This is a genomic window from Solidesulfovibrio fructosivorans JJ] (genome assembly GCF_000179555.1).
Lineage (GTDB): Bacteria > Desulfobacterota > Desulfovibrionia > Desulfovibrionales > Desulfovibrionaceae > Solidesulfovibrio > Solidesulfovibrio fructosivorans.
In genome coordinates, this window is the sequence record NZ_AECZ01000004.1 from 169,084 (window position 1) to 211,200 (window position 42,117).

Consider the following 42,117-nt stretch of genomic DNA (forward strand, 5'->3'; position numbering starts at 1 on the left):
CCGGGCCGCCTCCAGCGCCGTATGCCCCGGTCCGCCGGCCAGGGCCGCGCCGGATGCCAGGAGCCATAGGGCCACGGTGAAGGAAAGGAGCGTCCTCATGCTTCGAACTCCGCCAGGACCCTAACCGCCGCGTCCACGGCTTCGGCGAATTCCCGGTCCGAAACGGGGCGGCCGTCGTAGAGCACCGCGTCCAGCCGGCGCAGGGCGGCCACGGCCGCCGGCGGGCATTCCCCGCCCTGCCCCGCCGCCCGGTCCAACCGGTCCCGCAGGGCCTCGGCCAGGGAGGACGGGGAACCGGCAAAAACCGCCCGCCGCGAACGCGGGCGGCGCGGCAGAAACGTCAAGGCATAGACCAGGGGCGGCAGTAGGGCCAACACCAGTCGCCAGGGCCAAGAGAGCGCGCCCCGCCCTTGCGCGCCGTCCGCGACATGGCGCAAGGGCGGGGCCAGGGAGGGATCGGCCGGGACCGACGCGGCGGCCGGAAGGCGATAGGTCCGCGCCGGGGCCTCGATCACCGCGTAACGCCCGTCAACCGGGTCGAACACGGCCAGCCGGGCCGGGCCGAAAACATATTCGCCCGGCTTGGCGGCGCTGACGGCGTAGCGAAAGGTCCGCTGGCCGACGTAACCCGACCGGCCGGCGTCGCCGCCGCCTTCGGCATCCAAAAAACGCACCGTGGCCCCGGCCGGAGCGACGACGGGGGGCGGCGGAGCATCGGCCAGATTGCCCCGGCCCGCAAGCGTGAGCGTATAGACCGCGTCGCGGCCGGGCGCGCCGGCATCGAGCCGGGAGGAAAGCGTCATGCGCCCGAGGAGCCCGGCAAAGGGCGCGTCCCCGGCGTAGGCCGGCAAGGAGCGCACGGTCACGGGCACGGCCGGTCCCTTGACGGTGACGTCCACGGCCGCCCCGCCCTTGCCCGGCACGCCCCGGCAGACGACCGTGGCCGGCGGGATGGTCGCCTGCCCGGGCGTCGCGGCCGTGAGCAGATAATCCGCCTCGGTCACAGCATAACGCCGCCCGGCGAATTCGATCTCGCCGTCGCGCTGCCCGGGCAAGGGGAGCACCTCCATATCCGGGAAACGCGGCGGGGTAAGGTGTATGCCCGAGGCCGCCACGGCCCGGTAGAGGCGCAGGGTGTAGACGAAGAACTCGCCGGCATACGGCTCGGCCTTGGAAAGCGACGCGTCGAGAAAGACGTCGCGCCCGGCCAGCGCCTTGGGCGGGGTCGGGCGCGGCCGCACGAGCCCCTCCAGGGGAGCGGTGCGGAAGGTCCGGCCGCCGGTTTCCACGGTCAGCGCCGGCACGGCCAGTCTTCCGGTCCGCACCGGAATCAGCTCGAAACGGTAGGCCGTGACCGGTTCGCCGGCTCCCGGACCCAGCAGGCCGTGCACCCGGCCGCGCGGCACCACCGTCCAGTCGGCAAGCCGCGGCACGGTGATGACCGCCGTGGCCTCGCCCGGGATGTACACGCGAAGCATCAGGCTCTGGCCCAGGGAGATGTCCCGGGGATCGAGTTCGGCCGTGGGCGTGGCCACAGGACCGGGCGGCCCGGCAAAGGCCACGCTCCCGGCCAAAAGCAACGCGGCGATAATAAACGAGAAAAGACGCATCACCAGTCCTTGGCCACGCTCGGGCGGCCGTAGAGCGGCGGCGTTGGCAGCCCGGTCAGGTCGGGCACGCGGTCAAGGACCGGGTCCCCGAGTTTGCCGGCCGAGCGGGCCCGCTTTTCACCGGCCTTTTGGCCGGACGCGCCGGAAACCGGCGCATTCGCCGGCCCTTCCTTTTCGGCTGACGGCGGCGCATCGGCAGACGCGGCCGGCCCATCCGGGCCTTCCCGCTTGCCGCTGCCGTCGTCTTGCCCCACAGGAGCCGGGGCCTTTCCCGGGGCATCGGCCTTTCCTTCGCCGCCAGCGGCCGCATCCTGCGTCCGGCCGGGCTTGGAGCCGGGTTCTCCCGCGTCCTGACCGCCCTTGCGGCAGGGATCGGCTCCGCTGCGCAGCCACTCCAGGTTGGCTTTGGCTTCGGCGTCGGACGGGTCCACGGCCAGGGACGCGGCGTAAAGCCTGCCCGCGCCCTCGGCATCGCCCTGACGGCAGGCGGCGTTGCCCTGGTTGTAAAGCGCCCTGGCCTGAAGCGCCGGGGAGCCCGCAGACGCCGCCCGGGCGAACATCCGGCCGGCCTCGTCAAAGCGGCCCAGGCGGTAATAGGCCGTGCCGATGTCGTAGAGGATCTCCGGGCTGTCCGGCCGCCAGACCCGGGCGGCCAGGAATGCTTCCAAGGCCGTGGCCGCGTCGTCGGCCGCAAAGGCCGCGATGCCGCGCGAAACATCCTTGGCGGCCGGATCGCCGGCCCGGGCCGGGAGAGCCGTCGCGCCCAGAACAGCCACGGCCAGAACGGCGGCGCCGCCGCCTTTGCCGAGGGGGACCAAAAGCAGGTCGAGGACAAGCAGCGCCAGCCCGGCCGCGTAGCACAGCGCGGACCGATCCGCCGGGGCGTCCACGGTCGCGGCCGCATGCCCCTTGGCAGCGGCCTGGGCGGCCAAGGCGGCGACGATCCCGCTGGCGGGCGAAGGCGCATCCGGGGCCAGCCGGAAAAACCGCCCACCCGTATCCTGAGCCAGCCCGGCCAAGCCGGCCGCGTCCACCCCGACCAGCACCGGCCGGCCCTCCCCGTCACGCAACACGCCGCCGCCCGCTTCGGGAGGCAGCGGCACGGCAACCGGTGTGGCCCCGCCCACGGCCACGGTGAAAACGGGCGGATCGTCCGGCCGCGAGCCGGTCGCATCGCGCACCGGCACGGTGTCCTCGCCGTCGGAGAGGACCAGGATCGCACCGGAGCGCGCCCCGGTCAAAGCCAGCCGGCAGGCCTCCAGGGCGGCGGTCACGGAAGTGCCGCCGAGCGGGGCCTCGGCCGGGGACAAGGCATCGAGAAAAAGGGCCAGGGCCGGCCGGTCGGCCGTGACCGGACAGGCCAGCCAGGCCCGGCCGGAAAACCCGACCACCCCGGCGGCCACATGGGGCAGCCCGGCCAATACCGCGCGCACGAGCCCCTTGGCCGCGGACAAACGATCCGGGGCCATGTCGCGGGCCAGCATGCTGCGCGAACAGTCCACCGCGACCAAAAGCCGCAGCGCCGGGGGCGGCGCGACAACGGCGGCGACATGCCCCGCCCTTGGCCCGGCCGCGCCAAGGGCCAGCAGGGCCAGCCCGGCCAGAAAGAGGATGGCCTTGACCCGGCGAAGCCGGCCATGCCCGGACACGGACGGGAAAAAGGCGGCCAGACCGCGACGTCTGGCCCCGGCCAGCCACAGGAAAGACGCGCATACCGGCACGGCGACCAAAAGCGCCAGGAATTCCGGTCTGGCAAACGTCATGGCAGCCTCAAAAAGCGCGTCGCGGACAGGCCGTGGGAAAGGGTGAGCAGGCAGATGGCCAGGGCCGCCGCCAGGGGGGCAAAAGGCGTCTTTTCCACCGTGGGCACGGGCTTCATGTCGCTGGCCGTCCGCTTGGACACGGCGGCGACCGCCTGGGCCAGGGCGGGTGCGTCCTCGGCCCGGAAAAACGCCCCGCCCGAGAGCGCGGCCAGCTCGGTCAAGGCGGCGGTGTCCACGGCGGCGTTTTCGCGCACGATCTCCTGGCCGAGCAGCGGATGGTTGACCAGAAACGGGGCCGGGCCGTCGCCGCCGACCCCGACGGTGAAGACCGCAATGCCGCGCGCGGCGGCGGCCTTGGCGGCCTCGACCGGACGCACCTCTCCGGCGTTGGACAGGCCGTCGCCGAAGACCACCACCAGCCTGGCCAGCCCCGGCGCGCGATCAAGCTGCTTGACGGCCAGGCCCACGGCATCGCCCATGGCCGTGCGCCGGCCGGCCGCGCCGACGGACAGCCGGGAAAGGGCCTGGGTCAGCGCGGCGCGGTCGTCGGTCGGCGGCAGCACGACGTAGGCCCGCGAGCCGAAGGCGACCAGGCCGATGCGGTCCCCGGGCCGGTCGGCGGCAAAGCGCGCCGCCGCCTGGGCCACGGCCTCGAGCCGGCTGACCGTGCGGTCGGGAAGCGGCATGTCGAGGGCGGCCATGGATTCCGAAAGATCGACCGCCAGCATGATGTCCACCCCGCGCCCCCGGTAGACCGACGTCTCGGTCACAAGGCGCGGTCCGGCCAGGGCCAGGATCACGCACCAAAGGGCCAGCAGGCGGCAGGCCATGGGCAGCATGGCCGCAAGCGGCGGCTTGCCGGTAGCCAGGGCCGGACCGACGTCGGCCACTTCGAGCGCGCCCCGGCGCGACACCAGACGGGGGACAAGGGCCAAGGGGACCAGGGCGGCAAGCGCCAACACCTCGGGCCGGGCCAGGGTCAGCATGCCAACCCCCTCGCGGCCAGCCGGGCCACGGCCTGGGTGTCGCCAAGCCGGTCCGCCCCGGCGACTTCCCGGCCGGCGTAGCGCGCCCCGTCGGCCCGGGCGAAAAGCCCGGCCAGGGCCTCGCGCTCGGCCCCGGGCAAGGCGTCCAGCCGGGGAAGTATCTCGGCCGTGGTCATGGCCGTGGCGGGCAAGGCGAAACGGGCGGCCAAAGCCTCACGGGCCAGAGCCGCCAGCCGGTAGTAATAGTCCCGATCGTCCAGGTCCGGCGCGTCGGCGGTCAACGCGGCAAGCCCGGCGCGGACCCGGGCCAGGGCGCGGCGACCCGGCGCGCAGCGTTCCCGCCGCCAGCGCCACACGGCCAGCCCCCCCACGGCCAAAAGAGCGAGGGCCAAGGCCAATCCCAGGCCGGACAGGCCGGCCGGAAGCCCCACCGGGCCCTTGATGTCGCGGATGTCGTCCATGGCGGTCCGCTCTCTTACCCCAGAAAGGCTCCGGGGCGCGCCCGGCGGCGAAAATAGGCGTCAAGGGCCGGCCCGGGCGCGTCCCCCACGGCAAGCTCGAGCACGCCGACGCCGGCGGCGGCCAGGCCGGCGCGCAGGGCGGCGTCGCGCTCCCGCACGGCGCGCGCATACCGCTCCCTGGCCCTGGCGTTGCCGCAGTCGACAACCGCGTGCCGGCCGGTTTCCGCCTCGGCCAGACGGAGTAAGCCGTAAGGCGGCAACACGGCCGATCGCCCGCCGCGCAAAAGCCCGAGCGTGACCTCGTGCCGGGCGGCGAAGGGGCCGAGAGCCGGAGCGAAATCGGCCCCGAACGCGTCGGTGAAAACGAACAGCACGCAGCGGCGGCGCATGACGGCGGCCAAAAGATCGAGGGCCGGCCGGGGATCGGTGCCGACGCCGGCGGGCGCGGCCCCGGCCAGGGCGGCGGCCACGGCATGGGGCTGTCCCCGCCCTTTGCCCGGCGGCACGAAGGTCTCCACCCGGTCGGAAAAGACGATCAACCCCACCCGGTCGCGGCTGTCGGCGGCGCTGACGGCCAGGGTGACAGCGGCCAGGGCGGCGCTGAAAAAGGGGGATGGAGCGTCCGAGGATGCGCGCATGGAGGGGCTCGCGTCCACGGCCAGCATGACCGTGCGGGCGCGTTCCTCCCGGTAACGCTTCACAAAGGGGCGGCCCAGGCGCGCCGTGACCTTCCAGTCGATGGACGAGGCGTCATCGCCCGGAGCGTATTCCCGGAACTCCTCGAATTCCAGGCCCGCGCCGCGAAAGGCCGAGCGATAGCCGCCGGTTGCGGCCTCGGTTGCGGGAGCGTGGCCGCGAAGGCGGACGCGACGGGCGGCGGCCAGCAGTTGCCAAGCCTGCATGGATGCTTTCGAGCCTCCGATCCGAATGGACGTTGCGACCGCGTCCAGGGTAGCAGCACCGCGCCCGGGGGGCAATCGGCCCTTACTCCCGCTCCAGGGTGCGCAGGCGGCCCACGATCTCGGCCGTTTCGGCGGCGCAGGCCAGCATGGCGTGCATGAAGCTGAAAAAGTGCATGACTTCGCTTAAGCCATAGGCCGCCGGAGCCCGCTCCCGGCGCATGGCCGACAGTTTCTCCCGCGCTCCGGCCACGGCCGTTTCCAGCGCGGCCAGATCGGGCAGGGCCTCGGCCTTGCGCAGGTGCGCGCCCAGGGCGGAGAGCACCGCGCCCACGGACTGGCGCAGCCCGGCCAGTTCCCCGGTGAGCTGGCTGTGCAGCCCCTCGCCGTGCCATTCGCAGGCGATATGGTCCATGGCCAGAAGATGCTCGAAGAGCCGTTCCGCGCGGAAAAGCAGCAGGATGTGCGCGGCCGCCGCCTCGCCGCCCCGGCCCTCCAGATTGGCCTCGCGTCGCAGGTCCCGGCAACGGGCGATGGTACGCACGATGCGATCCTTGAGCACAAAGGCCTGCCGGTCGCTGTAGGCGTCCTGCACCCGGCCGTCCAGCATCAGGCTGAAAAACGCGGCCTCGTCCTGGAAAATCTTGGCCAGCCCAAAGGACACCGCCTTGCCGGCCCGGGAAGGAAAAAACGACATGGAAACGGCCAGGGCCGTGATGATGCCTACCGCGATCTCGAAAAACCGGTCCAACCCGAGGGTCAGGGCGGACAAATTACCATGACCGGCCAAAAGCACGATGACCGCCGTGATGCCGCCCACCCGGGAGCTTTCGCGCAAAAACGGCACGGCCGTGCACACCATCACGGTGGCGAAGACGGCCAAGCCCAGCGCCGGCCAGGTCACGCCGCCGAAATGCACGGCCACGATGCCCATGGCCGCGCCCACCCCGGTGCCGAGCAAACGGGCCCAGGCGGCCCGGATCGAGCCGCCGATGTTGGCCTGCATGACAATGACGGCCGTGATGACCGCCCAATACCCCTGGGGGAGGTTCAGAGCCGTGACCACGAGCTGGGTCACCACGGCCGCCACGGCGGTGCGGCCGGCATGGCGTATGCCGAGGCGTTTGACGAGGCGCTTTACGGACGGGGATAAAATCGAAGCGGACATGAAACTCCTCCATGAGGCGAAGGAAAAGCGCCCTACCCTCCTCGGCCCATTTTGGGAAGCCCCCGGGAGACGGGGGCCCCGGGCACGTTGTGCCGCGCAAAGGGATATGCTACCCCGTTTCATGCAGTCTTGCCTATCCGGTCGCGCATATTTCGTGGCCGCCGGGGAGCCGATTGCCGTGAGTGCAGTACCTCATTTCGGACAAAGGCCGGGAAGCGGCCGGCCGGGGCCCCTCCCGTCAGACGCGCCCCGTCCCGGAGTACGGTCATGACCGGCGGCCGTCTCTTTGTCGCCGGGAGCCCGCAGCCCGATCCCCGGGCTCTCTCAAACGGGCTTTGCGCCGCGCATCGCCGCGCGGACGCGCTCTCCTGCGACGACGTCCTGTCCCTTCCCCCGGAAAGCCTGCCCGACGTGGCCGTGATCGCCCTTACGGCGGCGCAGGCGTCCGACTTTCCCGCCGGGCTTCTGGCCCGCCTTACCGGGCTGGCGGCGCATGTGGTCTTTCTGGCCCCGGCCGGGATCTGTCCGCCCGAAGGCCTCGGCCTGCGCCAACTGCCGGGACTCGACGCCCGGGGCATCGGCGCGGTGCTCGACATCCTGAGCGAGCGCGACCGGGAAGCCCTGTCGGCAAGCGAACACACGGCCTGGCATACCGCGTTTCTCCGCGCCTTTCCGGGCATCATCCTGGCCTGCGACACGACCCGCCGCGTGGTCTTCGCCAACGCGTCCATGGCCCACCGGGCCGGGCGCGATCCCGAGGGCATGCCCTGCCACGTGGCCCTGCACGGCCGGGAGGAGCCCTGCCCCTGGTGCCCGCGCAAGGAAGTCGCCAAGGGACAGGCCGTGAGCATGGAAATCCAAAGCCCGCTCGACGGCCGGTTTTTCGCCGCCACCAGCGCGCCGCTCAATCTGCCGGACAGCCCGCCCCTGACGTTGACGCTGATAAACGACGTCACGGACCGCAACATGGCGCTTGCCCGCCTCAAATCGCTCAACCGCGACCTGGAGCGCCGGGTGACCGAACGCACCGACACCCTGGCCCGGCAAGCCGAGGAACTCGCCGACGCCAACAACCGTCTGCGCGAACTCGACGCCCTCAAATCCGGCTTTCTGGCCACCGTCACCCACGACCTGCGCACGCCCCTGACCTCGGTCCTCGGCTTCGCCAAGCTGACGCGCCGGGACTTCATCAAAGATTTCATGCCGTTTTCCGAAGTCAGCGACAAGCTGCGGCGCAAAGGGAACCGCATCGCCGACAACCTGGGCATCATCGAGACCGAAGGCGCGCGGCTGACCCGGCTCGTCAACGATTTCCTCGACCTGTCCAAGATCGAATCCGGGCGGCTCAACTGGAACGACCAGGACACCGACCCGGCCGACGTGATCCGCGCCGCCGTGGCCGCCGTGGGCGGCGAATACGAACAAAACGAACGGCTGGCCCTGGTGGTGGATATTCCGGGAGCCCTGCCCCGGCTGTGCCTGGACCCGGACCGGCTCATGCAGGTGCTGGTCAACCTGCTCACCAACGCCGCCCGCTATACCGGCGAAGGCGAGGTGACACTCTCGGCCGGACGCTTGCCGAACGGCCGGATGGAATTTCGCGTGGCCGACACCGGACCGGGCATTCCAGCCCAGGAGCGGGAACGGATTTTCGACAAATTCTACCAGACCCGCCAGGGCGACACCACCGCCACGACCAAGAAAGGCACGGGGCTCGGGCTCGCCATCTGCAAGCAGATCGTCGAACGCTACGGCGGCGTCATCCGGGCCGAAGACCGCCTGCCCCACGGCACGGTCTTCGTGGTGGAACTGCCGACGGGCCGGCCGGACCAGGGCGGCGGCCTCACCGCCGACGAGGAACCCGCCCGCCCGGGCCTGCAGCCGTCCTGACGGCCCCGGTCCCGCCGCCTTGTTGTTGCGGCGGCGGGACCGGCCACGCCGTCCCCATGCGCATCAGATATCGTTTAAGTCGATGACCTTGGGCGCGGCCTTGGCCTTGCCCGGCTCCTTGGCGGAACCGGCCGACGTCCCTGACGCGGGAGAAAGGTCGGAAGGGGCCGGCGCGGCGGACCTGGACGCGGCCGGCGCGGCCGCCGGAGCGGAAGCTTTGCGCGCGCCGCAGACCAGCCGGACCGACTGCAGACGCGATTTGGCCGGGGCAAAGGACGCCTCGCGGGAAAGCGCCTCCCTGTAGGCCGCCAGAGCCGCCTCGCACTGGCCGGATAAGAGCTCGGCGTCGCCAAGGGCCAAGGCGGCGCGCGGGTCCTTGCCCCCGGCCTTGGCCGCGGCTTTGAGCATGTCCCTGGCCCGGGCGATGTCGCCGTCGGACAAGGCGGCCATGCCGAGTCCCTCCAAAGCGGCGGCGTCGCCCGGCGCGGCCGAGGCCGCGGCCTCATAAGCGGCCACAGCCTTGCGTCGGCCGTCGCGCAGGCAGGCGTCGCCGGCACGGCTGAGCCCGACCGCCCCGGCGGTCGCCCCGGCCTGGGACAGGTCACGACAGGCGGCGGCGTAATCCTTGCGATCATAGGCCGCGTTGCCGGAAGCGACCAGATCCTTGGCCGGCTCCGACGAAGACATTTTCAAGGCGCCGCAGCCGGAAAGCCCTCCGGCCAGGCAGCCAAGCAGCACGGGCGCGACAAGGGTGCGAAATTTCATGGCGTCACCTCCTGATCACTATGGAAAGGCACGCCAGGGCTATCCCAAAGCGCGGCCGGATTGTCAAATTCCGACCGGCCTGCTAGGTCTGGCGCAAAGTGCCACCGCAACCCGGAGGAAGCCCATGATCCGGCGCGCGCTGCTTTCCCTCGGCTGCGTCCTTCTGGCCTGCGCGGGCGTCCGGGCCGAGGACATCAGCCATATTGCCCGGCCGGGCGACAACCCCGCCCGCATCGCCAAGACCTACCACGTGCCCCTTGCCGCCGTCCTGGCCCACAACAAGGGACTTGATCCCTGCCGCATCAAGGTCGGCGACATCATCCTCGTGCCCCGGCCCTCCGAGGCCGCCCCGCAAGCGGCCGAGCGGGCAAAGCCGGACCCGTCCGCCCTGCCCGACGAAGAGCCCATCGGCCTGCGCTACGTGGTCGTGCCCGGAGACTACCCCGCCGCCATCGCCGAACGCTTCGGCATCCCCCTGGACGACCTGTCCCGGGCCAACCCGGGACTGGACCCGAAAAATCTGGCCGTGGGCCGGGTGCTGTCCATTCCCGAGGCCTCGGCCTGCCCGCCGCCGGTGCCGCTCGAGCGCGACGGCGCGCCGGCAAAACAAGCCGCGCCCCTGGTCATGGACTTCCAATAACGACCCGGGACGCGGCAACCGAGGGTGGATGGGGGCAAATCAGGAACGCACGCGCACCGCTTCCATCACCGCCGTTCCGGGCATCACATCCGCGACCGGCGACGCGGAGACCGTATCGCGACGGGCATACCGCGACGCCAGGAGCGAACACACGAACAGCTGGAGCGGATGGTAAAACATAATCGGCAGCACGATCAGGCCCAGGGCCGGATTGGCGCCGAAAATAAGCCGCGCCATGGGCACGCCCGAAGCCAGGGTCTTCTTCGAGCCGCAAAAAACCGCCGTGATCCGATCCTCCACCGGCATCCCCATCCGCTTGCCGATAAAGCTCGACAGGAACAGGGCCAGGGCCAGAAGAAGCGCCGCGCCGCCGAGCGTCACCACCAGCACCTCCAGGCCGGTGTGCGTCCACAAGCCGGATTTGACCGAGTCGCAAAACGTTCCATACACGAGGACCACAATCACCAGCTTGTCGAAGGTGTTGATGAACTTCTTGTGCCGCGAGGCCAGCTTGCCCAAAAAAGGACGCAATACCTGCCCCAGGACGAAAGGCAGAAGCAGCATCAGCGAGATGTTGACCACGGCATGGCCGAACGGCAGCCCGCCGGTCCCCTGCACACCCTCGATCAACTCCACGATGGAAGGCGTCAGCACGATGCCGAGCAGGCTCGACAAGGTGGCGTTGAATATCGCCGCCGGCACGTTGCCCCGTGCAATAGCCGTCATGGCCACCGACGAGGACACCGTCGACGGCAGGGCGCACAAATAGAGGAAGCCAAGCAACAGCCCCGGCGGCATCAAACCGCCGAAAAGCGCCCGAAACGGGAAATACAAAATCGGAAACACCACAAAGGTCATGGCCTGCACCAACAGATGCAGCTTCCAGCGCGACATGCCCCGGCGCAGATGCTCCGTGGAAAGCGCCAAGCCATGCAGCAGAAAGATCATGAAGATGCCCCAGTTGGACACCTGCTCCGCATGCATGGCCCCGCCGATCGACCCGAATTCCGGAAACACCGTGGCCAGCGCCACCGCAAGCACCATGCCCGCCAAAAACCAATCCTTGGCAATTTTCTCGAGTATCTTCCCAACCATGTCCATCTCCCCGGCCCATGCGGCCGTCTCGCCCCAATGCTGGAATCGACGCGCGCCCTCGCGGCCCGCGTCGGCAAAAACCTAAGCATGGACAGACGCGCCGTCTCGCGCTAGAAAGACAATATATAGCTGGAAACAGACATGACCACGGAACGTATCGCCCCCACCCTCCAAACCCTGCCCCGGCCCGTCTACCCGCGCAGCGAATCCCTGCCCGCCGGGTCCGTGTCCCGGGCCCACGCCCACCCCTTCGGCCAGCTCTCCTTCGCCGGCGAAGGCGTGCTCCTCGTGCGTACCGAAACCGGCAGCCACGTCGCCCCGCCCCAACGCGCCGTCTGGGTGCCGCCCGGCATGGCCCACGAAGTCGCCGCATCGCGCCGCTCCGAAATGCGCGGCCTCTATATCGGCTGGGACCAGGACATCTTCCGCCCGCTGCAATGCCTCGTGCTCTCCGTCACGCCCCTGGCCCGCGAACTCATCCTCGCCGTCTGCGCCCTGCCCGTGCTCTACGACGAACACGGTCCCGACGGCCGGCTCGTGGCCGCGCTCCTCGACCAGCTCGCCAGCCTCCCCGTCGCCGACTTCAGCCTCCCCTGGCCCAAGGACCAGCGCCTGACCGCCATCTGCCAAGCCCTCACCGACAGCCCCGACGACAGCCGCACCGCCAGCGCCTTCGCCAAATCCGCCGGCATGACCGAACGTACCCTCGGCCGCCTCTTCGTCGGCCAAACCGGGCTGACCTTCGGCAACTGGCGACGCCGGGCGCGACTGCTCGCCTCGCTTTCGCTGCTCGAAGCCGGCAAAACCGTCACCACCACCGCCATCGAATGCGGCTACGACTCCACCTCCGCCTTCATCGCCGCCTTTCGCGAAGCCTTCGGCATCACGCCCGGGGCGTTCGTACGCGGCGGCGTTTAGGCAGCAGGCGGCAAGCGACAGGATGAGGCAGGGGCGCTGCCCCTGCGACCCCGCCAGGGCTCCGCCCTGGACCCGCCGGAGGGCTTATGCCCTCCGGACCTCCCTTTACCGGGTTGGGATGGTGAGGCGGGAGTTCGGTCGGTGATGTCGGTGGTGCCTTTCTTGTTGCCGCAATCGGCCCGGCGACACGAGGCGCGTTGCGCCTCGACGCCGGACACGATTGCGGCAACAACCACGCCAGCGGCGAAGCGCCGCATTTACAAAAAGAAGAGATGTTCTCCGAATGTCGCCCCCTTGGGGCGACCGGCGTGGTGGCGGCGGAATTTGCCGGGACGGTGCATGTCGCTTCGCGACAAGCTCGTCCCAGACAAATTCCGCCGCCATCTTCTCACACTCCGCCTTCCCGCCAGCCAACCCCACTCCCACCCGCCAAAGCACCCCGGATGGGGGGTCCGGGGGGCCCGTGGCCTCCCGGCGGGGTCCGGGGCAGCGCCCCGGCTACGACGACGACGCCTACGCCTCGGGCAGCACCTTGATAGCGACGAGGGTGACGTCGTCTTCGGGCTGGGCCTCGCCGAGGAAAGCGCACAGCCCGGCCAGGACGGCATCGACGATTTCGGCGGCCGGAGCGCCATGATGCCGCTTGAGCAGTTCGCGTACGCGGTCCTTGCCGAACATTTCGCCGGCGGGGTTGCGGGCTTCCCAGAGGCCGTCGGTGGCGAGCAGCGCCACCTGGCCGGGCTTCATGCCCGCGGCGCTGTTTTCGGCGTAGCGGGCTTCGGTGACGATGCCGAGGGGGGGGCCGCCCTTGTCGGGGATATCCTGGACGAGGCCGGTTTCGGCGTCGTAGAGGATGATGGGGTCGTGTCCGGCGCGCACCCAGTGGATGCGTTTTTTCTCGATATCGATGGCGAGGTAGAAGAGCGTCATGAACCGGCCGGAATCGGCCAGATCGGCGCACAGGAGCTTGTTGACGTCGTCGATGACGGCGGCCAGCGAGCCGGGCTGGAAGGAGCGCATGCGCAGAAAGGCCCGGGCTGTGGTCATGAGCAGGGCGGCGGCGATGCCGTGGCCGGTAACGTCGCCGATGATGACGCCGAAGCTGCCATTTTGTTCGTTGGGCTCGTGGATGAAGTCGTAGTAGTCGCCGCCGGTTTCATCGCTGTAGAGGCTGGTGCCGGCGATATCGAAGCCCGGCAGTCCCGGCGCGGCCTGGGGCAGGAGGTTGCGCTGCACTTCCTCGGCCAGGGCCAGGGCCTGGCGCAGCAGTTCGTTTTTGCGCTGGATTTCCAGGCGCGCCTCGTTGATTTCCTGGTTGATGGCCCGCATGAGGGCCTGGGAGCGGTCTTTTTGGGCTTCGAGACGTTCCCGGGAGCTGTTGGCGCGGTCCAGGGCCCGGGTCAGGGCGCGGATTTCCCGGCGCAGGGATTCGGCCTCGCCGGTGGGGCAGGAATCCTTGGCATCCACGGGCGCAAGACGAGACGCCGCGACCTCGCCGCCAAGCACGAGGCTTACGAGGGACCCGTTGTGCAGGTGCAGGGGCAGGTCCCTGGCCGAGGGGGCGAGTTCCCCGAAGCAGTAGAACCCGGCCACGGGCGTGCCCGGCGGCAGCGCGGCGACCATCTGGGAAACTTCCTCGTCGGCCCTGGTGCCGAGGATGTCCTTGCGGGTGGAGCAGGAAAGAAGCAGTGCGCCGGCCGGCGTGAACGCGCCCCTGGCTTCTTCGGCCAGCTCCCGGCTCCTGGCGCGGATGTCGGCGAGCATGCCGGGCCGGTCGGCCTCGGCCAGCTGGACCATGGCCCCTTCGGGCACGCCGGCCGCGAACTGAATGCTGCCGTCGTCCTCGCTGTAGAACCCCGGCGCGCGCAGGTAAAAATCCTTTTTCACCTCGCAGGCCACGGCCAGGGGCAGTTCCGTGGCCGGTTCGGCATGGGGGCCGAGGTAGCGGCGGTAGAAATCCAGGGCCGTGTCGTCGCCGATACGGCTGACGATGCTCCCGGAAACCCCGGTCACGCGCGACAGGCCGCCCACGGGCCGCCAGCCCCGCGACAGGCGCATGGCCGAGGGGATATCGCCGGTCAGCAGCATAAACGGCGCGGCATGAAGGAGCACCTCGCGGCCGCAAAACTGGCGCACGGGCCGCCGGTCGGCAAGTTGCCGCGCGGAGATGCCGCCAAGGACCATGCACTCCGGGCCAAGGGCCGCATCCAGGGCCTGGCCGAAGGCCTGGACGCCGCCCCGGCCGCCGTCCGGGAAAGCCAGGCACAGGGACGGGGGCGCGACGAGGCCTTTCCGGGCCGTTTCCAGGGCGTCGCGCGCCTGGGCCGCCGCATCGGCACCCGGGCCGGCGAAGTCGCGGACAAGGCCCACGGAGCAGCCGATGCCCTCGCCGCCAAAGGCCACGAGCAGCACCGAATCGTCGCTGACGCCGCCGACCGAGGACATCTCGCCGGCCGTGGTCGCGCCGACCAGGGGCACGCCCGGGAAGGCCTCCTCGATGACGCGCAAAATCAGGCCGTGGTCGTAGCCGACCCCGGTGAACAAAAGCAGCCCGACCGGCGCCGCGTCGCCAAGCCCCTGCCGGCAGGACGCAACCGCGCTCCGGGCGGCGCAGTCCGCATCCAGACACTTGGCATGCCCGACCGCCATCCGCAACATGCACACCTCCTCGCGAGGCTCCCGCCCCTGCCGGGAAGACAGGCGGACCAAGGGAGCATAATGCATTATTGGTCCGATTCGGAAAATGGCAAGGCCTCCGGCGCGACGCAACCGGCCGTCCCGACCACCCCGCCCCGGCCGGTCCCCGGAAAACGCCCGCCTAACCCCGCCATTGCCTTTCGTTTCACTTCGAAGGGACGGCCGGTTCCGTCAATTCGCGGATAATGCCGCATTGGTCGATGGGCGTGGCCCCGGTGCAGCGTTGGCGCAAGGCGCGCAGTTGCGCCTGGAGGGCCTGGAGGCGGTCGATGCGCTCGGTGATGTGGCCGATGTGCGTTTCGAGCAGCGTGTTGACCTCGCCGCAATCCGGACAAGCGCCGTCCGTAAGGGCGAGCAGGGCCCGGATTTCGTCGAGGTTCATTTCCAGCGCCCGGCAGTTGCGGATAAACGACAGCCGGGCGAGGTGGGCGGCGTTGTAGAGCCGGTAGTTGCCGTCCGAACGCTCCGGCGGCGGCAAGAGCCCTTCCTTCTCGTAGTACCGGACCGTATCCGGCCGGCACCCCGTGCGTCTGGCCAGTTCACCGATGCGCATGCTTTTTTTCCTCCGATACGGATAAGGGCTTGACCCTGGAGTCGCTCCAAGGTGTGTCATGGGGGCGAACAACGCAAGGAGGATTTTCCATGCCAAGCCATGCGCACTCCCATGACCATGGTCATGATCCGTTTGATAAGCCCTGCTGTTGCGGCCACGAAAATTGCCGGACAAGCGCCGACGCGCCCGGGGCCGGGGAAGACATTCCTGAAGCGGCCAGAAAGGACACCTTCCGCATTGAGGCCATGGACTGTCCCATGGAAGAGGCCATGATCCGCAAGGCGCTCGGGGCCATGCCCGGTGTGGCCGGGATGCGCTTCAACCTGCTGGCCCGGGAGCTGACGGTGCACCACGACCTGCCGGACACCATCGGCATCGTGGCGGCCATCGCGGCGCTGGGCATGGAGGCCGTGCCGGTCACGGCCGAGGGGCCGCCGCGCCTGGCCGCCGGGCCGACCGGACCGTGGGTGACGCCGGTCCAGGTCGCGGCCCTGGCCGTCGCCGTGGCGGCGGAGGTCACCGAATGGCTGGGGATTTTTAGGCCCTGGCTGCCCCTTGCCTGCGCCCTGGCCGCCATCCTGGCCTGCGGCCTGCCCATCTACCGCAAGGGATTGACGGCGCTCAAAAACCGGGAACTCAACATCAACGCGCTCATGAGCATCGCCGCCACCGGGGCGGTCCTTCTCGGCCAGTTCCCGGAAGCGGCCATGGTCATGGTGCTTTTCGCCATTGCCGAACAGATGGAATCCGCGTCCCTGGCCAGGGCCAGGCAGGCGGTCACGGCGCTTTTGTCCCTGGCCCCGGAGCAGGCGACCATGCGGCGGGAAAACGGCGCGTTCGCGGTGGTTCCCGCCCGGGAAGTGCCGGTCGGCGCGACGGTGCGCTTGCAGCCCGGGGAGCGCGTACCCCTCGACGGCAAGGTGGTCGCCGGCCGGTCCTCGGTCGACCAGTCGCCCATCACCGGCGAGAGCCTGCCTGTGGAGAAAGAGCCGGGCGACCCCCTTTTCGCCGGCGCCATCAACCAGGAAGGCGAACTGGTGATGGAGACGACGGCCCTGGCCGACGACTCGACGCTTTCCCGCATCACCCGGGCGGTGGTGGCCGCGCCAAGCAAAAAGTCCGGCACCCAGCGCTTCGTGGACCGCTTCGCGGCGGTCTACACCCCGGCCGTCTTCGCCGTGGCCGTGGCCGTGGCCGTGCTGCCGCCGCTTTTCTGGGGCGGCGGGTTCGTGGACTGGATATACAAGGGACTGGTCATCCTGGTCATCGCCTGCCCCTGCGCCCTGGTCATCTCCACGCCGGTCTCCGTGGTCAGCGGGTTGGCCGCCGCCGCCAAGCACGGCATCCTGGTCAAGGGCGGGCTGTTTCTGGAGCGGGGCCACGCCCTGCGCGCCCTGGGCCTCGACAAGACCGGCACGGTGACCACCGGCCGGCCGGCCCAGACGGACTTCGAAAACCGCGCCGGCGAGGCGGCCGCCAACCGGGCCGTGGCGGCAAGCCTGGCCGCGCGCTCGGACCATCCCGTGTCCCGGGCCGTGGCGAACGCGGCGGCGGACGACGGCATAACGCCCCGGCACGTGGAGGCGTTCACCGCCCTGCCCGGCCTTGGCGTGCGCGGCACCGTGGACGGCCGCGTCTTTCATCTCGGCAACCACCGGCTGATCGAGGAGCTTGGGCTGTGCTCGCCGGCCCTGGAGGCGAGGCTCGATGCCCTCGAAAGCGTGGGCAAGACCACCGTGCTCCTGGCCGACGCGGACGGAGTGCTGGCGCTTTTCGCCGCCGCCGACGCGGTGCGGCCCCACAGCCGCGACGCCGTGGCCCAACTTCATGCCCTCGGCGTTTCCACCGTGCTTTTATCCGGGGACAACACCCACACGGCCGAGGCCATCGCCCGGGAGGTGGGCATCGATGCCGCCCATGGCGACCGGATGCCCGAGGACAAGGCCGAGGCCATCGCGGCGCTTCGCCGGGAGCATCGCGGCAAGGGGCTGGTGGGCATGGTCGGCGACGGCATCAACGACGCCCCGGCGCTGGCGGCGGCGGACATCGGCTTCGCCATGGGCGCGGCCGGCACCGACGCGGCCATCGAGACGGCGGACGTGGCCATCATGGACGACGACCCGCGCAAGCTCGCCGCCTTTATCCGGCTGTCCCGGGATACCGTCGCCGTGCTGCGCCAAAACATCGCCCTGGCCTTGGGGCTCAAGGGGCTCGTGCTGGCGCTGACCGTGGCGGGCTACGGCTCCATGCTTTTGGCCGTCTTCGCCGACATGGGCACGAGCCTGCTGGTCATCGGCAACGGACTGCGGCTGTTGCGGAAATAGTCCGGATACCGGTCAGACATATCAAACAAGGAGTCAGGCCTATAGTTTTCCGTTTTTCCTGCCGATAGTAAACAATGATACCATAGCGGGAGGCCGGACATGGAGATAGGGAGCGCGACATCGCCGTTTGCGGCCGGCTTTGCCGTATCGCAAACCATGGGCACGACGGGGAAGCAACAGGCCGATGCGGCCGGGTCCGCCACCGATTCGGGCCGCGGCTACCAAAGAGCCCTGGGATCGACGGCATCGAGCGCGTCGAATGTCCTGGCCAATAATTTTGTCCAGACGAATTTTGAACAATCGAAATACGTCACGGCGACGGTCTCAAATCTCCAGACGGAGCGCGACTTCGGCGACAAGATGGGGACCTTGCTTGACAGCCTCAAGGGGCAAGCCGCACTCCTTAACACCAAAATGCATGTTTCCAGCCACGACTCGACATACGTCGTCGCGACCCTCATGCAGCATAAAGTGAAAGACGGCGTCAAGCAGGTGACCAACGACGAATACATGGACCAATCGGCCGACAACCTGGACGACCTCAAGGACGAGATCGAACAGCGGGCCGAAGAGGCGACCCAGCCCCAGGACCCCAGCCAGGGCGATGCCGCCGATACGTCGCAAACCGCCGACACGGCCGACGCATCCACGGCCACAACAGCGACCGATCAGGCCGCGCCGACCGGGCAGGACGCCAGCGCGTTAGCCGACACCCGGGAGAACGGCGGACAGCAGGCCGAGACCGTGACCGAAGCGGCCACCGCCGCCGGCGCATCAAACGCCACGGGCGCGGCAACGCCGCCCACAGCCGTTTCCGGCGACGCCGCCACAAGCGAACCCGCGCAAAATCCCAGCCTCCTCCCGCCGACGACCGCATCCCTGGATATCCTGGTCTGAGGCGGCAATCGCCGGCAATCAACCATCCGGGAACGGACAAGAGCGCCACAGCGCCGACCATCCTTGTCGACATGGGCACGAATCCGACTGTTCTCGGCAACGGCTTGCGGCTGTTGCGCAAATAAATTTCCGCCACAGTCCCATCGAACAGGCGATCAGACCTAGAGTTTTTCGCCTACCTCACCGATAGGTAATATGACACCGAATACGGGAGGCCGGACATGGAGATCGGAAGCGCGACATCGCCTTTCACGGCGGGCCTTGCCCTATCGCAAAAGGCCGCCACGACCGGGACGCAACAGGCCGATGCGGCCGCATCCACCGGAAACGGCAGCCGCATCTACCAGCGTGCCATGGGAACAACGGCCGGGGGCGCGTCCGATCTGCTGGGAAATAATTTTGTGCACGCGGACTCCGGCCAATCAAAATATGTCGCGGCGACGATCATGGATCTTCAAACGGATATGAGCTTCAGCGACAAGATGGGGTCGCTGCTCGGAAGCCTCGACGCGCAGTACGCCGCCCTTACCGGCAGCGGCGTTTCGAAATATGCCGCCGCCGCCATCATGCAGCACAAGGTGAAAGAGGGCGTCAAGCAGGTGACCAACGACGAATACATGGACCAATCGGCCGACAACCTGGACAACCTCAAGGACGACATCGAAAAGCGGGCCGAAGAGGCGACCCAGCCCCAGGACCCAAGCCAGGGCGATGCCGCCGATACGTCGCAAACCGCCGATGCGGCCGACGCATCCACAGCCACGACGCCGGGCGATCAGGACGCGTCGACCGGGCAGGACGCCGGCCAGACAGCCGATACACAGCAAACCGACGATCAGACCGCTCCGGCGACCGAAACGGCCACCGGCGCCGGCGCATCAAACGCCACGGGCGCGGCAACGCCTCCCGCCGCCGTTTCCGGCAACGCCGCCACAAGCGAAACCGCGCAAAACCCCAGCCTCCTCCCGCCGACGACCGTATCCCTGGACATCCTGGTCTGAGGCGGCGAAGTCCCCCCGGCCGGCGGCCGCCTCAAAGGCTTCCGCCGCCCCGCAACATCCGCGCAAGCCCCGCCACGCCGCGCCGCAGCACCTCCATGTCCGGCCCGAAGCTCAGCCGGATGTGGTCCTTGTAGCACGAATGGGGCCGCCGCCGCCCGGGGTTCACGTCGAAAAACGCCCCGGGCACGACGATGACCTTTTCCGCCAACGCCTTTTCGAAAAAGACCATGGCGTCGCGAAACGCCTCGGGCAGGCCCTTGAGGCTGGCCCAGACGTAAAAGCCGCCGGCCGGCTCGGCCTCGATCTCGAACCCCAGCTGGAGCAGTTCGCGCACGAGGTACTCGCGCTTGTGGCCGAATTCCGCCTTGATGGCCGCGATCTCCCGCTCGGCCACCTCCGGGGAGAGCAACTCCATGGCCGCGCGCTGGAGCGGATGGTTCGCGCCGCCGTCCAGAAACGAGCCGGCGCTGGCCACGGCCTCGATGACCGGGCTCGGGCCCACGATCCAGCCGACCCGCCAGCCAGGATAGCGCCAGTTCTTGGTCACGCCGTCCACCACGATCACCGGGTCCCGGTCCACGTCCTCCACGAAAGCCGCGGCCGAAACCCGCGCCTCGTCCCGGCCGTAGACGTAATGGGAATAGAACTCGTCCATGATCAGGGCGCAGTCGTACGTCCTGGAGAGTTCCACCCACCGCCGCAGTTCGTCCCCGGCCACCAGCCGGCCCGTGGGGTTGGACGGATTGGAGGTGAGGATCGCCCCGAGGCCCCGGCTGACGATCTCACGCTCCAGCACGGAAGGAGCCATGCGGTAGCCGGTCTCGGGATCGAGGAGAATGGGGATCGGAGTGAAGGAACGGAAGACGGCCAGCAGTTCCTCGTAGGCCGTGTAATCCGGGATGAAATGGCCGAGGTTGATGTTGCCGAGGGCCGCGGCGACGCGGGTGAGCGCCGCACGCCCGCCCGGGGCGATGCAGACGTTGCGCCAGGTGTACTTGGAGCGTTTCCCCCGGCGGTGAAAGTGGTTGTAGAACTCGGCCACCTTCATGCGCAGGTCCTGCCGGCCGGCGACCGGCGCGTATTCCTGTTCGCAGGCGTCGCACTCCACGCAGGCGATGCGCCGGGGGGCGTCGGGCAGCCCGGAAGTGGACGGCGCGCCCTGGCCCAGGTTGGCCCATTCCGGGTGCTCGGAGGTAAATCCCAGCGCCCGGGCGCGGTGCATGACGTGGATCACGCCCGTGCGCGGCACGCTGCGAAAGCCGGGAACGGGGCAGGTATGGGCAAGGCCGTCGGTACACGACGGATCGAGGGTATCATCCGAAATCCGAAGTTCGGCGGGCTGGGGCAGATACATGCTGTTTTCTCCGTGCTGGATAGTGTGCGGACAAACGCCGTCGCGACAGACGAGAGGCGGCGCGCGCCCGACAAAGGGGCGGGCCGACGGGCGGTCGCGACTGCATGGCCAGGGCCAACGAGTTGTTCCGGATCACGAGGATCAGCCGAGCGGGCGCCTTACGCGCGGCCCGGCTATCCAGCAACGGCGGCGGCGGCGAATGCGAATGCGGAGGCGTTCCCGGCAAGGCGGGAGAGAAAAGCGGAAGTTGGCGGCTGGGATGCGTTCCCCAAGCCGTCGAGCCAAGCGCTGCCGGGACGATGTCCCAAGCGGCACGGACTGGAGGGACTGAACGGGGATGTGGCCTTCATGGACGATATAGTAGAGAGAACGGGGCGAAAAGGTCAAGTGTCGCGGGCCTATTTTCCTTTCACCGGGAAAGTTTCCGACTCCCGGACCACCAAGCGACACGTGCCGACGGCCCGGCGTCCTTGACGGCGCCCCCCTCCTCCTTCCACCAGGACGCGCGATAAAAAAGCCCATACCTCCGGGTTCCCGCCGGAGGATATGGGCCAACAGGCAAAAAAGCCGGGGAAAGGCTAGTTCGACTTTCTCTCCAGCACGATCTTGCCGGCGTCCAGGCAGGAAACCTTGAATTCGTCGCCCTGGCTGAAGCCATAGTTGGCGAGCAGGGTCGGGCTCAGGCGAAGGCCGTTTTTGGCGAACTTCACGCTTCCGGAGGATACGCGCGCATCCATTCCTTCGATCTTGTAAAATTTCTCATCCAGCATCATCAGCTTCGTGAGGTGATTTTTCAACGTCGTTTTGGGGATACGGATAGAAACATCAATACTTCAAAACAATATCCGAGGAGTTCGGTTGTGTTTCGTTCCCACGCCCAGTTCCTGGCCAAAGGGAACAAAGAAAGACCGATCGATGCACACCGTGCGATCGGGCGATCGCGCGCCGGGCGCGCGAAACAACCGGCTCGGCGCGGGCTCTTTTCACGGCGACGGCCGAGGCCAATCTCCTGAGGGGACGTTGCAAGAGGAAGGGAGGGCGGCGCTCTGCGGCCCTCCATAGCGCCACCCCGGCTCAGCAGCCGACGAATTGCTCGACCACCTGCCGCAACTGCTCCACATGGGCCGGGTATTCCAGCAAGACATCCACCTCGCCCGAATCGAGCAGAAAGGAGCTTTCGCCAAAGTTCTTGGTCACGACAATCAGGGGGGTTCTTTTTTCCGAGGCGGCAGCCGCGCTTTCCCTGACGCGCTTGACCGCATCCTTGGCTTCCGCTTCGAAGGAAACATCCAACACGACGGCGTCGAAGGTTTCCCGTTTGAAAATCGCTTCCGCTTCTTCGACGGAATGCACGACGTCGACCTCGTAGGCCTGGCCCTTTATCGTGTCCGCCAGAATGGTTCCCTGCGCAATGTTCCTATCGATAAGCAATGTCTTGGACATATTCCCACTCCTTGAGGATCGCTTGATTTCCCTGACCGTTCCCTCGTTTTTCCCCATCAAGGGCTTCTCGGATTATGCCATTCTTACGATGCTTTTCCCGGCACGGCAAGCGGGACGGCCTTTTTCCCGCCTCTCCGCCTTCCCGGGGCCACCCCCTGCTCCCTTGCACCAGGGCCCTAGGCGGGCCATAGTGGCCCATGAACTTTACATTCCAAACTCCGGGCAAGGTCATCTTCGGCCGCGACACGGCCGGCCAACTCCCCGAACACATCGCCGCGCACGGCCGCGCCCCGCTCATCGTCACGGGCGCGACCCCGGAGCGGCACCAGGCACTGCTTAAGGCCCTGCGCCAGGCCGGCCTGACTGTGACCGTCTTTCCCGTGGCCGGGGAACCCGCCGTGGAAACGGCCGCGACCGGCGCGCGTCTGGCCCGCGAGGCCGGCTGCGACGTGGTGGTCGGCATCGGCGGCGGCGGCGCCCTCGACACGGCCAAGGCCGTGGCCGCGCTGGCAACCAACACCGCCGAGATCCTCACCTATCTGGAGGTGGTCGGCCAGGGCCGGCCCCTGACCGAGCGCCCGTTGCCGTGCATCGCCGTGCCGACCACGGCCGGCACCGGAGCCGAGGCCACGGCCAACGCCGTGCTCACCGTGCCCGAGGCGCGGGTGAAGGTCAGCCTGCGTTCGGCCATGATGCTTCCGGAGGTCGCCCTGGTGGACCCGCTGCTTTCGGCGACCATGCCGCCGGCGGTGACGGCGGCCACGGGCCTCGACGCCCTGACCCAGCTGCTGGAGTCCTTCGTCTCGGACAAGGCCAACCCCATGACCGACGCCCTGTGCCGGGAGGGGCTGCCCCGGGCCGCCCGGGGACTCGCCGCGGCCTATGCGGACGGAAACGACCTTCAGGCGCGAGAGGATATGGCCCTGGCGAGTCTTTTGGGCGGCATGGCCCTGGCCAATGCCAAGCTCGGGGCCGTGCACGGGTTCGCCGCGCCCATCGGCGGCCTTTTCGGCGCGCCGCACGGTTTCGTCTGCGCAAGCCTCCTGCCCTTCGTCACGGCGGCCAACATCAAGGCCCTTCGCGACCGCGCCCCGGAGGCTCCCGCCCTGGCCGCCTACGCCACGGCCGCCCGCCTGCTCACCGGTTCGCCGGAAGCCACGCCGGAAGACGCCGCGAACTGGCTGGCCGCAACCTGCCGCGCCCTCCAGGCCCCCTCCCTGGGAAACCTCGGCGTGACGGCGGCCGACATCCCGCTCGTCGTCGAAAAAGCCGCCAAGGCCAGCAGCATGCGGGGCAACCCCGTGGAACTGTCGTCCGACGAACTGGCGGCCATCCTCACCGCCGCCATCGGTTAGCCCCAGCACAGCAACCACCAAAGGCCGCTTCCCCACGCCTTTCATACGAAATGTCCTCGAAATGGCCTGACCGGACAAGGTCCCCATTATAAGATTTAGGAAGGGGAGAGCGCGAGAGGGGCTACTGCCCTTTTTAAAGGGTTTCCCCTCTCGCATCTCCTCCTCCCCTCTTCCCCATAAAATAAGGCGGCATGGCCGAAGCCATGCCGCCGCGCGCATGTTTTCCCCGCGGTTTGGCTCGCCTTAGGGCAACCGCGGGGACCGGGCAATATGTTCGCGCGCCGGCCTTGCAATCGTTATGGCGTATGGCGAGGCCGGCACGGGTGCGTGTCTGCTAGGCTTCCACCCAGTTCTTGCAGCGTTCCACGGCCCGCTGCCAGCCGTGGATCAGCTTTTCCCGCTCGGCCGGGGACTTGTTCGGCTCGAAGCGGCGGTCGAGCTGCCACATGGCGGCGATTTCGTCCTCGCTTTGCCAGAAGCCGACGGCCAGGCCGGCCAGATAGGCCGCGCCAAGGGCCGTGGTCTCGGTCACCCTGGGCCGCTCGACAGGCACGCCCAGCACGTTTGCCTGGCACTGCATGAGCAGGTTGTTGCGGGTGGCCCCACCGTCGGCACGCAGGGTCTCCAGCTTGATGCCGGCGTCCTTTTGCATGCAGCCCATGATGTCGTAGGTCTGGAGGGCGATGGATTCGATGGCCGCCCGGGCGATATGGGCCTTGGTCGTGCCGCGGGTGATGCCGACCATGGTGCCGCGGGCGTACTGGTCCCAATGGGGCGCGCCAAGGCCGACAAAAGCCGGCACCAGAAAGACGCCGCCGTTGTCCGGCACGGACAGGGCGAGCTGTTCCACCTCGGGGGCGCTTTTGATGATGCCAAGGCCGTCGCGCAGCCACTGCACCACCGCGCCGGCGATGAACACGCTGCCTTCCAGGGCGTAATACCGCCCCGACGGCGTGCCCCAGGCCACGGTGGTCAGGAGGTTGTTGGTGCTGGGGCGGGGGGTGGTGCCGGTGTTCATGAGCATGAAGCAGCCGGTGCCGTAGGTGTTTTTGGCCATGCCCTCGTGCAGGCAGGCGTTGCCGTAGGTGGCGGCCTGCTGGTCGCCGGCGATGCCGGCGATGGGCAGAGCCCGGCCCAGAAACTCGGGATGCACCTCGCCGACCACTTCCGAGGACTGGCTCACGCGGGGCAGCATGGAGCGGGGCACGCCCATGATATCGAGCAGCTCGTCGTCCCACTGGCCGGTATGGATGTTGTAGAGCAGGGTCCGGCTGGCGTTGGACGTGTCGGTGACGTGGACCGCGCCCTTGGTCAGGTTCCAGATGAGCCAGGAATCGATGGTGCCGAAGAGCAGTTCGCCCTTTTCGGCCTTGGCCCGGGCTCCGGGGACGTTGTCGAGCATCCAGCGGATCTTGGTGCCGGCGAAATAGGCGTCGATGACCAGGCCGGTTTTGGAGCGGAAGGTGTCTTCCAGGCCGCGTTTTTTGAGCTCGTCGCAAAAGCCGGCCGTGCGGCGGTCCTGCCAGACGATGGCGTTGTGGATGGGGGAGCCGGTGGCCTTTTCCCAAACCACGGTGGTCTCGCGCTGGTTGGTGATGCCGATGGCCGCCACATCCGAGGCGTCGGCATCGGCCTGGCTCAGGCATTCGCCCATGACGAAGGACTGGGTGTCGAAGATTTCGTTGGCGTTGTGCTCCACCCAACCCGGCTGGGGATAAATCTGGGTGAACTCCTTTTGCGCGATCTGCTTGATGTCGCCTTCGCGGGTGAAAAGGATGGCCCGGGAACTGGTCGTGCCCTGGTCAAGGGCCAGAATGTACTTGCTCATGATCTACACTCCTCACATTCCTGCGCGCCGTCTTCGCAAAAATCGGCATTGGGGTCCTTGTTGAGCGCTCCGGTGGTCCTGTCGTAGACAAGCGCACCAAGCGGGCCGCCGACGAGGGGTCCGAGGATGGGCACGAGCACGATGCTCACATCCATCAGGTTCGGTTGGGTGAAGCCGGCCAGCAGGGCGAAAAAGCGCGGGCCGAAGTCGCGGGCCGGGTTGATGGCGTATCCGTTCATGGCCCCGAGGCTCATGCCGATGGCCATGACCAGCATGGCCACGGCCACGGGGCCGATCCAGGGCACTTTGTTCTTGGCGCCGAAGTCGCCGATGGAAAGGATGCCGAACATGAGCACGGCGGTGCCGATGATCTGGTCGATAAAGCCCGGCCAGAACCCGGGCACGGCCGGGAAGGTGCAGAAGATGCCGGCCGTTTTGACCAGCGTCGGGTCGGCCATGAGCCATTTGGCCTTGAAATCAAGGAACACGATGGCCGCGCCGAGAAAGCCGCCGGCGGTCTGGGCCAGGGTGTAGGGCAGCACCTTGCCCCAGGGGAAGCGGCCGGTGGCGGCCAGGGCCAGAGTCACGGCGGGGTTGATGTGCGCGCCGGAGCGCAGGCTGGCCAGCACCCCGAAAAAGACGCCCAATCCCCAACCGAAGGTGATCGTATCCCATGATATGTTCAGCGCTTCGCCGAAAAAGACCTTCATGGCCACGCATCCGGCTCCGAATATGATGAGGATCATGGTCCCCAGGAATTCGGAGAACATCTCCTTGCCAAGTGACGACTCGTTCATGGAATACCCCTCTTACAGCGCTTCGACCGTTGGCCCGTCCCCTTCCGGGCGGGAACAGGGCTGTTTGCCCAGGCCTTCCTCCGCCAATGTGTCCGCCGAACCGGCCTGCGACGCATCCTGCCCGGAAAACCAGGTCGCAAGCAGCCGGCGGGCGCTCTCCACTTCACGGACGCGACGGTCCTCGTCCCAGCCGAGTTCCCGCCCCATGATCGCCGCCACGACCGGGGCCGCTTCCTCGGCATGGCGCATGTCCACAAGTCCAAGAGGCAGTCGCCGCAGCAACACGTCGCCAAGGCGCACCGCCATCTCCCGGCGCACGGCAAAGGCCACTTCCGCGCCGATATAGGGATGCTCCGGATGAATGGGCGTCAAGAGATCAAGTTCGCGGCCAAGAGCCAGCACCGTTCCGGCCTCATCGCCGTAGAGGGAGTACAATGAGCGGGCCAGCTCCTCGGCGATGTTTTCGCGGGCGGCCAGATCCCGCCAGGCCTCGGGATAGTAGGCCCGCGAACCGATCAGGCGCAGCTCGCGGGTGACGCAGGGGCGGCCTTCGCCAAGGCCGAAGGCGGCGCAGGCCGCGTCCACGGCGTCCTCGGCCATGGCGCGGTAGCTCGTCCACTTGCCGCCGGCCATGGTCAAAAGCCCGGACGGGCTCTCGGTCAGGACGTGGGTGCGGGCCAGCTCCTGGGTGCTCCCCTTCTTGGGATCGAAGACCAGCGGCCGCAGGCCGTTCCACACGGCCAGGACGTCCCGGCCGGTCACGGGCTTGCGCAGATAGGCGCTGGCGTAGCGCAGCAGGTAGTCCACGTCCTTGCAATCCGGGGCCGGATCGACCGTGATGTCCGCCGGTTCATCGGTGGTGCCGAAAAGGACGTGGCCCTGCCAGGGGATCATAAAAAGCACGCGGCCGTCCTCGGTGCGCGGAATCATGAGCGACAGGTCGTCGGGGACGGTGCCGGACTCAAGCAGGATATGGATGCCGGAGCTGACCTTGAGCATGCCCGGCGCATCAGGGTCGTCCATGCGCCTGATGGCGTCGGCAAAGGGGCCGGTGGCGTTGATCACGCCCTTGGCGGCCACGGTCCAGGCGCGGCCGCTTTGGCGGTCGCGCAGGTTCGCGCCGCGGATGCGGCCGTTTTCCTTGACGAGCCCGGTCACTTCCACGTGGTTGGCGCACACGGCCCCGTAGGCGGCGGCGGTCCGGGCCAGGGTCACGGCCATGCGCGCGTCGTTGAACTGGCCGTCGGCGTAGATGACCGCGGCCTTGTAGTCGTCGAGGTTGAGCTGGGGAAAGAGCTTTTTCGCCTTGCGCCTGGTGACGACGCGGCTGTGCCCCAGGGAGAGCCGGCCGGCCAGGAGATCGTAGAGCACCAGGCCGGCGAAGATGTAGGCGGCCTGAAACCAGGTTTTGACCGGGGTCATGAGGCGGATGGCATGGGCCAGGTGGGGGGCGTTTTTGAGCAGCCGGCCGCGCTCGCGCAGCCCCTCGCGCACGAGGTTGAACTGCTCCCGGTCGCACTTGAGGATGGCCTTTTCCAGGTAGCGCACGCCGCCGTGCACCAGCTTGGTGCTCTTGCTGCTGGTGCCCTGGGCGAAGTCGTCGCGCTCCACCAGGGCGACGCGAAGGCCCCGGGTGGCCGCGTCCAGGGCGATGCCGCAGCCGGTGGCTCCGCCGCCGATCACGAGAAGGTCGAAAGTTTCCCCGTCCTGCAGACGGGCGAGCTGTTCCTGTCTGTCCATGGCTCCGCCTTGGCTTTAAGGGTTGAGCAGACTGCGGGCCGTGCTCGCGTCCGTAACAAAGGCATGCGCATAGCCGCGACGCAGCACGGCTTGCAAAATGGGCACCTTGGCCATGCCGCCGGAGACGAGAATGATGCGGGGCACCTTGCACAGCCCCGCGAAATCCGGAGACATGCTGCACTGGTTGATGCCGTGGTCCAGCACGTTGCCGTCGGCGTCGAGAAAGCGGCCGAAAAATTCCCCCACCGCGCCGGCCCGGGCCAGATCGCGGCGCTGGTCCAGGCTGATGGCCCCCAGCGCGATGTTGGTGGCCTGGGCGGTCATGTCGCCAACGGCGGTGAGGATCATGTCCACGTCCAGGGCTTCCTTGTAAAAGGTGCGGAAAAAGGGCTGGGCGGCGATGGTCTCGCGCACGTCCGGGGTGGAAACGAACATGGGCGCGGGCAGGTGGTTGCAGACCTCGGCCGAGAGCTTTCTGGCGAACATGGCCGTGGAATCGAAGGGATTGACCGGGCTTCTGGGCACGCCGCCGTAGAGGGAGGTGACGGAAAGGCCGCGCACGGCGCGAATGACCAGGCCGTTTATGGCCGCGCGCATGGTGTTGCCCCAGCCGACGCCCAGGCGCTGGCCGTCGGCCAGCTCGCGGGAGGCGTATTCGCCGGCCGGGCGGCCGATGGTTTCGTAGTAATGTTGTCCGGCGCGCTCGGGGGTCGGCACGACGATGGCGCGGGTCAGGCCGAACTCGCGGACGAGGTCGGCTTCCAGGGCGACGCAGTCGCGAAAGGCGGTGTTGATGACGACCCGGATCAGCCCGGCCTCGCGTCCGGCCTGAAGCAGGCGGTTGACCTTGAGGCGCGTGAGCCCGAGGCGTTCGCCGATGTCCCCCTGGGTGAGCTCTTCGTGGAAATAGAGCCAGGCGACCCGTGAGATCAGCTGGTTTTCCTCTTCGTCGAACCCGGTCATGGGAGCCTCCGGCCTGTTGGCGCTCGGGGTGTTGGCGATGTGTGATCTTTGTGTCTCTTCCAATACAATTGTAAAACAAATGTGTCAACGGCCTTTTCAGAATTCGTGACCCGCCCGTTGCGCGCGTTTGGCGGCAAAAGCGGCTGTTTTCACAAAAATGTCCATCAATTCAAAATAAATATATAATAATAACAGGATATTTCAAATCAGGACGCGACACAGACACTTCCAATCCTTGCGCTCAAAACATCTGATCATTTGTTTTTACAAAAGATAATTTGTTTAAAAAGACGCCGCCAACCGAGTCCGCCGCCGCCCGACGCCCCACCCCACTCCCCACGACGGCCCGGCCGGGCCGTCCGACAGGCCTTTCCTTTAACATTATCAATCGATCGATTGACAATGTTGCCGCGTGGGCGCATATCTCCCCGCACCTTGCCACAGCCGGGCAAGGCCAAGGATCGCGCCATGCCCCAGGCACCCGAAAAAAACGACAAACGCCTCGCCAAGGGCCGCCAGACCCGGGAAAGACTTCTGGCGGAAGCGCTGCGGCTTTTCGCGCAGCACGGCTACGCCGGCGTCGGCACAAGGGAAGTGGCGGCCGCCGCCAAGACCAACATCGCCTCCATCGCCTTCCACTTTTCCGGCAAGGAAGGGCTCTACCGGGCGGTCATCGAACACGTGTCCGGCGAGCTGGCCCGGCTGCACCAGGCCGCCATCGCCGAGGCCACGGCCCAAAGCGCGGCCGGCGGCGAGGAGGCCGGGGACAGGGCAAAGCGCATCGTCACCGACCTCATCACCCGGCTTTTGACGTCCAACCGCTCACGCTGGATGACGCTTTTGCTGCAACGCGAATTCATCACCCCGACCCCCTTTTTCGACGTCATCTACGAAAGCACCATCGAGCCGACGCTTACGGCCCTGGCGGCGCTGGCAAGCGAAATCAACGGAAAGTCACAGGCGTCCCCGGAAAACAAGGTGCTGGCCTTTTCCCTTTTCATCATGACCAGCGCCTTTCAGCGCAACCGGAACACCTTTTTGCGGTTCATCGAAAAGGATGCCTATTCGCCAGAGGATATCGAAACCATCAGTCGTGTCGTGGCCAGATTCGTGAAAAACGGCCTGCTCCAACCCCAAGAAACAAACGAAGCCTTGTCGCCATGTCCCAGCAAACAAAACTTCTGACCATCGATTTCATCTGCATCTGTCTGCTCATCTTCCTGGCCTACTGCAACATCACGGTCTTCTACAATCTCTACCTCTATCTCCAGGAAATAGACATTCCCGCCAACTGGCGCGGCTTCCTCATCGGCTGCTCGTCGCTTTCCACCATCGCTTTTTTCCTGTTCGCCAGCCCCTATCTGACCGTCAAAAACGCCATTCCCTGCGCCCTGGCCGGGGCGCTGATCATGATCGGCTGCGGCATAAGCTACCTGTACGCCCACGGCGTCGCGAGCCTCCTGCTCGTGCGACTGGCCAACGGCGCGGCCGTGTATCTGCTTTCCGCCGGCTGCATGACGCTCATGGTCTCGCGCATCGCCCCGGAGCACAGCGGCCAGGCCTTCAGCCTCTATTCCATCGCCCTGCTTTTGCCCTATTCCCTGGTCCCGTCCGTGTGCGACGTCGTCACGCCCCACCTGCCGTCGGTGGCGTACACGTATCGCGACATGTCCCTGCTGCTCGTGCCCGGGCTGGCCATGATCGCCGTCATCAGCCGGCGGCAGCGCCGGGCGAGACACGGCGACGCGTCCCAGCCGGCCATGTCGCTTGGCGAGATGTACCGCAACGCGCTTACCCCCCGCATCGGGTTGGTGCTTTTGCTCAACGGCATCTACATCATCACCTTCGCCTCGCTTTTCTTCATGGCCCAGGGGCTGTTCCGCTCCCGGGGATTTCACTCCGTGGGCTCGTATTTCACCATCCAGATGTTTTGCATGATCATCATCCGCCTGCTCGGCAACAGGCTCTTCGACAAGGTCCACAAGGTGCGGCTGATCATCTTCAGCTTCCTCGTCTCCTCGGCCAGTTTCGCGCTCATGGCCGTGTCCTACAGCCTGGTCGGGCTGTACGCCTCGTCGCTGCTCATGGGCATCGGCATGGGGGTCATCTCGCCGGCGCTCTACGGACTGATGTTCACCATCTCGTCGCCGCGCTTCAAGGCGGTCAATTCCAACCTGATGATGCTGTCCCTGCAGATCGGCAATTTCCTGGGACCGGTCTACGGGGCCTGGGTCATGCAGCGCGTCGGGTATGCGGATTTGTTCCTGTGCAATGCCGGCTGCTGTCTTGTCGGCATCGGGCTGTGCTTTTTGCTGACCAGCCACCGGATCGACGCCACGCGCAACATCGCCAACGCCTAGGGGCGACGGCGCTTTCCCCTCAAGGACACGCGATTGTTCCATGAGGCGAAGCCGCTCTCCGGCCGGCGGGAAAACCGGCGGCGCATAGCATAGGCGGCTTCCAACAAGCAGGTGCGGCATCGGAGGAAAATCCTTGACGTGGGGGGGGAACGGGGGTTTAGCTCGACCCCAGCGCAAGGCGTGGCGCGCCGCGCCGAATCCGCGCATAAAGGCTTCGTTGTGCACTGCGACAGCTCCTGCCCCATCGGCATCTTCGACTCCGGCGTCGGCGGCCTCACGGTCGCCCGGGCCGTCATGGACCGCCTGCCGAGCGAGTCCATCGTCTATTTCGGCGACACCGCCCGCGTGCCATACGGCGTCAAATCCCCGGACACGGTGGCCCGCTACGCCGGCCAGATCACGAATTTTCTTTTGGCCAAAAACGTCAAGCTCCTGATCGTCGCCTGCAACACCATGGCCGCCGTGGCCCTGCCGGCCATCACCGCCCTGTCCCCGGCCCCGGTCCTCGAAGTCATCTCGGCCGGAGCGGCGAGCGCCCTGGCCGCGACCAGGACCAAGCGCATCGGGATCATCGCCACGCCCTCGACCATCGCCAGCCGGGCCTACGAATCGGCCCTGGCCGCCCTGGGCGGTCCGGAGGTCTTCACCGCCTCGAAGGCCTGTCCGCTGTTCGTGCCCCTGGTCGAGGAAGGCTGGCTGGCCCACCCGGCCACGCGGCTGGTGGCCGAGGAATACCTGACGCCGCTTCTGGCCGAAAATCTCGACACGCTCATTCTCGGCTGCACCCACTATCCGCTTCTGGCCCCGCTTTTGGCCGAGGTGGCCGGACCGGACGTGCGCCTGCAGGATTCGGCCACGGCCGTGGCCGAACGCGCCGCCGCCGTGCTGGGCTACCTGGGCCTGGCCGCGCCGAAGGGGCCGGACACGCCGCGCCACGTGTTCCACGTCACGGACATGCCGCGAAAATTCCGGGAAATCGGCGAACTCTTCCTCGGCCGTCCCATGGAGGACGTGCGCCTGGAAAAGCTCTAAGTAGCCGCTAGGGCGTGGCCGGCGACGGGTTTTCCGTCGTGGGTCGGCCTGTCGTCGGAGTCGGAGACAGGGGCTCGGCCGGGGCCGGATGCGCCACCGCCGAGGTGGCGGGGACGGACTTGGCGGCGGGAGCCGGCCTGGACGCGGGAACGGCCTTGTGGTCGGAAGCGGGTTTGGACCTGGGGAGGGGTTTGGGCGTGAAGGGAGCCGGGACTTTTGGCGGCGTCTCGGCCCTGGCGCAGGCCATGCGGGCGCTTTGATATTCCACCCCGGCGGCGGCAAAGGACGGATCGAGGAGCATGGCCCGGCGATAGGCGGCCAGGGCATGGCGGCAATCGCCGGTGGCCATGGCCAGATTGGCCCGGTAATAATAGACTTGGGCGCTTTTCGAGCCCCGGCCGATGGCCGCGTCCAGGGAGGCGAGCGCCGCCTGGCGCCGCCCGGCCTCGTATTGCAAGATGCCCAGGGCTTCGAGGGGGCGCGGGTCGGCGGCATCGGCCGCGGCCGCTCGCGAAAGCTCGGTCGCTGCGCGCTTTGCGTCACCGGTCTTGGCGGCGCAAAGGCCCAGGTAGAAATGGGCCTCGGCCAGATCCGGGGCCTGCCCGGCGGCGGCGGCCAGATCCGGCAGGGCGGCTTGAAACTTCCCGGCGGCAAAGGCCTTTTTCCCGGCGGCCAGACGTTCGGCGGCCGAAGGAAGGGGCGCGACGGGAGCCGGCGGCAAGGCCTTTCTGGCGCAGCCCCCGAAGCAGGCGGCCAGAAACCACAGGGCCAGGACAAGGGACATACCCCGAACGGAAAACCGGTCCATCCCGCCAGCCTCCTGTCGTCTCGGCGTTTTTTCCCGCTCCGGACGCCCGGCCGGGAAATCCCGATCGCAGGCGCAGTAACGCCGCCGCCACCCCATGTCAATTCGGCCGTGACGGTCCAGGCGGCGGCCTTGACGCGGCAACGGCGCAATCGTACATGTTGAAAACCTGTACAGACGGCGCGCCTGTCCGGGCCGTCCCGCACGGAGTCCTTGTGAACCGCCTCGAATCCCCCTTCCCCGTCCAAACCGCATGAGAAGAACCGCCACGCCCGGCGCATCGCCCGCCTTTCCGGCCGGAGGGCGGGTCTCCATGGCCCTGGCCGTCGCCGCGCTTTGCGCCATTGCCTTCTTCGACCTGCCGCTTTTCCACGTCCTGTCGGAGATGACCTGCATCATCGCGGGGGTGGCCGCCTTTCTGGTCATCTGGAACGCCAGGGCCTTTGTCGAGCACGCCTTTTTCCTGGTCATCGGGCTGGCCTTCCTGATCGCCGCCGGCTTCGACACCGCCTATTTGCTGCTGACCGCCGGCCTGACCCGCCTGCCGCTGCCGCCGGGGCTCGCCGGCGCCGTTTGGACCGGCTCCCACATCGCCTTTGCCCTGTCGCTTTGCGTCGGGGCCTGGATGCTGGGACGGACCAAAACCGCCGCCGGCTACCCCCAGGCCCTGGTCCTCGGCCTCAACCTGCTCCTGATGCTGGCCTTCGCCGCCCTGGCGACCATGCCCGGGGCTACCGGGCCGCATGCCACGCTATTCCCGGACGCGCCGTTGGACCGCCTGCCGCCGTCGCTGCTTTTCATCGGAGCGGGCCTTGGGCTCCTTCGCTACCGCGACCGGCTGGCCACCCCCGTGGTGCGGCTGCTGCTCGGGGCCACGGCCTGCCTGGCCCTTTCCGACGCGGCCTTCGCCTGGCCGGGAGACGCCCTCTGGCCGCGCGTCATCGGCCATGCGACCAAGGTGCTGGGCTATGCCCTCAGCTGCCAGGCCATCGTGGTCACGGGCATAAGCCGCCCCTACGACCTGCTCTTCCGGGAAATCGGCCTGCGCGAGCAGGACCTCAACAACCGGCTGGTGCGCCTGGGGGCCCAGGCCCAGGCCATTTTCGAGTTGAGCAGCCTCGAGGCCCTGGAGTCCGGCGAATTCAAGTCCTTCGCCGCCACGCTGCTCACGCGCGCCATGAGCGTGCTCGGCGTGGCCCGGTCCGGCATCTGGGTCCTCTCCCCCGACCGGGAGCGCCTGCTGTGCCTGCTCGGCAGCGGATCGGGACAGGCGGACACGGGGGTCGAACTTTCCCGGGCCGATTATCCGGACTACTTCGAGGCCATCGCCCACGAGCGGGTCATCGTGGCCGAAAACGCGGCCGCCTCGCCCCTGACGCGGGACCTGGCCGAAAGCTTTCTCGAAGAGCGCGGCATCGCCTCGCTGCTCGACGCGCCCTTTCGCTTCTCTGGCCGCCTGGCCGGGGTGCTCTCCCTGCGCCACGTCGGCAACCCGCGACGTTTCGCCGACGACGAGCAGGCCTTTGCCGGTTCCCTGGCCGACACCCTGTCCCTGGCCCTGGAGACCTCCGAACGCCGCCGCGCCGCCCGGGAGCTGGCCGCCAGCGAACAGCGCCTGCGCTCGCTGCTCGACGCCATGCCAGACCCGGTCTGCTTCAAGGACGCCGACGGCCGCTGGATCGTGGCCAACCCGGCCCAGATCGAGGTTTTCGGGCTGGGCGGCGTTTCCTGGAAGGGGCAGACGGACGCGTCCCTGGCCGCCAGCAGCTCCGGTGACCGGCAGGCGTTGGCCGCCGCGGCCGTGACCGACGCGCACGCCTGGGCCACCCGGGAGGTCAGTGTTTTCGGCCTGTCCCTGACCGGCGCCGACGGCAATACCCGGCATTTCGACGTGATCAAGGCTCCGCTTTTTCACGACGACGGCCGGCCCAAGGGGCTTGTGATCCTCTCCCGCGACATCACCGCCTATCGGGACGCTCTGTCCCGGCTGCGGGAATCCAACGAAGAGCTGGAGGCCATCTACAACGAGACCTCCGACGGGCTGATCATCGCCGATGCGGTCGACCAGAGAATCGTGCGGGTCAACGCCGCCGCCTGCCGCATGTTCGATTACAAGCCGCAGCAATTGACGGCCCTGTCGCCCTGGGACCTGCATCCGGAAGACGAACGGGAACGCTCGATCACGCGGTTTCGCGAAATCAATGCCGGCAGGCTGCACCTCATGGAAGCCATCCCCTGCAGCCGCAAGGCCGGGCACGTCTTTTACGCGGACATCGCGGCCCAGCCCATTACCTACGGCGGCCGGCCGGCCATCCTGGGCTTTTTCCGCGACATCTCCGAACGCCGGGCGGCTGGGCAGGCGCTGGCGGCCTCCGAGGAGCGCTTCCGCAAAGTCTTCAACAGCACCTACGACGCCATTTTCCTGCACGACGCGGACGGCGTCATCCTGGACTGCAACGACAAGATGCTCGAGCTCTACGGCGTGCGCCGCGAGGAAGCCTTCCGTTTCTCCATCGAGAACGACTACTCCGCCCCGGACAATCCCCCCGGGAGAATCCTCGACTACTGGCGGGAGGTCATGTCCGGCGAGGAGCGTTTTTTCGAATGGAAGGCCCGCCGCCCCCACGACGGCAGCGTCTTTTACGTTGAGGTCTACCTGCGGCGGTTAAAATTGCCCGAACGCGACGTCATCCTGGCCAACGTGCGCGACGTCACGGAGCGCAGGCGGGTGCTGGCCGCCCTGGCCGCCCGGCAATCGGAAATATCGGCGCTCAACCGCGACCTCTCCCGGCGGGTGAACGAGGAAACCGAAAAAAACCGGCAAAAGGACATTCTGCTCCTCAACCAGACCAGGCTTGCGGCCATGGGCGAGATGATCGGCAACATCGCCCACCAGTGGCGGCAACCCCTAAACGCCCTGTCCATCCTCCTGGCCAACATGCGTTTCGAATACGAGAACGTCTGCGAGGGCGACACCGCAAGCCTCATCGCCGCACACCGCCAGGCCGGCGAGATCCTGCGCAAGATGTCCTCGACCATCGACGACTTCCGCAATTTCTTCAAACCCGACAAGCAGCGCGAACCCTTCCTCGTGGTGACGGCCATAAGCGACGCCCTGCTTCTTATCGAGGCGAGCCTGGCCCAGCACGGCGTGGCCGTGCGTTTCACGGCCCGGCACAATCCCCGGGTCCTGGGCTTCCACGGCGAATTCTCCCAGGTCGTGCTCAACCTGCTCAGCAACGCCAAGGATTCCATCCTGACCACCCGGCAACGTGGCGGGGTCATCGCCATCCGGGTCATGGCCCGCCAAGGCCAGGCCGTCATCCACATCACGGACAACGGCGGCGGCATCCCGGAGGCCATCCAGGAGCGCGTCTTCGACCCCTACTTCACCACCAAGACCGACACGGACGGCACGGGGCTCGGGCTCTACATGTCCAAGACCATCGTTGAGGACCACTTAAACGGCCGGCTCACGGCGCGAAACGTCCGCGACGGGGCGCGCCTGACCATCCGCATTCCCCTCGATCAGCCGAAAGGGGCCGCCAGCCCCGCCGCCGCGTCAACGCCCCAAGCCTCCTGAGGAAACTCCCGACCATGATGAAACCGTCCAAGAAAAAATACCGTCCCCTGTCCAAGCTCCATCTCCTGGTCGTGGAGGACGAGGCGCTCGCCCGGGAGCAGATGGGGCTTTTGCTGTCGCGCTTCGCCGCGAAGCTGACCACGGCCGGCGACGGGGTCGATGGACTCGAAGCCTTTCGCCGCGAGCGCCCAGACATCGTGGTCACCGACATCAGCATGCCCCGGATGGACGGCCTGGACATGGCCGCGAACATCAAGAAAGAGGCCCCCGACGTGCCGGTGGTGCTGGTCACCGCCCACAGCGACACGGAATTCTTCCTGCGCTCCATCGACATCGGCATCGACGGCTACGTGGTCAAACCGGTGGACGCCGACAAACTCCTCGCACGGCTCGTCAGACTCGCCGCCGGCCAGCTGGAAACCCGGGCCGCTTCCGCCCGGGCCCGGCTTTTCCAGTTCACCCTGGACATCAACCCCAACTTCATCCTGACCCTCGACGGCGGCGAGGTGGACTACGTCAACCGGACCTTTCTGGATTTCCTCGGCGCGGCGGACCTGCCGGCCCTCAAGGAGGGGCGGCATGCCGGCCGGGTGCTGGAACTCGACGGCCGCCGCCACGAAGCCGCGGATTTCGACTGGGCCGGCCGCATCGACGCCCGGCCGGACGTCACGCATCAGGCGGTCTTCTCGCTCCTGCCCGCCGAACCCGGCCAGGAGCGCACCTTCCTCGTGTCCTCGGCCGCCTTTCCGGAACTCGACCGCCGCATCCTGACCTTCACCGACATCACGCCCCTGGCCGAGGAGCGCCGCCAGCTCATCACCCGGGCCACCACCGACGCCCTGACCGGCATCGCCAACCGGGCCGGCATCGACGAGGCCCTGGCCCGCGAACGGAACCGGGCGGCGCGAAACGCCAAGCCCCTTTGCGTCATCATGTTCGACATCGACCACTTCAAGGACGTCAACGACAGCCTTGGCCATCAGGCCGGGGACGCGGTGCTGGCGGCACTGACCGGGCTCGTGTCCGGGCTCGTGCGCGGCCACGACATCCTGGGGCGCTACGGCGGAGAGGAATTTCTGGTCGTCGCGCCCGAGACGGACATGGAGCAGGGGCGACTTCTGGCCGAACGGTTGCGCGCGGCAGTGGAGGCCCATGCCTTCCCGGCGGCGGGAAAAGTGACGTGCAGCTTCGGCCTGGCCATGCTCGACGCCGACGAGTCCGCCCATGCGCTGGTCGCCCGGGCCGACGCCGCCCTGTACCGGGCCAAGGAGACGGGCCGCAACCGGGTCGCGGGCTGAGGCGGGAAAAATCGCCCCGCCCTCCCCGGCCGGGGCTAGCGGGTCTCCCAGGCCTCGCGAAGGGGAAGCGGCTTCCCGGACAGCCACAGCCGCATGGGCTGGCCCGTTTCGGATCGCTGGCCAATGGTCGTGGACGAGGCCTCGGCGGCGATGGACGGCAAGGCGGCGGCGTCGAGCAACACCTCGATGCGCATGGGGTATTTGGCGTTGGAGCGGATGGACGCGCCCGGCCCCGACAATTCGCAGCCCACGAACAGGATGTGCACGGGCGTCTCGAATCGCACCTCCCGCAGCACCCCCTCGTAGGTCGAAGAGATATCCAGCGGACCGCGTTCGGAAAAATCCAGGAACACGCGGCGGGCGTCGATGTCGTTTATGCCGTAGAACACCCGGGCATAATTGGGCTTATCCGTGCGCAGGGCCGGGTAGATCATGGTCCGCACGCCCCGTATGGGAAGTTCGGAGGCAAAAACGTATTCGGCCAGGCAGGGGCGGCCTTCCAGGCAGGTCAGGGCGTTGCCCAGGATGTTGAGATTGTCCCGGCGGACCATGTTGAACAGGTTGAAGTCCTTGGGCGTGAACCGGGGCGAGAGGTGGACGAGGCCCTCGCCGCCGGGATTGAGCTCCACCAGGGACCCGGCCGGCACGGACAGGGGGATGGGCAGGGTCTTCCCGCCCAGGCGCACCACCGGCCGGGAAGTCGCGCCGGTATAGGCCAACCCGCGCACGGGCCAGGGCGTCGTCGCCTCCACGGCGGCCGTTTCCTCCCGCCCCTGGGGCAAGGACAGGGACGCGTCGGCGAGATGGGCGTCGTAGAGGTAAAAGGCCGGCGCGCCGTCCGGGTCGCGAAGAACCGCCACCGGCGGCAGGCCGGGATGGGCGGCCACGAACCGTTCCCTGTCGGCGGCCGACTGCCAGGAGAGCGGCCCCACGCCTTGCGGATGTCGGGCGTCATCGGCGCAAAAGACATGCAGGACTTCGCCGCCGAGGGTTTGTTCCCCGGCTTTCCAGGGCGCAAGCCGCGTGTGGGCGGCGATGTTGCGCAGCACGGCCGTCGCCGCCTCGCCGGGAGTGTCACCGGCCTCGCCGTCGACGCGAAAAGACAAACGCTCCAGATCGATGGAAGCCGCGTAATGGCCCGGCACGAATTCCAGGCGCACGTAAAGCGGCTGGTCCGGCCGCGGCCAGGGGACGCTTGCGGCCAGGGGCAGCTTGGACGTTCCCGTGGCTGCGGGTTGGCCGTAGGCCGGGTTGGCCGCGACGAATTTCGCGTAATCGATGTCCGCGACCAGCGTCAGCGTATCCGGGTCCTGGCCGGCCAAAAGTCGTAGCCGGGCATCGGGGCGCATGGCGCGAATCTTGCCGCGCATGACCGCGTCGAAGCGCACGGCCACGGACCGACAGCGCGCCCCGGGAGCCGATACAAGCTTCCAGGTGGCCCGGCCGGGCGCGTCGAGGCTGAATTGCGACAGGGCGTGGAGCTGGTAATCCGGGGCCACGTTGTGGGCCTGCCACACGGTTTCGTAAAACCGCAGCGTGGTGAAATCATCGGCATAGACGTCGGCACCGCCCGGCGAGGCCAGCAGCGGGGCCTGGCCGACCACGCCGCCCCGGTAAAAAAGCACCACCTCGTCGTCCTGGGGCATGTCCTCCACGAGGGTCAGCCCCGGCGGCACGAAGTCGCCCTTGCCGATAACATAAAAAAACTTGTGATACCCCTGCCCGGCCACGTCGCCGAAAAAGCTGTAGGCCCCGTGGAGCTCCCGCTCCAAAATGACCTTCTTGGCCCGGTTGGACGCGAACATGACGGAGTCCGCATCCTGCTTGTGCAACAGCAGATACCGGGCCCAGCGCTGGGCGTTGTGCTGCCAGCTCCGGTACAGGGCCGCGTACTGGAGGTTCGGGCCGCTGATAAAGAGGATGCCGGCAAGCCCCAGGGCCAGGGTCAGGGCCTGGTAGGCGCGGCTTCCCGAAGCGAGCCCCTGGCCGATGACGGCGCGGGAAAGCGTCATGGCCCCGGCCCCGGCCAGAAGCAGCACGGCATAGAGCAGCCCGACCAGATACTTGGCCGTGATCTGGGTCTGCACATTGATGACGAAGGCGGCCAGGGTGGGCACCGCGCACCAGACAAGGAACAGCCCCAGATTCCGGCCGGCCTTCCCCCGCCAGCGCCAGACCAGCCCGGCCAGCATGAAAAGGGCCACCCCGCCGGTGCCGGCGAAATCCGAATCCCGAAAATAGAGCGTGATTTCCCGAAACGCCTTGGCCACGCGGTAGAAATCGAAGGCGTGGCCGCCGCTGTGGTAAAACGTGTAATAGGCCACGAGCTGGCCCTTGACCTGGGGCAGGTAGAAAAGCGCGGCCAGACACAGCCCGGCCCCGTGGGCGAAAAGCAGCTTTCGGGCCTCGGCGCGGGCGGCGCGGTCGGTCAGGGCCGGCAGGCACAAAAAACCCGTAAAAAGCATCTGGGCCAGGACAAAGGGCGCGGCAAGGTAGGAGCTGTAGAGCATCAGCGCCGTGGCCACGGCATAGGCCAAAACCGCGCGCCAGGTTTTGTTGTCGAGGAGTCGCCGGTAACAGTACAACGACAGCAGGGAAAATGTATAGAAAAAGACATACCAGCGCATATAGCGGGAATAGGCCACATGAAATTGCAGCAAGGCCCCGTACAGCGCGGCGCAAAGACCGGACTCGGCGTCGAAGAACTGCCGACCGACCAGAAACACCATCAACAGCGAAGCCAGGCCGAACAGCACGGACGGCAGGCGCACGTTGAAATCATTGTCGCCCAATAGTCTCGCGAAATGAATGCACAGGTGATGCAGTGGAGGCGACGTGTCCAGGGAAACGTCCGAGGCGGACTGGTTATCGAGGCTGTCCAAGAGCTGTGCGACAGGCATGGAAGCCCGGTGCAGGGCCAGCCGTTCGTCCCATTGCAACTCGGGAACACCCAGATCATGCAGGCGGATGAACGCCGCAAGACACAAAATGATGCCGAGCAGGATCCATGTCCAGCGGCCGCCCTGATCACTTGCGGCAATCATGCCGCGTCCGTCCTCTTGCCCACACCCCGCCCCCGCTTTGTCGCACAATATGAAAATGGCCCTGACGCTATCCCGCTCCCTTCATGCGTTGTCAAGTTGCGGCTTGTCGGCGCAAGCCGCAGGAAAGGGAAATCAGGAACGGCGGCTTGTCGGACGCACCAGCGCCCTGGCCGGAGCGCCCTCGGCCCCGGCCAGCCGCAGCGGCAGGCAGACCAGCTCCACCGGCCCCGGAGAAACGCGCGACAGATCGAGCCCTTCGAGAATCCAGATGCCGGCCTCTAGCAGCGGACGGTGGATGGCGGCCGCGTCGGCGCGATGGTCCGACACGGATAGGTAATCCACGCCGACGAGCCGCACCCGCCGCGCGGCAAGGTAGGCCGCCGCCTCGGGGGAGAGGTCCACGAAATCCTCCACAAAATCCGGCGAGGCCCAGCAGCGTTCGGAATTGGCCGTCTTGAAAAGGATGCGCTGGCCGGGACGGATGCGGTGCCGGCGCAACGCTTCGGGCGTTACGGCGCGCGGGTCGGTGATGGCGATGACCCGGGCCGGACCCATCACCACGTCGAAGGGCAGGTCGTCCAGGGTATTCCCCCCGGCCAAATAATGGGACGGCGCGTCCAGGTGGGTGCCGGCATGGGCGCACAGGTCCAGGGCGGAAACCGTGCACGGGTCGCCCCGCTCCAGGTCCAGCACGCGGCGGACGCGGGTCGGCGGATCGCCGGGCCAGGCGGGCAGCCCGGTCCTCAAGGGAACGGAAACGTCGATCCAGACGGCTTTGGGCATCGGCATATCCTCCTCCACGAAGGCCCGTCTCACAAAAGGCCACCGGGGGGAACCCTTTTTGAAAA

The 42,117-nt window shown here is 67.7% G+C and carries 32 protein-coding genes and 1 pseudogene (1 of these 33 only partly in view); 12 read left to right on the forward strand and 21 right to left on the reverse strand.

Translation table 11 applies throughout. The annotated features are described in order from the left end of the window. From DESFRDRAFT_RS04490 to DESFRDRAFT_RS04520, 7 genes are all read right to left on the reverse strand, one after another. Positions 1–99 carry the 5' portion of a hypothetical protein gene (locus tag DESFRDRAFT_RS04490; RefSeq protein WP_005991565.1) on the reverse strand. The gene continues 636 nt to the left of window position 1, outside the view, so only the first 99 of its 735 coding nucleotides appear in the window; the start codon lies at positions 97–99; its stop codon lies beyond the left edge, outside the window. After that, on the reverse strand, positions 96–1,610 hold the full coding sequence (locus DESFRDRAFT_RS04495; protein ID WP_005991567.1) for a BatD family protein: 1,515 nt from the start codon (positions 1,608–1,610) through the stop codon (positions 96–98). Before DESFRDRAFT_RS04495 ends, DESFRDRAFT_RS04490 begins: the two co-directional genes overlap by 4 nt. Beyond that, positions 1,610–3,373 (reverse strand): vWA domain-containing protein, encoded by a 1,764-nt coding sequence (locus tag DESFRDRAFT_RS04500; RefSeq protein WP_005991569.1) that lies wholly within the window; start codon positions 3,371–3,373, stop codon positions 1,610–1,612. The genes DESFRDRAFT_RS04495 and DESFRDRAFT_RS04500 overlap by 1 nt, the downstream gene beginning before the upstream one ends. Further along, entirely contained in the window at positions 3,370–4,359 is a 990-nt protein-coding gene (locus tag DESFRDRAFT_RS04505; protein WP_005991571.1) for a VWA domain-containing protein, read from the reverse strand. The genes DESFRDRAFT_RS04500 and DESFRDRAFT_RS04505 overlap by 4 nt, the downstream gene beginning before the upstream one ends. Further along, a complete protein-coding gene (locus tag DESFRDRAFT_RS04510; RefSeq protein ID WP_005991573.1) occupies positions 4,353–4,820 on the reverse strand; it encodes a hypothetical protein in 468 nt (155 codons plus the stop codon). The genes DESFRDRAFT_RS04505 and DESFRDRAFT_RS04510 overlap by 7 nt, the downstream gene beginning before the upstream one ends. Positions 4,821–4,834: 14 nt before the next feature. After that, the gene (locus tag DESFRDRAFT_RS04515; RefSeq protein ID WP_005991575.1) at positions 4,835–5,722 is read right to left on the reverse strand and encodes a DUF58 domain-containing protein; all 888 of its coding nucleotides are present in this window, start codon (positions 5,720–5,722) and stop codon (positions 4,835–4,837) included. Positions 5,723–5,804: 82 nt separating this feature from the next. Further along, entirely contained in the window at positions 5,805–6,887 is a 1,083-nt protein-coding gene (locus tag DESFRDRAFT_RS04520; protein WP_005991577.1) for an FUSC family protein, read from the reverse strand. Positions 6,888–7,154: 267 nt separating this feature from the next. Between DESFRDRAFT_RS04520 and DESFRDRAFT_RS04525 the strand changes: the two genes are divergently transcribed. Beyond that, the gene (locus DESFRDRAFT_RS04525; protein ID WP_005991578.1) at positions 7,155–8,777 is read left to right on the forward strand and encodes a PAS domain-containing sensor histidine kinase; all 1,623 of its coding nucleotides are present in this window, start codon (positions 7,155–7,157) and stop codon (positions 8,775–8,777) included. 63 nt (positions 8,778–8,840) lie between these two features. Here DESFRDRAFT_RS04525 and DESFRDRAFT_RS04530 read toward each other — a convergent pair whose 3' ends face one another. Further along, the gene (locus DESFRDRAFT_RS04530) at positions 8,841–9,542 is read right to left on the reverse strand and encodes a tetratricopeptide repeat protein (RefSeq protein WP_005991579.1); all 702 of its coding nucleotides are present in this window, start codon (positions 9,540–9,542) and stop codon (positions 8,841–8,843) included. A 124-nt stretch (positions 9,543–9,666) separates the two neighbouring features. Here DESFRDRAFT_RS04530 and DESFRDRAFT_RS04535 point away from each other — a divergent pair, with 124 nt between their 5' ends. Then, a complete protein-coding gene (locus DESFRDRAFT_RS04535; RefSeq protein WP_005991581.1) occupies positions 9,667–10,182 on the forward strand; it encodes a LysM peptidoglycan-binding domain-containing protein in 516 nt (171 codons plus the stop codon). 39 nt (positions 10,183–10,221) lie between these two features. On the opposite strand, the gene DESFRDRAFT_RS04540 is transcribed toward DESFRDRAFT_RS04535, so the two are convergent. Then, positions 10,222–11,277 (reverse strand): bile acid:sodium symporter family protein, encoded by a 1,056-nt coding sequence (locus DESFRDRAFT_RS04540; protein WP_005991583.1) that lies wholly within the window; start codon positions 11,275–11,277, stop codon positions 10,222–10,224. 141 nt (positions 11,278–11,418) lie between these two features. On the opposite strand from DESFRDRAFT_RS04540, the gene DESFRDRAFT_RS04545 reads away from it, so the two are divergent. Next, positions 11,419–12,195, forward strand: a complete 777-nt coding sequence (locus DESFRDRAFT_RS04545) for an AraC family transcriptional regulator (protein WP_005991585.1) — start codon at positions 11,419–11,421, stop codon at positions 12,193–12,195. Between the two features lie 513 nt (positions 12,196–12,708). Here the strand turns inward: DESFRDRAFT_RS04545 and DESFRDRAFT_RS04550 are convergent. Both DESFRDRAFT_RS04550 and cadR read right to left on the reverse strand, forming a co-directional pair. Beyond that, positions 12,709–14,853, reverse strand: coding sequence for a SpoIIE family protein phosphatase (locus tag DESFRDRAFT_RS04550; RefSeq protein ID WP_005991587.1), 2,145 nt, complete (start codon positions 14,851–14,853; stop codon positions 12,709–12,711). Positions 14,854–15,037: 184 nt separating this feature from the next. After that, positions 15,038–15,445 carry a Cd(II)/Pb(II)-responsive transcriptional regulator gene (gene cadR / locus DESFRDRAFT_RS04555; protein WP_005991589.1) on the reverse strand — a complete coding sequence of 136 codons (408 nt, stop codon included), beginning with the start codon at positions 15,443–15,445 and terminating at the stop codon, positions 15,038–15,040. Between the two features lie 89 nt (positions 15,446–15,534). On the opposite strand from cadR, the gene DESFRDRAFT_RS04560 reads away from it, so the two are divergent. The 3 genes from DESFRDRAFT_RS04560 to DESFRDRAFT_RS04570 all read left to right on the forward strand — a co-directional run bounded on the left by DESFRDRAFT_RS04560 (position 15,535) and on the right by DESFRDRAFT_RS04570 (position 19,667). After that, positions 15,535–17,769, forward strand: a complete 2,235-nt coding sequence (locus DESFRDRAFT_RS04560) for a heavy metal translocating P-type ATPase (protein ID WP_005991591.1) — start codon at positions 15,535–15,537, stop codon at positions 17,767–17,769. Positions 17,770–17,868: 99 nt separating this feature from the next. Next, positions 17,869–18,666, forward strand: a complete 798-nt coding sequence (locus DESFRDRAFT_RS04565) for a hypothetical protein (RefSeq protein ID WP_005991592.1) — start codon at positions 17,869–17,871, stop codon at positions 18,664–18,666. 221 nt (positions 18,667–18,887) lie between these two features. Beyond that, positions 18,888–19,667: a hypothetical protein gene (locus DESFRDRAFT_RS04570; protein ID WP_005991593.1), complete on the forward strand. Its 780-nt coding sequence runs from the start codon at positions 18,888–18,890 to the stop codon at positions 19,665–19,667. 31 nt (positions 19,668–19,698) lie between these two features. On the opposite strand, the gene DESFRDRAFT_RS04575 is transcribed toward DESFRDRAFT_RS04570, so the two are convergent. The 3 genes and pseudogenes from DESFRDRAFT_RS04575 to DESFRDRAFT_RS04585 all read right to left on the reverse strand — a co-directional run bounded on the left by DESFRDRAFT_RS04575 (position 19,699) and on the right by DESFRDRAFT_RS04585 (position 22,464). Beyond that, on the reverse strand, positions 19,699–21,021 hold the full coding sequence (locus DESFRDRAFT_RS04575) for a pyridoxal phosphate-dependent aminotransferase (RefSeq protein ID WP_005991594.1): 1,323 nt from the start codon (positions 21,019–21,021) through the stop codon (positions 19,699–19,701). A 578-nt stretch (positions 21,022–21,599) separates the two neighbouring features. Beyond that, positions 21,600–21,833 (reverse strand): annotated as a pseudogene (locus DESFRDRAFT_RS04580) (ArsR family transcriptional regulator); the annotation flags it as partial. 262 nt (positions 21,834–22,095) lie between these two features. Then, positions 22,096–22,464, reverse strand: a complete 369-nt coding sequence (locus tag DESFRDRAFT_RS04585; protein ID WP_005991596.1) for a DNA-binding transcriptional response regulator — start codon at positions 22,462–22,464, stop codon at positions 22,096–22,098. A gap of 197 nt (positions 22,465–22,661) precedes the next feature. Here DESFRDRAFT_RS04585 and DESFRDRAFT_RS04590 point away from each other — a divergent pair, with 197 nt between their 5' ends. Beyond that, positions 22,662–23,819: an iron-containing alcohol dehydrogenase gene (locus tag DESFRDRAFT_RS04590; RefSeq protein WP_005991597.1), complete on the forward strand. Its 1,158-nt coding sequence runs from the start codon at positions 22,662–22,664 to the stop codon at positions 23,817–23,819. Positions 23,820–24,153: 334 nt separating this feature from the next. Here DESFRDRAFT_RS04590 and glpK read toward each other — a convergent pair whose 3' ends face one another. Genes glpK through DESFRDRAFT_RS04610 form a run of 4 tightly spaced genes read right to left on the reverse strand, consistent with a single transcriptional unit; the run spans position 24,154 to position 29,147 of the window. Continuing rightward, complete coding sequence (glpK, locus tag DESFRDRAFT_RS04595; RefSeq protein WP_005991598.1) at positions 24,154–25,647, reverse strand: glycerol kinase GlpK; 1,494 nt, start codon at positions 25,645–25,647, stop codon at positions 24,154–24,156. After that, positions 25,644–26,444 (reverse strand): MIP/aquaporin family protein, encoded by an 801-nt coding sequence (locus tag DESFRDRAFT_RS04600; protein WP_005991599.1) that lies wholly within the window; start codon positions 26,442–26,444, stop codon positions 25,644–25,646. Before DESFRDRAFT_RS04600 ends, glpK begins: the two co-directional genes overlap by 4 nt. A 12-nt stretch (positions 26,445–26,456) precedes the next feature. Further along, positions 26,457–28,184: a glycerol-3-phosphate dehydrogenase/oxidase gene (locus DESFRDRAFT_RS04605; RefSeq protein WP_005991600.1), complete on the reverse strand. Its 1,728-nt coding sequence runs from the start codon at positions 28,182–28,184 to the stop codon at positions 26,457–26,459. Between the two features lie 15 nt (positions 28,185–28,199). Further along, complete coding sequence (locus tag DESFRDRAFT_RS04610; protein WP_005991601.1) at positions 28,200–29,147, reverse strand: sugar-binding transcriptional regulator; 948 nt, start codon at positions 29,145–29,147, stop codon at positions 28,200–28,202. A gap of 468 nt (positions 29,148–29,615) precedes the next feature. On the opposite strand from DESFRDRAFT_RS04610, the gene DESFRDRAFT_RS04615 reads away from it, so the two are divergent. From DESFRDRAFT_RS04615 to murI, 3 genes are all read left to right on the forward strand, one after another. After that, positions 29,616–30,332, forward strand: coding sequence for a CerR family C-terminal domain-containing protein (locus tag DESFRDRAFT_RS04615; RefSeq protein ID WP_005991603.1), 717 nt, complete (start codon positions 29,616–29,618; stop codon positions 30,330–30,332). Continuing rightward, positions 30,308–31,507: an MFS transporter gene (locus tag DESFRDRAFT_RS04620; protein WP_005991605.1), complete on the forward strand. Its 1,200-nt coding sequence runs from the start codon at positions 30,308–30,310 to the stop codon at positions 31,505–31,507. Before DESFRDRAFT_RS04615 ends, DESFRDRAFT_RS04620 begins: the two co-directional genes overlap by 25 nt. Positions 31,508–31,687: 180 nt before the next feature. After that, the gene (gene murI / locus DESFRDRAFT_RS04625; protein WP_233489557.1) at positions 31,688–32,539 is read left to right on the forward strand and encodes a glutamate racemase; all 852 of its coding nucleotides are present in this window, start codon (positions 31,688–31,690) and stop codon (positions 32,537–32,539) included. Between the two features lie 7 nt (positions 32,540–32,546). Here the strand turns inward: murI and DESFRDRAFT_RS04630 are convergent, their stop codons facing one another. Then, positions 32,547–33,347 carry a tetratricopeptide repeat protein gene (locus DESFRDRAFT_RS04630; protein WP_005991609.1) on the reverse strand — a complete coding sequence of 267 codons (801 nt, stop codon included), beginning with the start codon at positions 33,345–33,347 and terminating at the stop codon, positions 32,547–32,549. 310 nt (positions 33,348–33,657) lie between these two features. Between DESFRDRAFT_RS04630 and DESFRDRAFT_RS04635 the strand changes: the two genes are divergently transcribed. Continuing rightward, the gene (locus DESFRDRAFT_RS04635; protein ID WP_005991612.1) at positions 33,658–36,927 is read left to right on the forward strand and encodes a PAS domain S-box protein; all 3,270 of its coding nucleotides are present in this window, start codon (positions 33,658–33,660) and stop codon (positions 36,925–36,927) included. Positions 36,928–36,941: 14 nt separating this feature from the next. Beyond that, on the forward strand, positions 36,942–38,225 hold the full coding sequence (locus tag DESFRDRAFT_RS04640; RefSeq protein ID WP_005991614.1) for a GGDEF domain-containing response regulator: 1,284 nt from the start codon (positions 36,942–36,944) through the stop codon (positions 38,223–38,225). A 35-nt stretch (positions 38,226–38,260) separates the two neighbouring features. On the opposite strand, the gene DESFRDRAFT_RS04645 is transcribed toward DESFRDRAFT_RS04640, so the two are convergent. Then, positions 38,261–41,269, reverse strand: coding sequence for a glycosyltransferase family 39 protein (locus tag DESFRDRAFT_RS04645; RefSeq protein ID WP_005991616.1), 3,009 nt, complete (start codon positions 41,267–41,269; stop codon positions 38,261–38,263). Between the two features lie 132 nt (positions 41,270–41,401). Next, a complete protein-coding gene (locus DESFRDRAFT_RS04650) occupies positions 41,402–42,058 on the reverse strand; it encodes a cyclase family protein (RefSeq protein WP_199533107.1) in 657 nt (218 codons plus the stop codon). Positions 42,059–42,117: the final 59 nt, after the last annotated feature.

Coding starts and splice junctions, on each gene's coding strand:
- DESFRDRAFT_RS04495 (WP_005991567.1), bottom strand. CDS start 1,610: ATGCGTCTTTTCTCGTTTATTATCGCCGCGTTGCTTTTGGCCGGGAGC.
- DESFRDRAFT_RS04500 (WP_005991569.1), bottom strand. CDS start 3,373: ATGACGTTTGCCAGACCGGAATTCCTGGCGCTTTTGGTCGCCGTGCCG.
- DESFRDRAFT_RS04505 (WP_005991571.1), bottom strand. CDS start 4,359: ATGCTGACCCTGGCCCGGCCCGAGGTGTTGGCGCTTGCCGCCCTGGTC.
- DESFRDRAFT_RS04510 (WP_005991573.1), bottom strand. CDS start 4,820: ATGGACGACATCCGCGACATCAAGGGCCCGGTGGGGCTTCCGGCCGGC.
- DESFRDRAFT_RS04515 (WP_005991575.1), bottom strand. CDS start 5,722: ATGCAGGCTTGGCAACTGCTGGCCGCCGCCCGTCGCGTCCGCCTTCGC.
- DESFRDRAFT_RS04520 (WP_005991577.1), bottom strand. CDS start 6,887: ATGTCCGCTTCGATTTTATCCCCGTCCGTAAAGCGCCTCGTCAAACGC.
- DESFRDRAFT_RS04525 (WP_005991578.1), top strand. CDS start 7,155: ATGACCGGCGGCCGTCTCTTTGTCGCCGGGAGCCCGCAGCCCGATCCC.
- DESFRDRAFT_RS04530 (WP_005991579.1), bottom strand. CDS start 9,542: ATGAAATTTCGCACCCTTGTCGCGCCCGTGCTGCTTGGCTGCCTGGCC.
- DESFRDRAFT_RS04535 (WP_005991581.1), top strand. CDS start 9,667: ATGATCCGGCGCGCGCTGCTTTCCCTCGGCTGCGTCCTTCTGGCCTGC.
- DESFRDRAFT_RS04540 (WP_005991583.1), bottom strand. CDS start 11,277: ATGGTTGGGAAGATACTCGAGAAAATTGCCAAGGATTGGTTTTTGGCG.
- DESFRDRAFT_RS04545 (WP_005991585.1), top strand. CDS start 11,419: ATGACCACGGAACGTATCGCCCCCACCCTCCAAACCCTGCCCCGGCCC.
- DESFRDRAFT_RS04550 (WP_005991587.1), bottom strand. CDS start 14,853: ATGTTGCGGATGGCGGTCGGGCATGCCAAGTGTCTGGATGCGGACTGC.
- cadR (WP_005991589.1), bottom strand. CDS start 15,445: ATGCGCATCGGTGAACTGGCCAGACGCACGGGGTGCCGGCCGGATACG.
- DESFRDRAFT_RS04560 (WP_005991591.1), top strand. CDS start 15,535: ATGCCAAGCCATGCGCACTCCCATGACCATGGTCATGATCCGTTTGAT.
- DESFRDRAFT_RS04565 (WP_005991592.1), top strand. CDS start 17,869: ATGGAGATAGGGAGCGCGACATCGCCGTTTGCGGCCGGCTTTGCCGTA.
- DESFRDRAFT_RS04570 (WP_005991593.1), top strand. CDS start 18,888: ATGGAGATCGGAAGCGCGACATCGCCTTTCACGGCGGGCCTTGCCCTA.
- DESFRDRAFT_RS04575 (WP_005991594.1), bottom strand. CDS start 21,021: ATGTATCTGCCCCAGCCCGCCGAACTTCGGATTTCGGATGATACCCTC.
- DESFRDRAFT_RS04585 (WP_005991596.1), bottom strand. CDS start 22,464: ATGTCCAAGACATTGCTTATCGATAGGAACATTGCGCAGGGAACCATT.
- DESFRDRAFT_RS04590 (WP_005991597.1), top strand. CDS start 22,662: ATGAACTTTACATTCCAAACTCCGGGCAAGGTCATCTTCGGCCGCGAC.
- glpK (WP_005991598.1), bottom strand. CDS start 25,647: ATGAGCAAGTACATTCTGGCCCTTGACCAGGGCACGACCAGTTCCCGG.
- DESFRDRAFT_RS04600 (WP_005991599.1), bottom strand. CDS start 26,444: ATGAACGAGTCGTCACTTGGCAAGGAGATGTTCTCCGAATTCCTGGGG.
- DESFRDRAFT_RS04605 (WP_005991600.1), bottom strand. CDS start 28,184: ATGGACAGACAGGAACAGCTCGCCCGTCTGCAGGACGGGGAAACTTTC.
- DESFRDRAFT_RS04610 (WP_005991601.1), bottom strand. CDS start 29,147: ATGACCGGGTTCGACGAAGAGGAAAACCAGCTGATCTCACGGGTCGCC.
- DESFRDRAFT_RS04615 (WP_005991603.1), top strand. CDS start 29,616: ATGCCCCAGGCACCCGAAAAAAACGACAAACGCCTCGCCAAGGGCCGC.
- DESFRDRAFT_RS04620 (WP_005991605.1), top strand. CDS start 30,308: ATGTCCCAGCAAACAAAACTTCTGACCATCGATTTCATCTGCATCTGT.
- DESFRDRAFT_RS04630 (WP_005991609.1), bottom strand. CDS start 33,347: ATGGACCGGTTTTCCGTTCGGGGTATGTCCCTTGTCCTGGCCCTGTGG.
- DESFRDRAFT_RS04635 (WP_005991612.1), top strand. CDS start 33,658: ATGGCCCTGGCCGTCGCCGCGCTTTGCGCCATTGCCTTCTTCGACCTG.
- DESFRDRAFT_RS04640 (WP_005991614.1), top strand. CDS start 36,942: ATGATGAAACCGTCCAAGAAAAAATACCGTCCCCTGTCCAAGCTCCAT.
- DESFRDRAFT_RS04645 (WP_005991616.1), bottom strand. CDS start 41,269: ATGATTGCCGCAAGTGATCAGGGCGGCCGCTGGACATGGATCCTGCTC.
- DESFRDRAFT_RS04650 (WP_199533107.1), bottom strand. CDS start 42,058: ATGCCGATGCCCAAAGCCGTCTGGATCGACGTTTCCGTTCCCTTGAGG.